The sequence below is a fragment of the Psychrobacter sp. PL15 genome, assembly GCF_035984995.1.
GTDB lineage: Bacteria > Pseudomonadota > Gammaproteobacteria > Pseudomonadales > Moraxellaceae > Psychrobacter.
Genome location: NZ_JAXCIB010000005.1, coordinates 173,014 through 230,684, shown reverse-complemented (window position 1 = coordinate 230,684; position 57,671 = coordinate 173,014). Strand labels below are relative to the sequence as shown.

Genomic DNA, 57,671 nt, shown 5'->3' with positions numbered 1-57,671 from the left:
AGTAACCATTTTTGAATGACAGCTTTTAATGATGACTTTTGAGTAAGCAGCCTTTAATAACTGCTTTATTAATAGCTATATCTTTAGTAATCATGTTTTCAGTATCAGTCTTTATTGTCCTGCAATTTAAATTTGAGTGATGGGTTTAAAAACTGCTAAACTCAATGACACTAATCAATCCGTTTCATAAACGTTAAAACCATAAGACGGCGACCCTAATGCCAAACTCAATAGCAAACACAGCACCAAACACAGCATTTACAGTTAACGATCACTTTATTAATGACAGCCTTATTAGTAAATCGCTGAGTGCTGCTGATTATAACCCCACTCATGAGGCCATGCTACAGCGTACTTTAGAGCGTATTGCCTTAAAAAAAGAACAAGGATTACGTACTCCTGATGAGTTATGGATCGTCGACCATAATGATGTCTATACCCTTGGGCAGGCCGGCAAAGAAGAACATATCTTGCAACGCACCGATACTCCTATTATCAAAACCGATCGCGGTGGCCAAGTGACGTGGCACGGACATGGACAACTGGTGGTTTATTGGTTGTTTGACCTGCACAGTTTGGGTTGGAGTGTGCGCAACCTAGTCACGCATGCAGAACAAGCAATCGAAGATGTGGTCAATGACTGCCTAAAACCACAATCATCAGTATCAATAAACACCGCTACGAACACACCTAGTAATGCAAACCCTAGTGTTCCTATTGTTAACACTGCTACCAACATTAGCGCCCATGCCCGCCGTGATGCCCCAGGCGTATACTTATACAATAACTCGTGTGCGGCTGTGTCTGACGTTACTGACCAGGTTGATGGTCAAGACAGTAGCGCTGGCTTCCCTGTGCCAAATGATAACGATATTATGTTAGGTAAAATTGCCTCGCTAGGCTTTAAAATTAAGCATGGTTTTAGTTATCATGGTATTGCGCTGAATTTAGACTGTGATTTGTCTGCATTTAACGCCATCAACCCTTGTGGCTACGCTGGTATGCAGATGCTACGGTTGTCTGACTTTATAGACATGCATGGGGGACAAGGTAGCGATACTGAGCCACTAAACTATGCGCAAGTCACTCAAAAATTGATCGATAACATTGCTCAACGTCATGCAGGACAAATCGAGTTGCGCCCAATAGCCTCAAAATAGCAGTTTTGGCACTTGCTCACTTTGCTACTCCCTTGCTTCTAACTTTGCTTTCAACTTAGCTTTTTTAAAGCGGATTGCTTTATTTTGACGGTTATACAGTATTATCAGCCAAACATTGAGTCCTATTTTGCATAATATCGTGCGCGCTTAGACTTAAGCATAACGAGAAAATTTAAATCAAACTTGTTATAATTGCAGACAGCATAATTAAGGTACGGTTATAGCCTTACCGTGCTTGTATAGTTTTTACTTGAACCTTCATTAAGATGACGAGTAAAATTAATAACGTTACCCATCCCTTATCGTTGAACCATCCCTAACAAAAGCAAATAGGAATACTTTATGGCAGATTTTAATAAAATTTTAGATGCAGGCGACGTCGACGGCGGTATCATTAATGTAGTCGTTGAAATCCCAACTGGCAGCAGTCATAAAATTGAATGGAATCGCGAGCTGGCCGTATTTGAGCTAGACCGTATTGACCCACAGATTTTTGCCAAACCATGTAACTATGGTTTTATTCCTCAAACCCTTGACGAAGATGGCGATGAGCTTGATGCCTTGATCATCACTGAGCATCCTTTGACTACCGGTATTTTCTTAAAAGCCAAGGTTATTGGGGTGATGAAATTCGTTGATGATGGCGAAGTTGATGACAAAATTGTAGTTGTACCTGCTGATGACCGCAACAATGGTAACGCTTATAATAGTTTAGCCGACCTGCCTGAGCAGTTAATCAAGCAATTGCATTTCCACTTTAGCCATTATAAAGACCTTAAGAAAAAAGGCAGCACCGTGGTTGAATCATGGGGCGATGTCGTAGAAGCTAAAGAAGTGATTAAAGAGTCTATCCAGCGCTGGAAAGATCTATAAGCTATCAATGCCATTAGACTTTATAATAAATAAGAACTAATTTTATGACATTTACCGCCATCATTAATGTGATTGCGGTATTTTTTTGCGTGCGTTGTAGGTGCACGTTTATAACCAAAGCTAACCCGATATAAGCAGTCTTATAAAATCATTTTTATTGCTGCAAGTTAGTGCAGAATAATGAGTGGCTTTAACAGGCTACAACCAACAAAATACAGTATTTTGTCGTAGAATACGGTACTAACAGATTCCTTACTAAAAAACACTTTGCTAGAGAGTTATAATGCCCTGCAACGATTATTATCTTAGCTTAACTATTCCATCGTAAAGCATACTGATAGAATTGCTATAATAGAGCCGTTATTAATACGTCTAGCAGATCATAAGGATAAACATGTTTGACTCTGACCCCAGCTCAAAACCTATCAGCGCTAAATTGCCCAAAGCGGTGATCATGATGATAGAAAAAAGCAATTTAGTGATGGCCATAAAAACCTTAGCTGCCGACGAAAATATCAGCATGGAGGCGGCCAAAATACGCATTGATGCTTATGAGACCGGGCTAAAGGTCAAGCAGCAGCAAAAGTTAAGTACTATTGCTAATAAACAAGGCATTCCTAGCCAGGCGATTAGCTTTGATAGAGAGCCAGTTGCAGACAGCTCTGAGCACTTAATAAAAGATCGAGTTAAGACTACCCCATCAGAACAAAATTTCAAAGGCCTACAAGATGGTGTCGATAGCCAATTCAATGATTTAGGGTATAAAAAATCACTCCTGCCTTATTGGGCCAAGCGGTTATTAGTCATTATGATTATAATGGCTGGCATGTTTTGGATATTATGGCGGATATTTAGTTGATGAGTCGTAACGAATATAAATAATATATCCGATTTGTCTAATCAAATCTGCTAGGTCACGAGCAGTCGAGTCTAGTTAATTATGAGGAGGCATTTTTGATAGAAATCTTAGCTCAATACATTGAATTGATAGCCAAAATTATAGAATTTATCGGCGTTCTTATTATGGTTTTAGGCTTTATCGTCCTGATTCAAACATTCTTAAGCTTGTCATTACAAGTGGCGTTAGAAGGCCGTTTTCCACAGCAAAAAAAGCCGCCACACCAGAGAAAAGTGTCCAGAGACTCCCAACAATCCTTCTTAACGCAATAAATTTTAGCACAGTCAGTTTTGTCACAACCACTGTTACCACCGTCGACGTGGCAGGGCTTCAATAGTAACGGTTCACTTTATTTACTTCTTATTGGCTATGAGTGTGGGCAGTCAAAAATGTCTCAACCGCTTTAAATTGTCCGGCGGTACTTTCCTCACTATACATCGCTTGCCGAAAAGCATTAGAATTAGGAATACCCGTGGTATACCAAGCGATATGCTTGCGAGCGATTCGGCAGCCAGAGTATTCACCATAAAATCCATATAATTCTTGCAGATGGGTCAATACAATCTCTTTAATCTCACTAACTGTTGGCGCGGCAAGGGTTTCACCTGTCCGTAAAAAATGCTCGATGTCCCGAAATATCCACGGTTGTCCTTGGGCAGCACGCCCTATCATCACTGCATCACAACCGGTCAGCTCATAAACCCGCTGGGCTTTTTGGGCACTATCAATATCACCATTGGCAATCACCGGAATACTGATGCTTTCTTTCACTTCACGAATTAGCTCATAACGCGCTTCACCGTTATACATATCTTCACGGGTGCGACCATGAATGGCAATCGCGGCAATGCCTGCCTGTTCGGCACGGCGGGCAACGCGTAGAATGTTTTCGCGGCCATTCTCATAACCCAATCGCGTTTTTAAAGTCACGGGCGCATCAACGGCATTCACTGCAGCATCAAGTAGCCGTGCCACCAGGTCTTCATCTTGCAATAGTGCAGAACCGGCCAGCTTACGACAAACCTTCTTAGCGGGACAGCCCATATTGATATCAATAATCTGCGCCCCATTGTCAATCTGATAACGGGCAGCTTCGGCAAGTTTGTCTGGATCAGCGCCTGCGATTTGCGCTGAAATAGGCGCTATTTCACCATCAAAGTTAGCTCGATATAAGGACTTTTTACGGGCATACAGCGCCGTATCAGCAATTATCATTTCACTGACTGCGTGACCGGCGCCAAATGATTTGCATAACTTACGGAAGGGGTTGTCCGTCACCCCTGCCATTGGTGCCACCATTAAACGGTTTTCAATCGTCAGCCCGCCGATAATTAATGGCTGTAATAAAGGATGATGGTCGTGGTTTTTTGCTGGTGAAACAGCAGTAGCTGAAGTATTTATAGACATAAAAAAACGGCTTGATTTACAGTGAAAACAAGCCGTTATTCTAAGCATTCTTAATATTATTGCAAGCAATTAGCGTTAATCACTTATCAAAATAAATATTTATAACAACAGCTACTTATCAAACACACTGCCCTGCTCTAAGGTAATGTCATCGTCGTGCTGCTGCATACGCCACGGCAAGCTATCAGGTGAGACGTCTAGGAAGTGCAAGTACTTCTCAAACTGATCGATAATGTCATTGATCACTGATTCAGACTCATAGCCATATAGGTCATAGGTTTGACCACCACGGCGCAGATAAACTTCAGCGCGATGATGATGCTCTTGTGGCAATCCACTGGCCATGTCTTCAGTATAGTAGTCCGGTACATCATGCTCAGACAAGCGCACTTCATACCAAAACTCAACATCATCACCACGTTGTAATTCCAGTACCGCACGATCATTGACCGCATCATAATTAACATGAGTCGTCCAGCCGGTTTCTACAAATTTTTCTGACACTTCTACCATTGAGGGCATAACCACCCCTTTGATATAGGCCAAAACTTTGTCACGAGTCGGCTTATCAGTCATATAGTCAATACGCTCGCGCCATGCTGAGGGTTTGAGTAGATGCGGTGGTATTCTATTGTCATTACCGAGACTTTGATTACGATGTCCTTCAATACGTAGCGCACGCCACATACCAAACATCGAGATCAATATAATAATTGCAAAGGGTAAAGCGCTGACAATAGCGGCTGTTTGTAGCGCTGTTAAGCCACCGGCCAGTAGTAACACGGATGCTACCGCCCCCTCAGTTATGACCCAAAACGATCGCTGCCACCATGGCGTGTCGCTGCGGCCACCGGCTGCTAACGAATCAATAACCAATGAGCCTGAATCCGATGAGGTCACAAAAAAGGTGATAATTAATAAAATAGTTAATGAAGAAACAAACTCAGTAAAAGGTAAGTTTTCTAATAACTTGAATAAGGCAATCGCTTGGTTATCTTGTACATCACCAATTAGTGAGGTGTACCCATCTACCATGATCATATGTAGCGCGGTATCACCGAAAACTGCAAACCAAAAGAAGGTAAAGAAGGTCGGTACTAGCATTACGCCAAACACAAACTCACGGATGGTGCGGCCACGGCTAATTTTGGCAATAAACAGACCAACAAATGGTGCCCAGGCAATCGTCCATGCAAAGATAAACAAGGTCCAACTGCCCATCCAGTTGCTGCTTTCATAAGCTTGCAGGCTAAAAGTACGCTCAACTATATTGCCCAAATAGCTACCCGTATTTTCCATAAAGGCATTGAGAATAAATATGGTCGGACCGACGATGAATACAAAAACCATCAACGCGGTAGCCAGTACCATGTTCAAAATAGATAAGCGCTTCACGCCCTTATCCATCCCTGCTAGCACCGATACCAGTGCCGCTGCCGTAATTAAGGTAATAGCGATGACCTGAACCGTGGTATTAACTGGAATTAGATCCGGTAATAGATAATTCAAGCCCGCGTTGATTTGTGATACTGATAGACCCAAGCTGGTAGCAATACCAAACATGGTACCCACAATCGCAAACACATCAACGGTATGACCAATAGGGCCATAGATTTTATCACCGATTAATGGATACAGCGTCGAGCGTATCGACAACGGCAAACCATGACGAAAAGCAAAATAGGCTAGTGATAATCCGACTACCCCGTAAATGGCCCAAATATGAAAGCCCCAATGAAAATAAGCAATTTGCATTGCTTCTTTGGCAGCCTCAATAGTCTGTGGGTCAGAGAGCGGCGGACTAGCAAAGTGCATTACTGGCTCTGCTACCCCAAAGAACAGCAAGGCAATCCCGTAACCTGCCGAAAACAACATAGCAAACCACTCGAGGAACTTGTACTCAGCCTCAGCGTGATCTGGACCTAGCTTAATACTGCCATAAGGCGAAAATGCCAAGGCAATAATAAACATCAGAAATAATGCTACGGCCAGCATATAAAACCAACCAAAAGTATTGGTGGTAAAATTCAGTACAGTACTGAATAGCTCACCAGCAGCTTCAGGGTTAACAGCAGTGCCGATCACTAATAACAACATAATGACCGCTGCCGGTACAAAAACCGGCAGTAGAATAGTAGATCGAGGTAATTTATTGTTCATAAAAAGGGTCTCTTAAGAATCTTACAAAAGCGGTTGTCCTTAAAGCGATCCCTAGCAAGGGGCCACTCCAAATAAAATGAAAATATCTTTTGACAGCACAAAACCTAATGCTTACAACCAGAATCTAATAACACTTACAATCAGAATCTAATAATAGTAGTGATTAAAGGTTAGGGCCGCCAGTTAGTAGCAAATAGTAAAATGCCTGTAAGGTTTACCACACACATGGTATAAACCCCAGGACTACCACTGTTTTGTAACATTTTTTTAACACGTGTTACATCACTATTACCAAGCAATAAAAAAGGCAACTTGTTAGTTGCCTTTTTATATTGTTAAGAGAGACTGAACTTTAAATGGGTGAATCTATTGAATACCACTCATATAATGAGTCACTTAAATAGAAATTACAGCAGCGAGTTGCTTGGCCGTCTCAGCAAGCTGTTCTTGATCGGCCATTTTTGCCGCATGCATACCAAGCTCATGAACGCTAGCAGGAATAAGATGCACGTGATAATGAAAAACGGTTTGTCCAGCCTGCGCCCCATTAAACTGCATCTGAATAATGCCTTCACGCTCAAATACTTGGCGCTGCGCTTGCATGATTTTTTTGGCCGTCATTAATACCGCCGCGGCGTACTCAGGCTCAAGCTCACCTAAATCAACCGCTTTTTGCTTAGGTATTACCAATACATGGCCTGCTGCTTGTGGCATGATATCCATAAAGGCGAGGGTTTTATCGTCTTCATATACCTTATGATAAGGAATCTCACCCTTTAACATTTTGGCAAAAATGTTGTTATCATCATAAGTAGTTTGTTGATTGGCTTGACTCATTATTTCTTCCTTGGTTTTTTGACAACTTGGTTTTTTGATAACTTAGTTTTTTGATAGCTTAGTTTTTTGATAGCTTAGTTTTTTGATAACTTGGCTATTAGGTAATAGCATTTGACAGTTATCGCTGTTAATGACGGTGTCTACAATATAGTGGACGAAATATCCTTACAGTACAAGTTGCGGTTAAGTTGATACAGTCGATTCCGTATAAGGTAAAGTCACTTGTGGCACTATGCCATTTTTGAATTGGATTAACTATGTGAAAAGCTATCATAAAAGTAGTACAAATAATAAATACCGTATCAATAATAATGCTTGTAACTTAAGCATGCTAATTTATTGGCGAGTAACGTGGTTTAAATGTTATATTAATCACACGTTTTATTAACTTTAAGTTTATGGAATCGACTGCCTTGCCCACTCAATTATCAAATCATACTGACACTTATGTAGAACCACCTAATATTATAGAGGCGGCGGCTACCTCTAGTAGTGAATCGCGAGAGCCTGCGGCCGACGAAAATATTAGCAAAACTATCGATCCCAACGCTATTATTTTGGCACAATCGTTAACAGATACTGCGGTCAGCTGGCGTATTCATAATTGTAAAATTAGTAAAAAGACCGTGACCCAAGAGTTACCGATGTTGTTTTTATATCATTATGATAGTTTGGATGACAGTGTCAAACAGGCGCACCCATTGACACCTGCTTTACTTATGCAATTTAACACCTCTATGACTGCTGATGCTGCTGCCAAATTGATTGGTATTACAGGCGACTTGTTAGCAAGCCCTTGGCATGTAAAAGTTGTCGGCTCGTTAGTGGTGTTTAGCGAAGCATTGCAATTGGCCGTGCGGCTACGTTGGACCAATACCGGCAAAAGTACTCAGCAGCTATATACCCAAAGTGCAGATGAAGCCCTTACCACAGCCTTTAAAGACTGGCAATTTTTTGGTCGGGTGGATGTGCTGTATAAAAACGACAAACAGCCACTAATTAGTATTGATGAGCACAATGAAGACCAAGAACAGCTACACACTATTGATGCCAGCGCTGATTATCAGTATCTGCCAGCGACTCACGCCCTAATCGTTATCGCCAAGCTAGAGGCAGATAAAGCAGAGCTACCCTGGTTTGAGTCGGCTATCTTAGAACGCCTCGAGTAACGTTTGAGTCCCAGTTTCTTTACGATTGTCCACGGATTGGTTTTAGTTACTGATATCTAATGGTATGGTATCGTGACTTCTTCATAACATCTGGTTATTTATTAAAAATAGTTTTTTAATACCGACTTTCTAATAGTGCCCCCTATCTATAAAAAATACATTATCAACGTCCTAGTTGGGGACTCATACCTGAATACACCCCGACTACTTGTAAGGAATATCATATGGACTATCTCTCAAAAACTTCTACTGGCGGTCGTAACATGGCAGGTGCACGAGCACTGTGGCGCGCCACCGGCATGACTGATGGCGACTTTGGCAAACCTATTATTGCCATTGCTAACTCATTCACTCAGTTTGTGCCCGGTCATGTCCATCTTAAAGACTTAGGACAACTGGTCGCGCGCGAGATTGAAAGCGCAGGCGGCGTCGCCAAAGAGTTTAATACCATTGCGGTCGATGACGGTATTGCCATGGGACATAGCGGTATGCTGTACTCTTTGCCCAGCCGTGACTTGATTGCTGACTCTGTGGAATATATGGTCAATGCCCATTGCGCGGATGCCCTAGTTTGTATCTCTAACTGCGATAAAATCACCCCCGGTATGTTAATGGCCGCCATGCGTCTTAATATTCCCACCATCTTTATCTCAGGCGGCCCAATGGAAGCGGGCAAAATTCTAGCCAGTACGGTCGGAAAAAGTCATAATAGTGAAGATGGTGGCAGTACCATTCGTAAGCTTGACCTTGTTGATGCGATGATGGATGCGGCAGATGAAAGTATCAGTGATGAAGATGTCGCCGCTATCGAAGTCTCAGCCTGTCCCACTTGCGGTTCGTGCTCTGGTATGTTTACTGCCAACTCTATGAACTGCTTGACCGAGGCATTAGGACTGGCATTACCGGGTAATGGCTCGCTGCTTGCGACTCACTCACTACGTCGCGAGCTGTTCTTAGAAGCGGGACGTACTATTGTGTCCCTGGCCAAACGTCGCTATGAGCAAGATGATGATTCAGTCCTACCGCGCTCAATCGCTACTAAAGCGGCCTTTGAAAATGCCATGACCTTAGATATCACCATGGGCGGCTCGACCAATACTATTTTGCACCTACTGGCCGCTGCTAATGAAGCAGAAGTCGACTTTAAAATGCCTGATATTGACCGTTTAAGTCGCAATGTACCTTGTCTGGCTAAGGTTGCCCCAGCCTCGCAAAAATATCATATGGAAGATGTGCATCGCGCTGGCGGTGTCTTTGCGCTGCTAGCCGAGCTTGACCGGATCGGCTTGCTCAATACTGGTTTGCCAACTGTCCATAGTCCAACGTTAAAAGCCGCCATTGATAAGTGGGATATTATGAATCCTGACAATCTTGAGGCGCGCGCAAGATATATCGCAGCACCAGGCGGCGTACGTACCACCGAGGCCTTCTCCCAATCAAAAGAATGGTCGAACCTCGATGTTAACCGTGAGTCAGGTTGTATTCGTAGTGCCGAGCATGCTTATTCCGAAGATGGTGGCCTAGCAGTCCTCTATGGTAATATTGCCGAGCGTGGCTGCGTGGTCAAAACTGCTGGGGTCGATGACAGTATCTTAGTCTTTACTGGACGCGCGCGTATATTTGAGTCCCAAGATGACGCGGTAACCGCCGTGCTAGCCAATAGTATCGTGGCCGGTGACGTGGTTCTTATCCGCTATGAAGGCCCCAAAGGCGGTCCCGGTATGCAAGAAATGCTCTACCCGACTACTTACCTGAAGGCTAAAGGCCTCGGTAAAGCCTGCGCGCTATTCACTGATGGTCGTTTCTCTGGTGGTACCTCAGGCCTATCCATTGGTCATTCTAGCCCTGAAGCGGCTGAAGGTGGCGCTATCGGTCTGGTTCACGAAGGCGATATCATTCACATTGATATTCCCAACCGTACCATTAACATGCAAGTTAGTGATGCTGACATAGCCGCGCGCCGCGAAGAAATGGAGAGTCGTGGCCGTGACGCCTGGAAGCCTACCCATCGCCAGCGTCATGTATCTCCTGCGCTACGTGCCTATGCCGCTATGACTACCAGTGCTGATACTGGCGCGGTACGTGATGTGAGCCAAGTCGAGCGCTAGGATTTAAATGCTGAGCTCATATTAGACTAGCGATCACTTAAAGACAGACAATGACACGGTATTTTTTTGATGCCTATATTCTAAATTTATCCTAAGTCAGCCTAGCGCTGGCTTTTTTTTCACCAAAAAACAACGTAGTAGCCATTCTGATAACGATTTTTTGCGGAACTCGCCAGCTTTTACCGTCATGATAAATATTTTTTATAACTTATATTCTTTATTATCTATATTTAACGGTATTTAACTGGCTTGGCCTTGCGTTCTGGTAGCTGTTATTAATTGCCCATTTTAGGCGTTTTTTCGCTATTCAAATTAACATACCCGTGTGCGTAAACCTTATGATCGAGAGCTATAACTTATTCTTATTGGTGTGCGGGGTCGCCTTCTTATTTGGGGCATTATTCCCTATTATGTTTAAGCGCGCGCCTATCTCCTTGCCTATGTTACAGGTTAGTTTTGGGATGATGACGGGTTACTGGTGGACGACATTGTCATTTTTAGATCCCATAGATAATGGCTTAATTATTGAAAAGCTCACTGAAATTGTGGTGCTAGTCTCCTTAGTTGGTGCCGGTATCAAGATTGACACGCCCCTCACTTGGCAGTTATGGCGTCCTACCGTACGTTTATTGCTTATTACTATGCCGATTGGTATCTTCGCGATGGCATTTTTGGGCTACTACGCGTTTGGGCTCAGCATGGGCGCAGCGATTTTACTCGGGGCGGTACTGGCACCCACAGATCCCGTACTAGCCTCTAGTATTCAAGTTGGACCACCTAATACTGGCGGTGAGGATACGCCGCGCTTTACTTTAACTTCAGAGGCAGGACTGAATGATGGTTTAGCCTTTCCCTTTGTTTATCTCGCCATAAAGATAGCCGAAGCCTATGATCAAGGGCAACGCTTTACTGGTGAGATGTTATGGTCGTGGTTTACCCATGATGTACTATGGAAAATTGGCGCGGGCTTGGTCGTTGGCGTGTTGGTCGGTAAAGTACTGGCAAAAGTCGTATTCTCAAAACATCTGAAAGAGACCACTATTTCTCAAGGTTATGTGGTGATTGCACTGACCTTGCTGGCCTATGGACTGGCCGAATATGTACACAGTTATGGCTTTATTGCAGTTTTTATCGCCGCTTTTGTGTTTCGTCGTTTAGAGCGTGAACACACTTATCACCATAAGTTGCACGACTTCGCCGAACAGTCAGAGGGATTACTGATGTCATTAGTGTTGGTGACTTTTGGTATGTTCATTGGTCAAGGTTTACAATCGGGGGTCGAGCTAACATGGCGGGTATATATTGTTAGTTTTACATTCTTACTATTAATACGTCCGATTGGTGGGATGATCGCGTTGTCAGGGCTAAAAATGCCCCCTACAGAAAAATATGCTATATCTGCTCTGGGTATCCGTGGCATTGGTACCCTATACTACTTATCATACGCACTCAATCAGGGATTTTTCGCCGAAGAGGATGCCATTAAATTATGGGTGGTGTGCTCAATTGTAATTTTAGCTTCTATCTTTATTCATGGCTTGAGTGCGCCAAGGCTATTACAAATGACCATAAACAAGCCGCGCAAGTAATGCGATTGCTAATAGTCAATCCACCATAAGATGGATAAGCAGCAGTACCTCTATTAACGACCTAAGCGATATATTGTTATCACTTAGGTTGACCCTGTAGCAATTTTAAAGTGAGAAAATTAAACATCAATCAAAGCTAGCAGTGCTTCGGTCAAAGCAAACTGACGGATATCATTGAGCATGGTCACATCAAAATTATGCACAAAGGCAAATGACAGTTGCTGTGCAGGATCGCACCATGCTACTGAGCCGTTGTAGCCCATATGACCAAAACCTCGGTCACTGACTTTGGTCGCTTCGTCTTGTGTACGTTCTGCACAAAGTTGTAGTAGACGATGGTAGCCCAGACGCCACTCCATATTCGTCGGCATAACCGCATCCATACCGGACCCCTGTACGGTAGAAAGTTGGGCAAATGTTGCTGTATCAATAAGGGTCTGTCCTTGCCACTCGCCGCCGTTTGCCAACATGGCATAAATAGTGGCGAGTGCCTGTGCTGAAGCAACACCATTAACGGCTGGAATGACCGCCTGTAATGCCTCGGCACTGTAATAATCAATAGGTTGTTTGCTAGTAGGTATTAGCGCCGCTTTATAATTATTTAGATTGAGCTTGCTGTGATCAAAATATAAGCGATTGATTTGGGTAGCGGACAGCCGAGTATTTTCTGGGGTTAACTTTTGGTCGGTGGCCAGTTGTTGCCAGCAATGGTAACTGGGCAGCTTGGCATAAGTATCTAGTGTTTGTGCAGAGTCCGCTTTTAGCACAGGTTTATGACGTTTGCCATGCAGCTGTGGGCGGTCTTGCTCCGACGTCTCAATTTTCTTAACTGAAAAGTTTTTAACTGGCTTGGCAAGCTGTTGTACTTTATTAATAGGCACACCAAAATAGCAGCTATCGGCAATGCCTAACGGCTCAGTTAAATAATGACGTAACGCTGAGGCCAACGACATATCCGTGACTTGCTCTATTAAACCGCCTAATACCCAACCATAGACCAAGGCGCTATAAGCACTGACATACGAGCCACTATTATGTGCTTGAGCGGTCGGCATGGCAGCAACCTTAGCAACCATCTTATCCCAATAAACTAGCGTCTCGTTATCAGCATCAATAGTGGTGATCGCAAACAAACCAGCTTGATGCGACATCACTCCACGTAGCGTGATATCGGCTTTGCCGTTAGCAGCAAATGCTGGCCAATAGCTCGCTATTGGCAGATCATAGTCTAATAATTGCTGAGTGACCAAAACATGTACTAACGTTGCCAGCACTCCTTTGCCAGTAGAGAAGTTCAGTGACAAGGTATCAGGCTGCCATGGCAACTCTGCCTGTGCCATGCCAATAGATGCCCGTGCGATACACTTTCCAGCTTGATAAACCACCAGTGAACCACCGGCGGGGGCATCGTCAAGCTGCAAGTCGGCTAACAGCTGCTGCAGGCATTGCTGAAGTTTGGGATTGATACTATTACTATCTTTATGATCATCTTTATAATCATCTTTATAATCATCTTTATGACCATCTTGGTCAGAACTACTGCTATTGTGATTGGTCATGACTGTCTCTTTTTTATTATTGTTTTAAGGATAATCTTAAACACCAATGTTGAGTAAAGTACTAAAAATTTTAAAATAAGCGCTTAAGATTGGCCTCTACTAACATTAAAAAAGGCCACCTACTGGTCGCCTGATATTGTTAAATTACTGGGTTGTTATTGTTCAACATAACCGCTATATACCTGCCCACTTAACGTGGTACTAATAAGCGATTATGCACCTCTTGCTCAAGACTGGTCAGACCGTGACTGTATCCACGTTCCATTGCTGTTTCTACTTTACGACCACGTAACCAGCCTGCACGTAAGGTCATTGCTGCTCCTACTCGGTTACCTGACTGACAATGCATCGCTATTTTTTTGCCGTGATACTGGCGTAGAATTCTATCAAACGCTAGGATATTTAGCTGTTTTAAATCTTCTACACCGCATATTGGCAGGTGTTGGTAATACATGCCCGCTTGCTCAACAGCTGCTGCCTCGTCGAAGCATAATTCATCATCAGGTTGCAAGTTGAGCACCACTTCAACCCCAGCATTCGCTAACGCAATGACTCTATCACTATTAAGCGCACCGCAGACGATAGTTTGTTCATCAGGACGAAAATAAGGCTGAAGAACGGTGGCAAGATTGATACCGTTATCAATATTATTAGCATCACTACTAGTATTAGCAACGATGTCGTTAGCGGCTACTTGTTCAGTAGTGGACGCTTGAGCTGATGAGCTATTAGAGCCAGATGTGCTGGTGGAAATTTGAAGGCTTATAGCATTTTCATGTGAAGTCATAGTCATAAATTTATTAGTTAAATATAGCGGTTAAGTAAAGGTAGACAGCTATTGCTCATCTATCAAGGTTACTGGCAAGGTTACTGGTCTTCAGCAAGCAATTTAATATGTCCGGCAAGATGAGGCTTATCATTTTTCGCGCTATATAAGCCGAAATGACAAGTATTCTCTACGCTGTCAAGTGTCGCTACTGGTTCAGCGATTAACTCTACTTCTGATGGTAAAAGGATGGGTAGCTTGAATGATACTTCGACTGTACAAGCGTCAGGTAACTCGCCCATCATCGCCAAACATTTGGCCTTTGACCACATACCATGAGCAATGGCTTTAGGAAACCCAAAGGCACGCGCTGATAAAGGATGTAAATGAATGAGATTAAAATCACCAGAAATAAAAGCATAACGGCGACCTATATCTTCTGGCACTTCAAAGATGTTATGCACCCCCGCTTCGTCTACTATCGGCTTCACGGTAACTGGACGTGGGGCACTTTTACCACTTGCACTGCTATCAGGCTTTTTGCTACGTGACAAATAAGTTGATGTGCCTTGCCAAATGATCTCGTCACCAGACTTAATAATCGTGACAAAATCAAATTGCTGACCTTGATTGTGATCACGTAAATTATCGAATGCCACAGACATGGTGACCGTCTCACGCTCACCAATACGACGATACTGAGTCACACTATTGTCAACGTGCACCATACCTAACATTGCAAAAGGAAACGGCTCTTTGACCATCATGTTCATCTGTAGCGCTTGTGACAGCACTGAGAAATAAGTGATAGGGACTTTACTATTATCGGCAAAACCACAGATCTTACGGTAGTCTTTGAGATTAGCCTGATCAATGTGCAGATCGTCCACATAGTAGGTTGCTTGCGGCAACGCATCTTTACCGACTTTAGCGTTATCGCCAATAGGCAATAAGCTTTTGATAATATTGGCGTAGGTGGTATGCGCTTTTGGTAACGCATCATAATGTTTGTCTGACATAAATCAATCCTAAGTGGGCTTTAACAAATTTTGTTAGCGCATCCGTGAGGCCACTGAATGGCTTATTTTACAGTCTTGTCTTTACACAATAGATGAAACCATAAGTTCAACTAACTGTCTAAACGAGTAAGAAAACAGCTGAATATAAATGTGTGAACCGCAAATTTAGCGTGTTAAGTCTGTGTTTTTATCATAAAAAAGCCACCCTCGGGCAGCTTTATTACCATTTCTCAGCAATTATTTCGTAAGCATATGTGAATTAAATTAGAAACAATCAATGAAATCAGTTATTTGCTGAGGGCCTATCTTATAAACTGAGGTTATGCGCCAAGCAAGCTTTGACCACAAACCCGAATGGTATTGCCATTCAGACCACCAGAAGCAGGCGAAGCAAACCATGCAATCGTTTCAGCCACATCTACCGGCAATCCACCTTGACTCATTGAGTTCATACGACGACCGGCTTCACGAATACCAAACGGAATGGCTTCAGTCATTTGAGTTTCAATAAAGCCTGGCGCAACGGCGTTGATGGTCATGCCTTTGGCATTGTCTTCCAACAATTTCGCAGTGGCATCAACCAGTCCAATGACTCCGGCTTTAGAGGTCGCATAGTTGGTCTGACCCAAGTTACCAGCGATGCCTGAAATTGACGAGACACAAATAATACGCGCGTCGTCTTTTAGGACATCGTTATCGAGTAAATAGTGGTTGAGCTTAGCTATACTACCAAGGTTAATATCAATAACCATATCCCACTTTTTCTCATCCATATTAGCAAGCGTCTTGTCGCGCGTCACACCAGCATTATGGATAACGGCATCTAGACCACCGCGTTTTTCAGCAGCATCCGCAATTTCTACACCCGCATCCTCACTAGTGATATCGACCATCAAGGCTGAACCACTAATTTCACTGGCCACTTTCTGTAAGTCAGCTTGTTGCTGCGGCACATCTAGACAGATCACATGCGCGCCTTCGCGAGCCAGTACTCGGGCAATCGCTTCACCAATACCGCGACTGGCGCCAGTAACCAACATGGTTTTGCCACCCAGCGACTGGCTCCAATCTACCTCAACGGCAGTGCCTTTAGCGACACGTACCACTTGTCCTGAGACGTAAGAGGAACGCGCTGAGGTGAAAAAGCGTAATGTCGAATCAAGGTTTTGCTCAGCGTCTTCAGCGACATAAATGAGTTGCGCAGTGATACCACGTTTAAACTCTTTACCTACCGATTTTATAAAACCTTCGAGGGCACGTTGGGCCAATGCGGCCTCGATATCTGTAGTCGCTTCAGGAGGACGACCAATAATGATCACTCGACCTGAGGTCTCTACCCGGCGTGCTACTGAATGAAAAAACTCATAAACCTGTTTAAGCTCATTCGCGTTACTGATGTTACTGGCATCAAACAGCAATACTTTAAATTTATCGTCACTACCGGTATTGGCTTTTGCTTCAATCCCCGCGTCTGCAATAGCATCCTTGATACCATCACTGCTATTCACAAACACTTCAGCGTGTAACTCTGACAAAATACGAGCGACTGACTCACTAACGCGCGTATCATCGCCACCAGCTGAGCCGACGAGCACACTGCCGCGCACCAAACGCTCACCACTTTCAAAGCGATCAAGATTTACTGGCAATGGTAAGCCTAAATTTTTTGCGACTTTTTTACCAATAGAAGACTGAACAAAATCACCATAACGGTCTGACATAATATATTCCTGTAGTTAACATTTGAAATAATGATAAGCAAAAAATGCAATACCACTATTATAAAGACTTATGAATATCATAATTATTAAAAATTAATAGTCTTTAGTAAGCGGGTTTAAAACTGTCTCAACTATACACGCCCATCGTAAACATGTCCAAAATCTAGTAATGTCTATGAGAGTTTGTAGACAAACCAGTCTACAATAGGGCTGGTTTACCTAGATTTAAAGACAACTGAGCTATGATAAAATCAAGCCTATAAGTTATGGGAAGCGGTTCTATTGATAATAATATATTATCAAACAAGATGCTATGCTGTGTCAACAACACATATAGACTATCATATAGGTAATACTTATCGCCTTTTTGAAATTTACTTAGCGTTTAGTGACCGTTACTTGGTTTGCCAAAGACCTACAATAATGCAGTAAAAACGCATTATCATAAGCAGCGACGTTATACGAAATAAGATATTATTTAGATACTATTCATTCAAGACATATTTTACAGTTAATTGGTTTTTTTATCTGACATTACTTTTTGATGTTTACTTTTCATCTTTTTTTAACCCAACTTTTAAGGATAATATTATGAGCGATAAAAACAGTAGCCCTATTATTAACAGCACCGTCGTCAAAGGCACTGATAAAGCAACGGATAATAATCACAGCACTACCAGTGCCAAAAGTAATGACAATAATGACGCTCATTATGATTCAATCGCTGAGCTTAAAGAAGCGACTGATGTCATTGATGCTAAAGGCCACCCTGTAGATAACAGCTCCAATCAGGAGCAAGCTGAGAAAAAAGCGAAAATTAAAGAAGATATAGCCAATGAAGCTAATGAGGTTGATGCTTTTGATACGACTGCCAACTCAAAAGCGGCGACTGCCAATAAAGACGCCACAGCTAAAGAACAAGACAATGCTTACGATGTGAACAATTCTAATGGCACTGCTGAAACCAATACTACCAAAAAATCGGCTAAAAAGGATGATGATGAAAGTAATAAATCAGCAGAAAAGGTATCTGACCCTAAAGCAGCTGATGCCAAAAAAGAAAAAGCCGTTGAGAAAGATAAAAGCCCTGCGAAAGACAGCAGTGATAAAAAAAGTACTGGTAAAAAATCTGACGATGCTGATAAAAAAACGCAGACTGCTACTAAAAAAGCCAGTAATACAAAATTAAGCGCCGGTCAGCATCGCGTGGCTGTCTTAGGTGGCAACCGTATCCCATTTGCCCGCTCAAACGGCCCGTATGCTGATGCCAGCAATATTGATATGTTGACTGCTGCTCTTAACGGTCTGATTGAACGTTATAATTTGCAAGATGAAAAAATGGGCGAAGTGGTTGCTGGTGCAGTGATGAAGCTAAGCCGTGATATTAACCTAACCCGTGAAACCGTACTGAATACCGCACTAGACCCGCATACCCCTTCTTATGACATCTCACAAGCTTGCGGTACCGGTCTACAGGCGACGTTTGCTTCTGCCAATAAAATCGCCCTAGGTATTATTGATTCGGCTATCACCGGCGGCGTTGACACCACTTCAGATGCGCCCATCGCGATCGGTGACGGCCTACGTAAAGTGATGATTAAATTGGGTGCTGCTAAAAATAACAAGCAACGCCTACAGGCATTAATGGGTCTGAATCCAAAAGATTTGATTGACGCACCGCAAAACGGCGAACCACGTACCGGTTTATCAATGGGCGACCATCAAGCAATCACGACCCTTGAGTGGAATATCAGTCGTGAAGCACAAGATGAGCTGGCCTTTAATAGCCATAAAAATTTAGCGCGTGCCTATGATGAAGGCTTCTTTGATGATTTGATCACGCCATACAAAGGGTTGACTCGCGATAATAACTTACGTCCAGATTCTACCCTTGAAAAACTGGGTAAACTCAAGCCCGCCTTTGGCAAAAAGAATGCCAACCCTACTATGACTGCTGCCAACTCTACTCCATTGACCGATGGTGCCTCTTGTGTACTATTGGCTAATGACGAATGGGCTGCAGCGCATGGCCTTAAAGCGCTTGCTTATATCGTCCATCAGGAAACGGCTGCCGTTGATTTCATTGGTAAAGCGGGTGACAGAGAAGGTTTGCTTATGGCGCCAGCTTACGCCGTACCACGCATGCTTGATCGTGCCGGCCTTAGCTTACAAGACTTCGATTTTTATGAGATTCATGAAGCTTTTGCCTCACAAGTACTATCAACCCTTAGCGCTTGGGAAGATGACAGCTTCTGCCAAGAGCGCTTGGGATTAGATACCCCATTAGGATCTATTGACCGTAGCAAGCTGAACGTGAATGGTTCGTCACTGGCTGCTGGACATCCTTTTGCCGCAACCGGCGCTCGTATTTTAGCCACTGCTGCTAAATTACTGGATCAAAAAGGCTCAGGCCGTGCGCTTATCTCTATTTGCGCTGCTGGTGGTCAAGGTGTGACTTGTATCTTAGAGAAGTAATATTAGAGACAGCAAGTTATTTTAATCTTACTGATCTGACTTATACTTGCTGACTGTAAACACCGTTTAATCACCTGGTTAGACGGTGTTTTTTTGGCTATTAATTGGGGTTATTCATTAAGGTGGCTATCATTGAAAAATAAAATAAATACCGATCAATAAAGCGTCGCCTATTTTTAGGCACAATACTAAGTGTGCTAAAGTAAGTCACAAGCATACATAATAAACAATGCTGATCTGATTTAAGAGGAGTTGATTATGACCAAGATACCTTCAGAGATTGACCCTAAATCTCTACCACAGCAGCAACCTAATGAGCTAAGCGTATCCGAGAAAAGCAAGATCGTTGAACGGATAGACAAAGAGGTTTTTAATGATAAGATGCGCCATAAAATGCATCAGGATTTAATAGATTCATACGATGAAGAGCTTGAGAACGAAATCGATGACTATGTCCGCGATTTTCGTTTTGATGGCCGTGAAATGACCAAGCAAGAAAGGCTTGATCGTCGTACGTATTTCCAAGAGCTGGTACGCTTACAACGTGAGCTGATTAAATTACAAGATTGGGTGGTTGACCGCGGTGAACGTATCGTAGTGATATTTGAAGGGCGCGATTCTGCCGGTAAAGGCGGCGCCATCAAACGCATTACTCAACGACTGAACCCGCGGGTCTGTAGAGTGGCGGCTCTACCTGCACCAACAGAGCGCGAGCAGTCGCAGTGGTATTTTCAACGCTATGTGGCGCACTTGCCAGCAGCTGGCGAGATTGTGTTGTTTGATCGCAGCTGGTACAACCGCGTTGGCGTTGAGCGAGTAATGGGGTTTTGTACCGATGCCCAGTACGAGGAGTTTTTTCAATCGGTTCCTGAGTTTGAGCGCATGCTAGTGCGTTCAGGTATTCGCTTGGTAAAATATTGGTTTTCGATCACCGATGATGAGCAGCATTCGCGCTTTATGAGTAGGATTCATGATCCGCTAAAACAGTGGAAACTCTCGGCGATGGACTTGCAATCACGACGACGCTGGGAAGATTATACTAAGGCCAAAGAGACCATGTTTGAGCGCACTCATATCCCAGAAGCGCCATGGTGGGTAGTGGAAGGCAACAACAAAAAACGGGCTCGGCTAAATTGTATCGCTCATCTACTAGAACAAATACCTTATAACGAAGTGCCACGCGAAGAAGTAGAATTGCCTGATCGCAAACGCGATGATGAATACTATCGCGAACCTATTCCGGACGATATGTATGTGCCACCGCGTTATTAATCATATTTGCTATAGCAATGACACTGTTTACCGATGAGGCTGTATTACGTAACTTATAGCAAAGCCAGTTAATAACAAAGCCAGTTAATGACTAAGCTATTTAATAACTAAGCTACATGGTATAAGTGGCCTGCACGCCATCAATCTTACCAACCAATAAACGCTCAACTTCATTTTTTATTCTTTGGCCCGCCACATCAGTGCCCATCTGTACGGCAAAACCTGCTGGGCGATTGGCTTGAGCCTTATGGTTGATCCAGACCACCTTGCCATTCATCGGTAAGCGTTCACTGGAATTCGGCAGAGTAACGGCAATGAACACTTCATCGCCCAATTGCTGAATGCGGTTGGAATGAACAAACAAGGCCCCATTATTTACAAAAGATAAATAACTGGCATATAACGTTGCGATGTCTTCAATATGACAGGTAAGAATCCCGCCACGTCCTGGCATTGCCATAATCAGCTCCCTAGATAGATTAAAGGCGTTTCTAAATACGTGGTAAACGAAATTTGGGCTAATACTATAAAACGATCATTTGACTTTTACCTTGCTAGCTTATAAGGCACAAGCCATAAAAGCGACGCTATAAAAGTGCCAAATCCTGCATCAGCTTATCATAACCAAATTTTTCTTGTACATTTTGCTGTAGGGCCATTTTCGTTTGTTGTAAGCTGTTTGCTAAGGTTTCTAATGCACTATCAGAGGGTTGATAATGCATTAGTGCTTCTGACAAATTAAGGTCTTTTTGCACCGCGTTGAGTCCAAGACCAACACGCCGAATGTCAAGTAGCATTAGCTCAGATAGCTTGGTAAATTCAACTATATTGAGCTGGCCTTGCCAATAATCGCTCGCTGCCATACTACTACGTTTGCCGCTACGCAGCGCCTGCCAGGTGGTTAGCCATAACGCACGTTTGCTATACCAGTTGGCCCGAGCTAACTCTATTGCCGCTAAAGGCGCACCATTTGCTAATTGTAATAGCTGCTCAATCGCTGCCGGGCCAACCGCTTCACGATTGACGGTACTGCCCAATGCGTGGGTGACATAATCCAACGTGATAGCGGGATCAATGCTCTGTAATGCCAGCTGCTGGACACGGCTTTTGATGGTTGGCAGTAGCTGTGCTGGGGTATCACTAATAAGAAACAGATGGACTTGCGCTTGTGGCTCTTCTAAGGTCTTGAGCAATGCGTTAGCAGCAGCAATAGTCATTTGCTCCGCATGATCTAATACACAAATTCGCATCCCCCGCCCGCCTTGATAGATAAAAGGGTGTAAGGCACGGATGTCGTCAATTTTTATCGTCAGTGCCGTATTGCTTGCTGTTTTGGTCGATTTTTTGTTTGATTTGCTACTTTTAGCGGGACTGCTTGAAGCTTCCCGACTGTTGGCGCTTTCAACACTAACCGGCATAGTGATAATGGGCAATACTTGCAAGCTGGGATGAGTACCGGATCTAAGCCATTGACAGCTTTCACAAGCGCCGCAAGCACCCAGTGGATGACTGTGACGCTCGCGGCATAATAACCATGCTACCAAGCGCCAAACAAACGCACGCTTGCCCATGCCTTGCATACCAGCAGCCAGTAGCGCATGCGGAAGGGACTGCTGCGGCACTAACACTCGGCTAGTAAGTTGGGTCCACAAGGTTTGCTGCCACGGTAATAGAGGCGCGAAATATATACTGTCTGTCATGCTGGTTGTGTCTGTCATATCATTCACACCTACTGACCCATAATGTAATACGCCACTTAATAAGTTTAATTTTTTAGATTCTCATTTAAGATTTCATTCAGATTTTAAATTATTCTACTTAGGCTATTTTATCGTATATCACTTTGAAACTCAGTTAAGCTCATGGCATTTAAGCGGTCCAAATCTTCTTGGGTATCGACCCCTGCCGGTAACCGATGGGCAGCGGCAGCGATCGCGATACTACCCCCATTCTCTAAAATTCGTAGTTGCTCTAAACTTTCGAGAATCTCAAGTGGCGTTTGCGACCAATGGATAAATTGTTGTAACAAACTAACCCGATAAGCATATAGCCCTAAATGGCGATAAGCATGCTTGGGTGGTGGCAATTGTGATAGATCTGCTATGGCTGGTTTTTGTTCATTGCTGTCCACAGCCAGTGCGACATCGCGATCGCAAGGAATAGGCGCACGGCTAAAATACAGCGCGCGCTGTTGATTACCATGAGTTTGGCTGACTACTTTCACTACCGATGGACGCATAAAAGTATAATAATCGTCAATAGGCTCATATAAAGTCGCCATAACGCTATCGCTATCTTGTAGCAGCAATGTTTTGACCTGCTCTAATAGCAGTGGTGGCACTAATGGCTCATCGCCTTGCATATTAATAACAACATCCTGAGCGGCCCAGCCTTTGATCGCAGCGACTTCAGCCAAACGATCTGTACCTGATACGTGATTAGCGCTAGTCATTACTACCTCGTAACCTGCCGCTATACAGATTTCGGCGATACGCTGATCATCAGTAGCAATACACATATCGTCAGCAAAATGCGCCGCTTGCGCTTTTTCAGCTACCCAAAGTATCATGGGCTTACCGTGAATGTGCAATAGCGGCTTGCCAGGTAGACGTGTGCTTTTAAAACGCGCAGGAATGACAATATGAGTTTTGGCGGGCGTTACTGATGTTACGGCTGACGACATGATTAATTCCTATAATAAGTCATACAAATAGCTCATATTAAGAACTTATACAAAATTCTAGGTCGTGCTTATTGTGCTCTCTTTATCACTCTCAATGTGAATACCCAAAGTCGTTAATTGCTGATGTAGTTCATGATAGCAACCATCAGATAACACCGCTGTCACTGGCAATACCCATAGCCTGCTTATTAGTTCTTTGTAATCATCGTTGAGCGCTTGCTTAGTTTTGGCTTCCAACGATAATTCATTTATTAGTAGGGTCTTTATTTTTACCGCATCTTTGCTAGTGACAATGATTGGCTGCTGGGTATATTGCAACAGCTCAGCAAGGCTAAAATCATAATGATCAGGATAAGGGTGCGGGATAACGTCAAAGCCAAGCGTGTTGAGCGTATCAAAAAACCGCTGCGGATAGCCAATACCGCTAACCGCATGGACTTGACTGCCTTTAGTTGGTGCTACGATATCATTCGGTGCTGATTTATCAATTGACACTATCCTATCAGTTAATACCTTGCTATCACTTAGTTCGTTATTCACCTGAACATTAGATAATAAAGGTTGCCATAAAAGTTGTAAGCTATCTGGCTGTAACTGCATGGTTAAACGCGTACTTAAAGATTGATGATGGTATTGATGGCCATATTTTTGATTGGCAGGCGTTACTGTGCTATTGGTTTTTTCATGATAGATCACATTAGCATTTTTTAGCCGCGACATTGGTTCCCGTAAAAATCCTGTCGGTAGCAGCTGCTGATTACCAAAACCGCGTGCCGTATCTACCACAATCCATTCAATATCTCGTTGCAACGCATAATGCTGTAAGCCATCATCCGCTATTATCAGCTGTAAATCAGGGTACGCAGCTAATAGCATAGTAATCGCTTGCTTACGATCGGGGCATACCGCCATCGCCGCGCCGGTCATATTAACAATCAAGCAGGGTTCATCACCAACTTCACTAGGTACACTATCTGCAGTGACTAATGCTGGCATTTTGCTACTATCACCACCATAGCCGCGACTGATGACCCCGACCTTTACCCCGTGCTGCTGTAAATAACTGACCAAAGCTATAATTAGTGGCGTTTTACCACTGCCACCGACCGTAATATTTCCGATTACCATCACAGCAGTGGGCGCACGATAGCTGGAAAATAACCCCGTTTTGTAGGCTTGACGCCGCAACATCATTATCAAACCATATAGCCAGCTAAAAGGCAGCAATAGCCATAACCAAGCAGCTTGACGTTGCCATGCACGGGTCATTGTCGTTTCAATGCTCATGGGCTACCACTTCACCTATCATTGCTTAATCATGGATTATCGTACTGTCATTTATTAGAAATTTTACCACGCATCTTTACTTAGCAGCTTTTGAATTATCTGACGTTTAAAAGACTATTTATTACTTAACGGTCCTTTAATAACTCGCTATTCAATCGTTTTATCAAAAGCAAAAAGCTACTCAAAATCTCTTTCATACATTTGCGCGTAATGACCTTGCTTTTGTATCAGTTCGCTATGCGTACCAATCTCAACAATCTGGCCGCCATTCATCACTGCAATGCGGTCGGCGGATTCAATAGTGGTTAAGCGATGAGCAATGACTAAGGTCGTGCGATTTTTCATGACATTATCGAGGGCTTGCTGGATGAAATATTCAGACTCATTATCAAGCGCGCTGGTGGCCTCATCTAAGATTAAAATGGGCGCGTCTTTTAGAAGAGCACGAGCGATAGATAAACGCTGACGCTGTCCACCAGATAACTGAAGACCTTCCGCGCCAATCTCACTCTGATAGCCGTGCGGCATTTTCATAATGAAGTCATGAGCAAAGGCATCTTTAGCTGCAAGCTCAACTTCAGCCTGTGTTTTTTGCGCTAAGCTACCATAAGCAATATTATTAAATACGGTGGTATTAAACAGTACCACTTGCTGATTGACCATCGCAATCTGCGAACGCAAACTCTCTAAAGTAATGTCCTCAATCGGCATACCGTCCATCGTAATTTGCCCTGAAGAAGTCGTCAGGGTGCGCGTTAGTAAGTTCACTAAAGACGACTTACCGGCACCGCTACGACCAACCAATGCGACGGTTTCGCCTGCCCGTATATCTAAGTTAAAGTCTTGTAAGGCCACAGTCGAGTCTGGGTAGACCAAGCTGACATTCTCCAAATGAATCGCGCCTGATAGGGCAGGATTAAGCTTCCCTGTATCCTCTTCTTCAGGCTCATCGATGAGCGCAAATATAGACTCACCAGCAGCAATACCTTTTTGCAATTTTTGATTGACATCGGTCAACGAGCGCACCGGCTTACTGAGCAAACCCGCCGCCGCGATATAAGAGATAAACTCACCCGCTGAGATGTTATCAATGACCGCAGGACGTAGCGCAAGCCACACGACTACGGCCATTGCTATCGCCATCAATAGCTGTACCGCTGGCGTATTAATGCTGTTAGTAACGACTACCTTCATGCCTTGGCGTAGGTTCTTTTTTGAAGTCGCGTCAAAACGCTTCGCTTCATAAGCTTGCCCGCCATAATTTTTGACCACCTGATAGCCGCCAATCACTTCGTTAGTAATGTGACTGACATCACCCATAGTTTCTTGGATGCCCTTTGATAGTTTGAGATAGCGCCTGGAGGCAATACGAATCAGCCATAATATTGGCGGTAACACTAAAAACAGAATTAAGGTCAAACGCCAATTGCTATAAAGTAAAAAGCCCATCAAAGCTAAAACCGTTAGACCATCACGCAACAGGGTCTTCAAAGAGTCAGTACTAGCAGCAGTCACCTGCTCCACATCAAAAATAAGCTTAGAAGATATCGTGCCTGCTGGATTGGCTAGATAGAATGAACTCGGTAAGCGCAGCAACTTGTTAAACACTTGCACCCGCAGCTCATAAACCAGATTCCGCGATACCAAGGCAGTATAGTAGTTACCCAAAAAGCTGCCCACACCGCGCACGAAAAATAGCGCAATAATAATAAATGGAAATAAATCTTGTTTACTTTGGTCGTTTTGGTTAATGGCATCAGTAATATATTGCAGTAACTTAGCAATCCAAATCTCTGTTGCAGCGTTAATACTAAAACCGACCACCGTCAGTAATAACGCCCACCAATAGGGTTTAAGGTAGCTTAATAGGCGCAGTAATGTCTTGTGCTTGGGCGTAGTTGATGGCAACGCTGATATTTTTTTAGCCGTATTTTTTTTAGAGTCAGACTGAAAAGCTTGGCTCATAAAAGCCTCAATTTGGGTGTAAATCTATGAATTTTTCACACTGACAGCGTGACGATATAAACCTTTGAAACAGTATCAATTTTGTGCTTCTAAATATTTAATCAAGCTGGCAAACTCATCTTGACTGTGGAAAAATATTTCGACACTACCTTGACCGTCTTTTTTATGTTTGAGCTTGACCTCAGCCCCTAACGCATCCGTCAGACGCTGAGTTAAGCGCTCAGCATCATGACTCTGCACCTGTTCTGTACGGTTTATTTTGGGCGCAGGGTTTAAGATTGATTTAACCAACTTTTCGGCTTCTCGTACCGTCATACCACCATCGATTATCTTTTGGGCAATGATGGGTTGTTGCTCGGAGGATAGTGCCAGTAACGTACGTGCATGACCCATATCGAGCGCACTATTTGCTAGGTGGTCTTTGACCGTGTCATGTAACTGGTTCAATCTTAATAAATTCGATACCGTCGTACGCGCTTTGCCCACCACTTCAGCAATCATGGCATGACTCATACCAAATTCAGTATGAAACCGCTGTAATGCGGCAGCCTGCTCAATCACAGATAAGTCTTCACGTTGAATATTCTCGATTAATGCCAGCGCAATGGCCAGCTCATCGGATAACGCACGTTCAATCGCTGGGATAACTGTTTTACCAGCCATTTTTGCGGCACGCCAGCGGCGCTCACCAGCGATAATCTCATGAGTAACCACCGCAGCACTTTTGTCTTCATTTGCCAGTAACGGACGAATAACGATAGGTTGCATGACGCCGTGCTGTTCAATAGAAGAGGCCAACTCTGCAAGCGCGGTCTCGCTCATATCACGACGTGGCTGGTATTTACCGGCTTGCAACCGATTAACATCTATTTGTACTAAACTAATTTGGTCGTCAGCCGCACTGTTATCGGTAACGCTGTTACGCATCCTACTACTATTTCGTGCTGGGCGTGGCGTACGATTGCTCTTGTTGTTAGCCTCTTCTATAGCAATAGCTGATTTTTCACGAGCTTTTGCACGGCTAGTTTTAGCTAGTTTACTTGCTTCTGATGTTGCTTCTGAAGCTAAGTTTGAGACTGTATTCAGCACCGTATCATCACTTATAACTGTATCATCACTTATAACCGTATCGTCACTTATAGCCGTATCGTCACTTACAACGATACTATTACTTACAACCGTGTCATCTTGTAAGGCAGAGGCGGTAATTTGCTTTTCTTTTTTGATTGACCCCAATAGGGCATCTAAGCCTCGATTGGCAGCCAACCCTCTTTTCTTCGCCATGATTACCTATCCTCTAACGCTAAAATAAAAGCCCAATGATTATTAATAAGTGCTTATTGATAACTATAATGATTAATGAATATAAAAAATAACACTTAAACAGTTTAGTAAATTTTCAGACCGCTATTATTAGTGCACTAATAGCTACAACTACTCTACTAGCGGCTTTGCTTAATAACTTCAGCAGCGAGCTTTTGATAGGCTTGCGCACCTTTTGAGCTTTTTTCAAACGCCAGTACTGGCATACCATGGGCCGGTGCTTCAGCCAAACGTATATTTCTTGGGATATGAATCTTGTACATTATGTCGCCAAAGTGTGCATCAAGCTCAGCAGATACATCATTGGCCAAGGTATTGCGCGCGTCAAATAAGGTTCTAACCACTCCGCGAATATAAAGCTTAGGATTCAGCTCCGTTAACCGCTCAATCGTTTGTGACAAGTCAGCAAGACCTTCTAGCGCATAATACTCACACTGCATCGGAATAATAACCCCGTCAGTAGCGACTAAAGCATTGATAGTCAATAAGTTTAAACTGGGTGCACAGTCCATAATAATATAATCGTAAGGCTTTTTTTGATCATTAATTTGATCCGCTACTAATTCAGCCATCGCAGTCTTTAATAGCTCGTGGCTATTGGTTTGACCCATCAAGGTAATATCCATACCTGCCAGCTCACGATTGGCACCAATCACATCAAAGCCTGCCGGGCTTTTGATAATAGCCTCTTGCAAAGACGTGCCATCAAGTAACACGTCAGTAATCGTTAACTCAAGGTCGTTCTTATCAAGGCCAGTACCACTAGTGGCATTACCCTGTGGGTCTAAGTCAATCAGCAGTACCCGCTTGCGCTTGGCGGCCAAACTGGCAGTCAAGTTGACCGCCGTCGTGGTTTTGCCAACGCCGCCTTTTTGATTCGCAATTGCTATGATTTCCATACACTCACTCAATTTAATTAATGTGACGCTCGCCGCTTATTGTTATAGGCCATTAACCAGTGGTACTGGTTTTATAGCCACTAATATGGTCATAGATAACACTAGTGTGCTCATAAACTAGGGCGCTCATAGACAGATAGCTTAGACATTTTTTAGCGATAATTCAATCAGATGCCGACTGTCATGCAACCGTGGCACATCCAATTTAATAGTATTAATCTGCCACTCTTTATCTAACATGTTAAGCTCTTCAGTAGTAGGCGCTTTACCTTTCATGGCACATAGACGGCCATTATTGGCTAGGCGCGGATTTGCTGCTGCTACAAAATCTATCAAGCTGGCAAAAGCTCTGGATGTGACCACGTCATATTGAGCGTCATGCGCTTCAATCCGAGCCGCAATCGGTTGCACATTGGTCAAGCCAAGCTCACTACTAATCTGTTTAATAAAGCGAATCTTTTTTTGATTACTATCTAAAGCGGTGCACTGACGTTCAGGCTGACAAATGGCAATAATCACCGCTGGTAGTCCGGCACCCGTACCGATATCTAACAAAGTTCCTGGCGGTAAATGCGCTATAATGGCCAAGCAATCGATAATGTGCTTAGTAAGCGCTTCTACTGGGTCGGTAATAGCGGTCAGATTATACGCTTTATTCCATAATAAAAGCTTATCCAAGTATAATAATAGCGTGCGTTGCTGACTATTATCGAGCGACAATGCCAATGCAGTTGTTGCCTGCGCTAATATGTCAGCGAGCATCGGTAACTGTGCGCCAAGTTTAACAAAGCCAGTGGGGTCAATGTTAGAAAAAGGCGTGCTACTTGTAGAGTTGACAGAAGGCTTAGCGGATGCTGACATAAAACAAGTTATCCCGTTTTGGCATGTGAACCGTTTATTTTATCATGAGGGCTGCGTGTTGAATAGTTGCAGATTGCGCCAATGTCCGCCATCTTATACTATCTTCGAAGCCATTAATGACTTATTCGTCTTTTGTCGCACTAAATTTATAACTATAAACAACAATTGATAATGTATTTGATGTGACGACATAACCTTTTTAAGTACGATGTTTATTGTTTATTACTACGAGCCATAGCTAACCATAAATGGCTTGTCTTGACTTTTTCACTTTACTATCAATAATTTAATACCATTTATTCATTCTATTTGTTATGCATGAAATCCTTGATGATCAATCATCTGCCTATGAACGCAAAGCTGACCGAACAGCCAAACACTATTATGACTCAAAGCCTAGAAGATATGACTCACAACCCAGATAATTCTAAAGACCCAGTGGCGTCCACTGCTGACGTAACTGAGTCTCAAGCAACACTGCCTGTTGCCCCTGACCCTATATTTACAGCAGTGAATCAGCGCTGTCTGATAAGGGCTGAGCAGCTCAAACGCTATAGCAATATTCGGGACCTGCCTACAGATACGCGCAATGCTCCCTTACTAGATATTGGCTTTGGTCAACAGCGCGCGCTCAAAGCCTTGCAAACCGCATTAGATATCGACGCTAGCGGTTATCATGTGTTTGCCGCTGGTGAAGACGGGCTGGGCAAACGTACGGTCATTAGCCGCCTACTACAGCATATTGCTGCAAACGCACCGACGCCTAATGATTGGGTCTACGTACATAATTTCACTGACCCACGGACTCCAGTGGCCCTGCATTTGCCTGCTGGACAAGCGACACTGCTGCAACAGCACGTCAATAACTTATGGCAACAGGCCAAAAAGCGCTTAACCCAACGCTTTCGCAGTGACCATTACCAAAGCAAAATAGAAATAATTAAAAATGATACTGATCAAAAGGAAAGTTGCGCTTACGATGCGCTAAACGCTGAGGGTAAGCAGTATGACTTAGCGCTTACCTTTCGTCCCTATGATAATAAAGCTATATTTGTACATCCCAGCCAACTGTTAACAGAGGATGGCGACAAAACAGTTAAGGATAAGAAAGAGGTTGAAGATATTGCTGACTCTGACTTAGCTCTTGGATCGGATGTTCGGTCAAACAAGATTCAGTCAAACAAGAACAGTAACCAAAGCTTGGCCTCAGATATAACTTCAGACTCAAAGACCGACCGTGACACCGATGCAGATGCCCATACTGATCACAAGAATGATTTAAATAACTTTGCAAAAAAGAACCACATGCAAAAGCGTCTTAATCAGCTGACCATCGAATTAGAGCAATTAGAAGATGATGCCAATGATGCTATAGAAGCGCTGCATCGTAATATTGCCCGCCGTGCACTACAGCCTTTGTTCCTGCCTATTCGTGAGCAATTTGTTACGTTACCCTCAGTCATCAATTATTTGGAAGTACTGTTTACTGATATGGTCACTCATGTCGAACGTATCGTAAATGGCGATGATGAGGAATTTGTGGCTGCGGTATTGGCAACGACTCCTAGCCGTTATGCGGTCAACGTTATAGTCAGTCATACGCCTGGCAGTGGTGCGCCAGTCATTTTTGAAGACTTGCCAACCCATCTAAATCTATTGGGTCATGTCGAGCAAATCACCCAACTTGGTACGGTTACCACCGATGTCAGCATGATTCGTGCCGGCGCATTACATCGTGCTAATGGCGGTTATCTTTTATTAGAAGCCAGTCATCTGCTCGAACATCCTTATGCCTGGCAAGGACTAAAACGCGCCCTACAATCACGCAAAATAAAACTATCCAGCCTTGAGCAAATGCTCACCTTGACCGGCAGCTTGTCGTTAGCGCCTACGCCTATCGACCTTAATATTAAAGTGGTTTTATTAGGGGAAGCCGATTTATACTATGAGTTATTAGAGCTAGAGCCAGAGTTTGATGCCGTCTTTAAGGTACGCGCTGATTTTCATGACGACGTTCCCCGCACGCGTGAACATGAGTTAGCACTGGTGGCTAAAATGGCCGACATTATCAGTTATGCCAAGCTCTATCCTTTCGATAGTAGCGCCCAAGCTGCTTTACTCGAACATCTAAGTTTGCAAGCTGAAGACCAAGAACGCTTGAGTCTACATAGTGATCGCTTAATTGCCCTGTTACACGAATCCAATCGCCACGCCCGCCTTGATAATCAAGATATCGTCGATGCCAGTCATGTTACCCAGGCCATTGCTGATATGGATGAGCGCTCAGGATACTTGCGCGATCTTTATTGGGATGAGCTCAAAAATGGTCAACAGCTCATTAACACCCAGGGTCAAGCCGTTGGACAAGTTAACGCCTTGACCGTGGTCAGCTATGCCGATAGTGAATTTGGTATGCCTGCCCGTTTAACAGCGGTTATTCAACCTAACATCGGTGCTGGTGACATCCTAGATATTGAACGTGATGTCGATTTAGGGGGCAGTTTGCATGCTAAAGGCATGCTGATTATGACCAGCTATTTGCGGGCTCTGTTTAGCCAGCATCACGCATTAAACTTTAGCGCCTCCTTAGCATTTGAGCAGAGTTATGCCCATATTGATGGTGATAGTGCCACTGTTAGTGAAGCTTGTGCGTTATTATCAGCTCTAGCAAATGTACCAATCAATCAAGCGTTGGCGATTACTGGTTCTATGAATCAGCTGGGCGAAGTACAGGCGGTCGGCGGTATTAATGCCAAAATTGCGGGCTTCTTTGATGCCTGCCGAGAGCAAAAATTGACCGGACAGCAGGGTGTGGTCATTCCAATGGCCAATGTTAAGCAGTTAATGCTGCGTGATGATATTATTAACGCCGTTGAAAACGAACAATTCCATATTTATGGCGTGCACACCCTTAGTGAAGCTTTGACTCTGATGACTGGACTGCCTATCGATAGCATGAATAAAAAGAAGCGCTATCGCAAAGAAACTTTATTTGGCAAGGTCTTAAGCCGCCTAATGCTATGGGATGACAATCAGGATACCTCTGATGATGCAGAAGACAAAAAATCTAAGACAAAAGCTAAGAACAAGCGCAAAGCTAAAAAGCAGAAAAAAGAGGCTAAGAGGAAGAAAGAACAAGATAGAAAAGACACAGATAATAACCAGGATGAGCTAGCAGACGACAACGTCTAAAAGCAGTTTAACGTTATGTCCTATGGCGATGAGGTCATGACTGAGGTAGATTCGGCAACAATGAATGAACCCGCCTGCAAAGGTTCATAGACAAGACATTCAAAAATTTGAGTAAAAAGCCTTGTTCCAAATACTGGTAACATCTACATGTTATTTTCGTTTTGAACGAACGTTGATTTTAGACTAACGACCATATCAACCCAGTCGTTAGTCTGAAGTAATAGTCAAAGCGCGTGTAATCTTCCTAGACGCTACCCCTATTTTCTGCGATGATAAACAAAAGACTACTATAGTCAATGAAAAGTAATATCGATACATAATATACTGCTGGCATACGTTTTTCTTGCTTGCTGTGCCTACGCAGACAGAGGCTGCAAAAAACTTATACCAGCAGTACCGTCGCGTTTTTAAGGTATTTTAACTATAGTTAGAAAGATATAAAGGCAAAAATCTTAACAGAAAGATCCTATTCGATACTAATACCATGTTCAGAAATCGAGGATAACGCAAAAATCGAATGCAGGCTCTACAACGAGTAGGCTTAACAAATTTGACAGCGTTAGCTTATTTTTTGGGTATTGGTATAAGATTAACTTTATAAAGGTTATCTCTTAATGACTGTACAGAATACTGACGCCGATAGCCTCAAGGTTCGACAGCCTGCTAGTGAGCCGCAAACTGATACCCTGCCAGTTTCGGCTAATAACGTCTCTGAAGATATAGCTGATAGTCGACACGGGGCTGCAACCACTGCGCGTCAGTGGCAAGTACTGTCGCAGCTACAGCGTAATCGTTGGGTGGGCACTACCCATGTATATGAGCAGCTGAGCTTAGCAGGCTTTGACATCAGCTTACGCACTGTGCAAAGAGACTTAAACGCTTTAGCCAAACGCTTTCCTATCGAAAAGAATAATGCCAATCCGCAGGGCTGGCGCTGGGAAGAAGACGCACCTTTGCAGAGTTTACCGCATATGAACCTATCACAAGCGGTTGCCTTTAACATGGTCGAAGCCAATCTGACCCAACTGCTGCCCCCTGCTATTTTAGGGGAACTGTTTCCGTGGTTCGATTTGGCGCGGCGACAACTCAAAAATAGCAAGGTGACTCATTCATGGATTGACAGAGTACGTATTGAACCGGCTACCCAACCTTTAATTGCGCCACATATCGATTTGGACAGTAAAGATAATATTTACCATGCCCTATTTTATCAGTTACAAATCAAAGCCTGCTATACCCGCAGTAACAAATCGCAAGCCGGTGAGTATGTATTAAACCCCATTGCCATCATTCAACGCGGGGTCATTATTTATCTGCTGGCGACCCGCACCGATGACCCAGATGCTATCATTCGTACCTTTGCCTTACATCGATTTGCCAGTGTTGAGATACTTGATAGTACCGCACAGACCCCTGATAACTTTCATTTAGACAGCTACTTGGATGCCGGTGGTATGGGCTTTACCCACCCCTTACTCAGTCAGCTACCCGATCACGGCAAAAATACGGCGATCGAGCTGACATTTACCAAAAAAGCCGGTAAGAGCCTTACTGAAAGTAAGCTCAGCGACGACCAAACAGTGATCATGAATGACGATGACACCCTCACGATAAATACGACAGTTAACTTGAACTCTCAGTTAGTGTGGTGGCTACGCGGTTTCGGTAAAGGACTATTAGATGCCAAACCATCGCTACTTTATCAAGTCGTATTAGACTTAGATGTTGAATAGCCGTTATAGCCCCTTATTTATAGGCAGCGTCAAGAAACAATGTATATAAGCCAGTGACAACAGCCCCTTAAAAATAAAAATTAAGCATCCAAAAGGAATATTATGTCGACCGCTACCCCATCATCGCCTACGTCACCACCGCTCATTTCAGGCAGTTTGGCTGCGCTTGGCTTGACAGCCGATACTTTATTTTTTAGTTTAAATTATAAATTTACCAAGACTGACCCGAAAGGTATGATGAAGCGTTTCAAACAAAATCAAGGAACGATTGATCTTGATTTGGCTTGCGTGCTATATGATGACAAGTGCACCATAAACGATATAGTATGGTTCAAGCAGTTGCGCGATAAAAGTGAAACAGTAAGGCATCAAGGGGATAGCCTAGACGGCAAAGATCGCGGCGAACAAGCACTGTATCATGCGCCGCTAGATCAAGAGCAAATTCGCTTGTATCTAAATAAAATTCCAGCACACATTAACCACATTGGCTTGATAGCCAGCTCGTACTACGGTCAACCATTCAGAGCAGTTGATAGTGGTGAAATGCATCTTAGTGATGATGAAGGCAACCGCGCTTTTGAAGTGTCTCTGAAGCAGCTGCCACACGGCTGTAGCGCCATTTGGATAGCCAGTTTACGCCGCGAAGTGGATGACTGGCATTTAACGCTACAAAACTTGCCATTAACCGATACTGATATACAAAAAGCGGCGCAACAAGTCGCACATGAACTTGCCCGCGCCCTGCCAATGCCACAAACAGCTCGTGAATAATTTGACTATTATTACTATCGCCGATATGGATTGCCTTAACTGTTCGTAACCCTTAATCAAACCTTAAAGACATCAACTTACTCTAGCGCTTCCCCGCAATGCGGGCAAAAATTCTTTTTCTGCACGTCTTTTTCTCGGCGTTCAAGCGATTGCTCCCGTAGTACCTGGAGCACAATATCTTGTGCCTGCTCTTTATCCAAGCCCAGCTCACGACGAATTTTATCGATCATACTTTGATTTTGTACCAAATCAAAATCACCATCGACTAAGAGTTCGCGAAACTGTTGTTCCAACTCATCACGGCGTTGGCTTAACTCATTGGCCAAACCCGTCGCCAAAATACCGGCTGGCAGTGCTGCCAGACCCACACCTAATATCGTGATAATCGCACCTAATATCTTACCTGCAGTGGTAATCGGTATGACGTCGCCATAACCAACCGTGGTCAGGGTGACCACCGCCCACCACATAGCCTTAGGTATCGACTCAAACTCCTCCGGCTGGGCATGGTTTTCGACTAAATAAATACCACTAGAGGCCGTCACAATCATAATAATTAAGATAAAAATAACCGCTTGAAATGAGCCTTTCTCTTTGCTGATAACCACCAATAAAATACGCATGGAGGCAAAATAGCGGGTCAGCTTAAGAATGCGGAACAAACGTAGAATACGTAAGAAACGTAAATCAATACTGACGAAGAAGTTTAAGAAAGCGGGGGCAATGGCTATCAAATCAATGAGAGCCGAAGGGCTTCTCAACCAATCCCAACGTTGCCGCCAGGTGGTATTGTCAGGCTTGGCTTCAGCCACGCTCCATAAGCGCAGTGAATACTCAATAGAAAACACCACGATAGAAAAATTCTCAAACCAAGTAAAGTAGCTTTGATTGGGGTAGTACCACTGATCAACAGACTCCGCAATCACTGCGGCTACATTGGTCATGATTAAAAGAATTAGAAAATAGTCAACGTAACGACTGAACAAGGTGTCGTGGTCATCATTTTGCAAAATATTATAAACAAAATGACGCAAGCGCCGTATAGATTGGAATATCATGCCGTCCCTATGCGGTGCAATACCGGTCTTATAGTAATAAAGAATGAGGCAGAAACAATAAGAACTGTTTTATTTCAGCCGCCAAGTGACTTAAGTTACCACGATATCGTTATAAGATAGTGATATAAGGATCAAGTATAGCTATAAAAACAGTATTTGCCCTATCTAAATCTAGCAGATTAACACTGCTACTTAAGAAATTAATTTTAAAAACTATCGTTAAAAAATTTTCTTAAACCGATTGCCACTCGCCTTGAAATACTTGCAGATTATAGTGGTTATGCAAGACCAGTGTAATAAATGTAGACCAGAGCCAGCACAATTAGCACCATTACTAACAAAGCCAACTGTAAAACCCGTTGATCAACATGTGAACCATCACGCTGCTGCTGAGCAGGTAATAAATACAGTCTGCACTCAGAACAACATTGGTCAACTTGATTTAGCATTATCATTGAGCGCGCATTGGCACAACGAAGTGGTGAGTTACTGCAGTAGCCGAGCATAATATATGACTGATTCCTTGCTGTAGGTTATGTAAAAATGGGCTCTAGAGCACCTACAATAATAGGTTATTAAGTGAATGTTACTAAATTATATCTAAATCCTTACAGTTAATAAGGGTTTTGTATTATAATGAAGTGGTGATGTTACCAGTTAATTTATAACAATAACATCATGTATCGGTAACTAATGTCATCCCTCATTAGGTATTTATCGGCAATCATTTATTACCTTAAGGAACCAATTAATGAAACTACAATCCCTAGTTTTAGCGACTGCTGCTGCTCTCACAATGACCACCACCTTTGCGATACCTGCTGGTACTTGGACAGTCGCTGCTGGCGCACACTATGTTGACCCTAAAAGTGATAATGGTACTTTAGATAATATTTTAAGCGTTAAAATTGATGATGATATTCGTCCAACCATCAGTGGTGAGTACTTTATCGCTAATAACGTTGGTATTGAATTACTAGCGGCAATTCCATTTCATCATGACTTTACCTTAAATGATGCTGATGGTAATAAGATACTCACAGGTAAAACTCAACATCTACCCCCTACTCTTTCTGTACAGTATCATTTTGACGGCTATAATATGCCTTTAAATATTAAGCCGTTTGTTGGTGTTGGTGTCAACTATACAACTTTCTTTAAAGAAAGAATTTCTACTGGTGGTGATTTAGATCTTGACGATAGCGTTGGCGTAGCCGGTCATATCGGTCTTGATATTCCATTTGCGCCAACTGAAGCTTTCCGTATTGATGCCCGCTATATGGACATCAAAACTGATGCTAGCTTAGATGGTGCAGATATTGGTGAAATCGATATCAGTCCTTGGGTTTACGGCGTTGCTTTTGTTAAAACTTTCTAATATAACATAAAGTAATATGAATGAAAAAAGCCGGCTATATGCTGGCTTTTTTGTGTCTATTATTTTATACAATGAGTATTTCATCCAAGCTTTTATTAAATATTAGACGTAAAAAAGACCGTCCATGGACAGTCCTTTTTATTATCAGTATGGTTATTAAGCGATCAAACAGCCTATAGCAAGATACGGCGTGGATCGGCAAGTAGACCGGCGACATAACGAGTAAATACCGCAGCATCAGCACCGTTAATGACTCGATGATCATAAGATAGTGACAAGGGCAACATCAGGCGTGGTTCAAAGGTTTGCTTGGCAGCATTCCAATGCGGCTGCATAGTTGCTTCTGAAGCGCCTAAAATAGCCACTTGTGGCCAGTTGACCAGTGGTGTAAATGCCGTACCACCTAAGATACCTTGGCTTGAAATCGTGAAGCTGGCACCTTGCAAATCTTTAGTGCTTAACTTTTTATCACGTGCTTTTACTGCCAGCTCACCAATTTCAATGGCAATCTGCTTGATACCTTTATCTTGCGCATTTTTGATGACCGGGACAATCAGACCATCATCAGTGGCCACCGCAATACCCATATTCACGCTTTTACGCAGAATCACTTGGGTATTGTCATCACTTAAATGACTGTTAAAGCGTGGATGTTGAGTCAGCGCATAAGCCGTCGCTTTGACGATAAAGGCTAGAATAGTCAGGCCAATACCTTGGGCTTTCATACCCCCTTTTAGTTCACCACGTAGCTTCTCAGTTTCAGTGATATCAGAGACGTCGAACTGGGTCACTTGCGGTAAATAGGTGTTGTAATTGAGCTGCGGTATAGAGACTTTTTGCAAACGCGTGAGGTCTGTGGTTTCGGTCTCGCCCCAAATCTCAACATTGCTCATGTCAGGCAGTTTTGGCAAACTTGTGCTGGCAACACTAACGCTAGCAGGGGCTGCTTGCGGAGTAGTCAAACTATTTTTGACGTGTGCAAACAGATCTTCTTTTAGGATACGATTATTCAACGCTGAACCATTGACTTGGGTGATGTCCACACCCAATTGACGAGCTAGCTTACGTACTGCAGGACCAGCATATACTTCGGCTGCCTTATCATTAACCTGAGCTTCTGTTAACTTACTATCCGCAGTGTTCGTAGGCGCGTTATTGACCACAGGTGTAGATTTAACGGCAGCTGGTTTTGGTTCGTCTGTGGTTTGCGGTGCAGCCGTAGCAGCTTGTTTAGGCGTTGCAGCTTCTTCAACCTTAGGTGTGTCAGCTTGCTCATTGCTAGTGGCAGCTGCACTACTAACGATAATAATAAAGTCTTGGCCATTAGCCACCATGTCACCGGCTTTTACTAATATTTTTTCAATTCTGCCGGCTTCGGGCGCAGGCACTTCGACTGACGCTTTATCAGACTCAATCAACAAGATTGATTGATCGGCACTGACCATATCGCCTTCGCTGACCATAATCTCCGACACTTCTGCTTCATCAACACCTAGATCTGGTAGCGCATGCGTAGTCGCTGTCCCTGCTGTAGTAGCAGAAGATGATGAACGGTCTTCAGTAGCAACAGCAGCTTGGTCGTCGCTACTATTGTCGTTATTATCATTATCACTTTTGTCGCTATTAGCAGTCTCACTGTCTTTCTTAGAGTCAGTCACATCAGCGCTTGCGTCATTAGCATCTGAGCTATCGCTATCCGCATCGCTATCGAGCTCAATGAGTACCATGCCTTCACTGACTTGATCGCCAACAGCAACATTAATCTTGGTAATTTTACCACCAGCGGAACTCGGTACTTCTACCGAGGCTTTATCAGATTCTAGTAGGATAATATTATCGTCTTTTGCGATAACATCACCAACACTAACCATAATCTCACTGACTTCGGCGCTATCGACACCCAAATCGGGGGCTTTAATATCCATCCTTATTCTCCTTATCTTAAGATTGCCTTGTCTTATAGGTTTTATTCTGTGACGTCATCATCATTGAGTAAAGTGGCATCGGCTTGGTCTTCAGCACGGCCTTCATTACTAATTTCGTCATCGTCTTCACTGACAAACTCAGGGACAGGATTCGGATTCACATTACCAGGTGCTGGTGCATCTGGAGAATGGTCATAATAAGGCTGCTGCTGCCATGCAGGTGGTAGATCGACATCAATACCCAAGCTTGAAATAGCATCTTTTACCAAGCGCATTTCTACTTCGCCTTCGTCAGCTAAGCGTTTAAGCGTGGCAACAACAATATGCGCAGCATCAACGTTGAAGAAGCTGCGTAATTGCTCACGGCTATCAGAGCGACCATAACCATCCGTACCCAAGGTGGTATAAGGACGATTATCAGGTAACCAGGCTCGGATTTGCTCTGAGTAGTTGCGCATATAATCCGTTGCTGCCACTACGATACCTTCGTGCGGCGCAAGCTGTTCTGTAACCCATGGCACGCGCTCTTCATCCATTGGATGTAGACGGTTATAGTCATCACAGACCATACCATCGCGAGTCAGCTCATTAAAGCTGGTCACACTCCAAACGTTAGCAGTAATATTAAACTCGTCTTGTAGTATTTTCGCCGCTTTTTGTACTTCGCGTAGGATAACACCAGAACCCAGTAGCTGTACTTGGGTTGAACCATTGTCTTCTAACAGATACATGCCGCGTTTGATGCCTTCTTCAGCACCCTCTGGCATTGCAGGTTGCTCATAGTTTTCATTCATCAAGGTCAAGTAATAATAGACCCGCTCGCCTTCACCATACATACGGCGCAGGCCATCATGCATCACCACTGCTAGCTCATAGCCAAAGCAAGGATCATAAGACACACAGTTAGGTACCACGTTGAATAAGATTTGTGAATGGCCATCTTGATGCTGCAAGCCTTCACCGTTTAGAGTGGTACGACCAGCCGTTGCGCCTAGTAAGAAGCCTTGCGCTTGACAGTCACCTGCGGCCCATGCCAAATCACCAATACGCTGGAAACCAAACATAGAGTAGTAAATGTACATCGGAATCATCGGTAACGCATTGACAGAATAGCTGGTTGCTAATGCAATCCAAGTACTCATGGCGCCTGCTTCGTTAATACCTTCTTCTAGCATGTGGCCGTCGATGGCTTCTTTGTAGCCCATTAACGCTTCGCTGTCTTCTGGAGTATATTTCTGGCCAACAGCAGAATAGATACCCAATTGACGGAACATGCCTTCTAGACCAAAGGTACGTGCTTCATCAGGAACGATTGGCACGACACGATCTTGAATGTCTTTATTTTTCAGCATCGCTGATAGTAGACGCACAAATACCATCGTGGTCGATTGCTCTTTTCCTTTACTACCCTGAAGCACACGATCAAAAATAGACAGCTCAGGAATGTCTAAAGGAATATGACCACTACGGCGATTGGGTAAATGACCCCCTAACGCTTCACGGCGACCTTTAAGATATTTCATCTCCGCTGAGCCCTCTTCAGGACGATAAAACGGTAGAGTCTCTAACTGCTCGTCAGTAAAGGGTAAATCAAAGCGATCACGGAAATACATCAAGGCTTCTTGATCCAACTTTTTGATTTGATGCGATTTGTTGACCGCTTGGGTTTGGGTAGACAAGCCATAACCCTTGACTGTTTTTGCTAGAATAACTGTTGGCTGACCTTTGGTTTTCATCGCTTCGCTAAAGGCGGCGTAGACTTTCATTGGATCATGACCGCCACGGTTTAGGCTTGAAATATCCTCATTAGATAACTCATTAGCCATTTCCTCAAGTTCTGGATATTTACCAAAGAACTCTTTGCGTACAAAATCAGGGTCACGCGCTTCGTATAATTGATACTCACCGTCAACCGATTCTTCCATGCGATGTTTGAGGACACCGGTAGAATCATTGGCCAATAGACTATCCCATTTACCGCCCCAAACGACTTTTATTACTCGCCAGCCTGCGCCGCGGAATACGGATTCTAGTTCTTGAATGATCTTACCATTACCGCGTACTGGGCCATCAAGACGTTGTAAGTTACAGTTGACCACCCAAATCAGGTTGTCCAGCTTTTCACGGCCAGCAAGAGAAATTGCGCCTAAGCTTTCTGGCTCATCGGTCTCACCATCACCCAAGAAAGTCCAAATCTTGCGGCCTTCTTTTTCAAGCAAGCCACGGTTTTCCATATAGCGATGCACATGGGCATGATAGATCGACATAATGGGACCAATACCCATTGAGACAGTCGGGAACTGCCAGTAATCCGGCATCAAGTACGGATGCGGATAACTTGATAAACCTTTACCGCCCACTTCACGACGGAAGTTATCGAGCTGCTCTTCAGTCAAGCGGCCTTCTAAATAAGAGCGCGCGTAGATACCTGGTGCTGAGTGACCTTGATAATAGATCATGTCACCGCCGAAATGATCGCTCGCGGCACGGAAAAAATGGTTAAAACCGGTTTCATAAAGAGTAGCACTAGACGCAAACGTCGCTAAGTGACCCCCTAGATCATCATCATTTTTATTCGCGCGCATGACCATCGCTAAAGCGTTATAACGAATTAAAGCGCGAATTTTGCGTTCGATAGCCAAGTCACCGGGATACATGGGCTCGTCTTCAACCGCGATAGTATTGATGTAAGCGGTATCAAGACGATTAAACGGCAGTCCTTCTTGCACCGCCATATTGTATAAAGCTTTTAGCAAAAACTGGGCACGATCTTTATCAGCATGTTTGATAACGGACTCAAAAGCTTCCAACCATTCCTGCGTTTCGGTGCTGTCAGCATCCTTATAATAATTCATCTTTGTTAATCCTTTTATATCAGTCATACCTACCTAATGGCAGGGTCTTATTAAATAGTGTGTAATGAGATACCGGATTACTTACGACTTCCTTGCTACGCTCAAGCATTCCATTGTCTTATGCGGTCTATATATAGCTAGGTCATACAAAATAGTGGCAGTGTGCATTAGCATACGTGTTAAATGAGCATAATGATAAAATAGACCGTACAGTTAATGCCGTATATTCGGTCGTTAAATTATTATCAGGGTCTATTATAGGCGTTTATGGCCCAATTGTTTATAGCTGTAGAGAAATGAAGATATAACAAGTATTTTTGAAATAAATAGTGATTAGTGTTTTTAGAAATGTTTATTAGAAATAACATTAAGGAATTGGTATTATCGTAAATGATAAAGAAATCTGAACACCACACTATCTGCTTGAATACTGTTTCACTTTCACGTTGGCACATAGCGCCTATAATAAAAATTAAATGGGGTTTTCATAAAAGTATTTGACAACGTTATATACTGATGACTCAATTAAGGCCATTGAGTATAATACTTATATCTAGAGTATTGGTCGTTCATACCCTCTAAATAAACGTTCATCTTGTTTTTGTATCTCAACTCCCTGTTGAATATTATAATTGCATACGACCATTTTAATATTGTGCGACCGTTACTGGAGTTATGATGAATTTGTCTGCTAAGATATTGGAATTAAGATTCAAGGTCACTCGTTGGATAGCACTATCTTTCATACTAATACTCTTGCCCAGTTATTCGGTACTAGCAGCAGTCACGTGTGATGCTGGTTTTATACCTGATAATTTTGCAAACTCAGATTATACCAATCTAGCACCTAATACTTCCCCACCTACTCCCAAGAGCAATCAAAATATCATTGGTGTTGAAGATGAGAGCTACCTCGTTGCTTCTAACATTTTGGTTACTGATGGCTCCTTAAATGCTGGATCGACAAACACTTATCAATCAGTAACAGCTAGAGGAGATCAAGTATTTGAGTTCTTTCAAGACTTCGCTGACGAAACAAGCACCCGCACTGTATCATATACCTTTAAGAACAAGTTTACCGGTCAACCTCAAGCACTTGATAAGGTAAGCTTAAGTATATTTGATTTAGATTCAAACATTACAAGGTTTTTTTTCGTTGAATACTTTAATTATTTTGACCAGGTTACCATAACTGGTGTTACCTCCCCAGGGACAGTAATTAGTCCAGCTGTAACGTATAAAGGCCAAACAATAACCAACTCCGCGCCTTATCGTCAAACAAGCACCACGAGTGATTTTTCATGTAGTAGTTTAGATGACAGGTGCAAAGTCTCAGTAACTTTCGATCAGCCTGTGATTAAGGTGGATGTAACCTATGGCAATCGCCCTAACGTAGATTATTCTCGTAGAAGTAGGAATGGTGATCCTGGTAATCAACTTATATATATCGAATTCGATGGTTACTGCTACCAGCCGCAGCCGCGATTGACTTATACCAAAAAACTTTCTGCTCCTCGTAAGACAGATACTGATGAGTTTGTGGTTCAAATAAAAGATACCGTTAACAATACGGTAATAACCAGTGATATTACTACGACCACCACAGCAGGTGAAGGTAATACCGTCACTAACGGAACAGGTACGACAGGAACATTCAAAGTTGATCCCACCAAAACTTATATCTTAACAGAAGCTATAGCAGGAACCACGAACTTAAGGGATTATACTGCCTCATACATGTGTAAAAAGTCAGACGGTACAACCGTGACGACTTTAGACCCAAAGAACTTAAAGCTCACTTATGGAGACAATTGGTCGTGCACAATTACCAATGGTAGACCTAATTATACCTTCTCAGGTATAGTTTTTAATGATAATGGTGGTATTACAGACAGTAGTGCCAATAGACAAAATATTTCTCCTACTTTTACGGGTAATAGTAGCTATTTTAACGGAGCTTATGATGGTGCAACTGAGTCAGGTATATATAACAGCAACTTACGAGTACGTTTGACGGACTGTAGTGGTAATAACATCACGACAACTTCGGCCAACCCTCAAACGGTTTCAAGTGCTCAGGCTACTATAGGTAGATATAACTTCATGGTATCGCCTAGTGTGCTAGCAAATAGAACAAAGGTCTGCCTAGTGGAAAGTGAGCCCAGCTCGTGGGACTATACAATAGATACGACCTCTAATACCGAAGAGGTTACGCTCGTAGCAAATGTTTATGATTATAGAACCGAAATAAATACTACTGGAACGTTCATTCGCAATTTAGATTTTGGTGAAGTAAAAGGCAATAATACCGCCTTGGTACTGATAAAGTCACAGTATGTCCATGAATGTAACGACACCCTAAATTACCAGAGTGTTAGTGATAATCCTAACCCAACAGTAGGTTTCAGCGTCAATCCTATCAATGATGTCAGCCCAGGAAACTGTATTGCTTACCGAATTCAGTCTTACAACCGTGGCCATGTCAGTCTTCAGCAGGTACAAATTAATGATAAGCTACAAAGCATCCCTGTTAGATCCTCATTTCAGCGACCTACTCCCTTATTTCTTCCAGCATCAGTAGGTAACCCTACGGTCGCTTACGGTACCAATGGCGAAATTCAATCTAATCAATTCAGCTTAGCTGCAACTCCTTCAGGTAGTACGCAGCCGCAGCCAAACTCGGCAACACTATATTTTAATACTAAATATGGCACCACCCAATCGGATTAATCTGCAGGTGGTGTTTGATTATGGTCTCTCATCACTTTTAATCTTATATTGCAGCCACACCAACACATAAACCAGATTCAACTTATCAAACAGACACTTTTATAATTACAAGTGTCTGTTTTTTTATTCAACTAAAATATGCATCTCGTCATAATGTATATATCCTTAATAAACATTATTAATACTTATTCACTACGGTACATCAACAAGTGACGCTACCAGGTAGAACGTTCCCAATATTCTTACAGGTAACAACGAGTGCCTTGATGGCTTATTTGATCGCGATAAAAAACTAGGATTAGCAAATAGCAATCTGACTGTAACGACAATAATATTGCCACTAGCTCCTCCTATTCGTAGACCGTATCAAGTGCAAAGCTACCTTATTTCAATACAGTTTTACTGTTCAGTCAGACTTCTTATCAAATGAGACTTGGATCTGTTTGATTGGGTCAAAATCAAGCTCTTGGCTATATAGCTTTGCTACAACTGCTAGCACTCATAAATTTGCATTAGCAGAAAATACTTACAATTATGACTGAAGAAAGCTATCGGGTAATATCGCTCGTGATTTCGACTTCTGTGGGGTTGAAGAAGAATAGAGCGATAATATCCGATAAGTTTAACTTGATAAAACATCTATTTTTCTAAACAAATGTCAAAAGTAATATTTTATATTTTAATAGTAAATATGACTCTATATAGTCTAAGTAGTTGTGAAACTTTACTGAATTATCATTTTGTAGTGGAATCAATTATATTGCTTTAATTATATTCTGATGCCTAAATAACATGGTTTTAAGTGAATATATATTTATAGCTTCTCGTATTATCCTCTCCAAAAGTATTAAATGAATAATAAACAAAACCATGATCACCGTTAAGCGGCTCTTTACTTCCACTTGTCAGGTTTAAGACCTATAACACGACGTTTGTTATTATTTTGACAGCATATAATTATATAATAAGCACAACACACTCTAAAAATACATCATTTATACAGATAGTACTAACTCGCTTTAACTGCCACTTGTATCACTTTCTTATTTGGTGCCGTACAGCTTGCTGTTTATGCCTCTTAACAATCATTAATTCTAGGAATTTAAAATGATTATGACCTATCCATTAAAAAAAATCATGACGGCTGGTATTACTAGCTTAGTCTTATTGAGTGCTGCTCATGCTGATGACGCCCTAAAAATGGAGCTGACAGCTAACAAAGTTATTAAAAATACCGAGGGTAAAGTTAGTTATTTACCAGTCCGTACTGCTCCAACGGGTACTGTTATTCAGTACAAAGCAACCTATACCAATACCGTAAATGAAAGCATCAACGACTTAGCCGTGACTTTACCTATTCCCGCTAATATGACTTTTACTGGTGACGTATATCCTAGCAGCGCCCAAGCAAGTATCGACGGCAAGAACTATGCCGATATGCCGTTGATGCGCAAAGTCGATGGCAAAATGGTTAAAATCCCATTATCCGAATACCGTACCTTACGTTGGGACATCAAGCTCTTACCAGCGAATAAATCTGCAGCTGTGGCGCTTAATACCATCGTTGATTAATACGATCATTGATTAAAGCAGCCCAGTTACCATCCTTGAATCCCAACCTCTAAACCTTTTCCTATTTCGGAGTCTTATATGAGATCAAACATTTTTAATTACAGCTTATTAGCTGTCGGAATCGCTGCAGTGCTAGGCATTAGTTCTACTGCTAATGCAGCCCCAGGGGACCCAGCCGGCACTACCGGAACTAATACAAGCGTAGACATCACTAACCAAGCAAGCGCCAGCTATAACGTCAGCGACCAAGAGCAGCCTGTGGTTCTATCTAATATAGTAAAAATCACTGTATCAGAACAGGTAGCCTTCACATTGAGTGCTGATAATGACGATACATCAGAGGGTGGTATACAATTTGATGATAAAAACCAGAACGAAGAAGTGGCGCCTAATGGGTACGCTGTCTTTGAGCATACGTTGACCAACACTGGTAACCGTACCGACACCTATACTATATCACTGGCCGCAAATGACCCAAAATATGATACGCCTAACTCTACTGTCTCATTTAAGGTATATAAAGCGGATGGAACAACGGTAGTTCGTTCTGCCGACGATGTCTCCTTCGCAAATATTAATGGCAGAGAATCCGAACTAGAAAAGGGGCAGTATGTTAAGTTTATTATCAATGCCAAAACCATTAATAATAAAGGTGGGGACAAGCCACCACTAACCATATCTGCCAAGAGTAAAGCCTTAACTGATAACGGGGCACCAGTTAACACACTTACTAATAATAACAGCTCATTCACTAAGCTCCCTACCTTTGGTATCGTTAAGACCATTACTAATGGCCTAGATCTCAATGATCTTACTGATACCGCCGAGTATCAGATTGTAGTGACCAACGAAAGCACTACCTTTAGTGCTGATGCTACTGAAGTTAATATCGCAGATTTTCTGCCACCTGGTCTAATTATGGCAGAAAACCTAACAGCTAATAATATCACGGTCAGTAGTAGTGATACTACTAAAGGCACTATCACTGCCGGTAATGCAGAAACTGATGGCTTCAAAGTTACTGGTATCAATATCCCAGTAGGTCAAAAAACAACCTTCCTCTTTAAAGTAAAGCAAGGTGGCTCAGGTGTGCTTGTTCCTGCAGAGGCCGTTAACCACGTAACAGTCACCGATGACTTGGATAATGCTGCGACTGATGGTAATACGCTTATCGATAGTACAGACAAAACCAAAGAACAAAACGTTACTGAGTTCTACCCTACTGCCGAGATTAATAACGTTAATGGTCAGGCTCCGGCTAATACAGGTGATGACTCAACTGTACCCTTACTGACCATCAAACGTGCTCTAACTCTACTTGGTATCACTACTAGGGAAATTGCACCGACCTCAGGTACTGCTGGTCAAGTCACTCATACAACAGTCATCACCAACACGGGTAAAGACGTCGAGGGCAGTAAGGCCGGCGAGTTAACGTTCACTATCACTGATAATGACGGCACCGTGCGAGATGCAGTTAATATAGAACCTGGTAGCGTCACTGTCACTTATGATGCTGATGGTGCTGGCGCTGATGCTGCAGGACAGCCAATTGATATTCGCGTTACAGTTGTAAATGGTGTAAATGTATATGACATTAAAGATGCTTTAACTGATGGTATAGCACCTAACGCCACAGCAACTATTGATTATAAAGTGTCATCACTTAAAGCACAGATCTTCACTCCATTGAACTCTACTACTCCTACATTTGAAAACACCATTGTTACCTTGATTCCAAAGCTAGAAGGCGCACCTACAATACCTCCAGTAACAGATGTAACAACGGTACGCGGCTTAGTGCTGCTCAAAACCCAAGCGATAGATAAAACTTGTAGCGGTAGTGCAACAACATTCGTTTCTACACCTCTTACTGATGATGATGGTGCTAAGCCTGGTGAGTGTATTATTTATAAAGTCCAAGCTCAAAACACCTCTTCTGCTGATGCGAGCTCTTCAACAGGGGTAGGGTTTGATATTACCAATATAGTTATCTTAGACGCATTCTCCAACTTTGAGAATGAAGCTGACTATGAAGTAGACTCTGTAACTACTACTAAGGGTACAGCGGCTCAGAATTCAGATAATGTTACGACTACTATTGATACCTTAGCGCCTCAAGAAACGGCAACCATGCAGTTTTCAGTCAAAATCAAAACCGCTCGTGTGATTACAACACCATAAACTTAACTTGAGATTACAACTTTCAACTTAAATTAAACTTTTAATTTCAGCGTATATTTTTAAAGTCTATAAGTATCTACAGGTACTTATAGATATTCCCTAGCCTGGATTTACTTAGGCTAGAGGAATCTAGCACTCCCTCATTTTGTTTTATTGGATAAGCGACATATGACAGCTCATTTAATGACATCGTCTAAACACATGCCATTGCGCACCGCTAAGGTCTCTGCGTTGACGCTAGCTATGTTTCTTATGCAATCAAATACCGCCCTAGCCGCACCTAACCCTCTGCTACAGTTCATCGAAAATACGGCTAACGCCAGCTATGTTGTTAACAACGGTACTAACTTTAATCTAAGTAGCACTTCTAACCAAGTGAGTGTCCAGTCGTCTGAGTTTGGCGAATATGATATTGAGTTAAAAAAAGCCACGTTACAAACCGTAGCGCCAGGTGATAAAGTTTACTGGAAAAACGAGTTAGTAAATAAAAGTTCTAATGGGGTTTTGAATGTCGAGATTTCACTTGAGAAAGAATCTGCATTATCTGGCTTACAATTCTACGTTGATATCAATAAAAATGGTAAGCTTGATGGTGACGAAAAATGGTTACCTAGTGGCAGCCAAATTCAAATCAAACATGGTGCTTCGGAAAGCCTTGATCTAATCATCCGAGCTCTAACTAATGATAGTACAACCGATAAAGATAAGATTACGGTTGGTGCAATTGTCGTTGACGATCCGTCAGTAAATCCCGCATCAGCCAAAGCGACCAATAGCTTAATTATCGTTAAGCCGCGCCTTGACTTTATGCTCTTTTCGTTCAATGGCTATAGAAACACGCCGCAACAAGTCGGCGAAGATGTCTTTCTTGAGGCCAGTTATGCACAGTGTAACTTTAATCCTGATAAACCTGACCAAGTTTGGATCACTATTAAGTCAACCAATCCACCAACTGGGAGCGGAGATACTTATTCACTAAAAGCGACTGAGACTGGCAATAACTCTGGTAAGTATCAAATATCGGCTCCAACAGAAAACAACGCCAATGCCATTGATGACAAAATCATCCAGACGCTACAAGGGGATAATCTACTCGCGACACTGACTGACTGTATCAAAGAAGACGGTACAAGAGAAAAAATCACAGAAAATATTAGTAGTAATATCGTTATCACTAACGAGGAGCCAAGTTTACAGGTTACCAAGGAAGGCAACGTAAGAACCGCTGAGCTTGGCGACTATGTGAACTACACCATTAATGTCAAAAATGACGGTAAAGAAACCGCCTATGACGTTAAGCTAAAAGACGCATTGCCGCGCGGCTTTGACTATGTCCAAGACACTATGCGTTACATAAAAACTGAAAATGGTGTAAAAATTGATAAAACTCAGACTTCTGAATTTAAGACTGAAGGTAAATATCAAGTCTTAAGCTTAGGTGATATGGGAAAAGATGACACGGCAGACATTACTTATCGCGTGTTGATTGGCTCATCAGCATTAGGCGGTGACGGTATCAACCGTGCCGTTGCTCATGGCCGTGATGAGAATGATAAAACCCTCTCATCAATGGAGGCGCAATGGCCAATTGACGTCAGCCGTGGAGTGATGAATACTGATGGCATCATCGTCGGTAAAATCTACCATGACATCAATCGCGACGGTATCCAACAAAAAGAAGATGGCGAGCTTGGCGTTGCTGGCGTGCGTATTTATATGGAAAACGGTAGCTTTGTGGTCACTGATCCTGAAGGGAAATATAATTTTTATGGGATTAGTGCCAAAACTCACGTCTTAAAAGTCGATAGCACCACCCTACCTAGAGAAACAGAACTAATTATCCAAAGCAACCGTAACGCTGGTGATGCCGGTAGCCGCTTTGTCGATCTCAAATACGGCGAGCTACATCGTGCTGACTTTGCTATTGTCGGCGGCATGGCAGACAGTACTGAGCGCTTAAACCAAGAGCTGGTTGCCCGTAGCAAGAGCATTAGTGCTAAAAATGATAGCTTAGAGCAAGCGGTTAAAAGCGAGCTGACCCTAGATCCTGATTATAATCGCGATTATAAAGATAACGTTGATGCCACTGGCTGTAAGTCTAACGATATATTAGATCAAGGCATTCAATGTGACTCAGCGATAGTAGCTGACATGGTCAATCCTAGCGCTGCACGTGTCGATATGAGCATTACGACTGTTGCTCCCCCAGTAGAGAAAGAGCTCGAAGAATATTTAAAAGAAGTGGCTAACAACGACGTTGCCTTTATTAATTTATCAGCAGATCAACAGCTTAATACCTACAAGCAGATGGTACAAGTACAAGCACCACTGGGATCGAACTTCACCCTTTATGCCAATGATAAAGCAGTGTCTGAGGAACAAATCGGTAAAACTGCCAAGCAGCAAAAACAAAACGTTACCGCCTTTGATTATTATGCAGTAGATCTAAAACGTGGACGCAATACCCTACGCGGCGTCGCAACTGATATAAATGGTAAAGTCATCTCTGAGAAGACCATTGAGGTCTTAACGCCAGATAGTTTGCAAGCCATCGACTATCGTACCCAAGAGCAGTTGGTACAAGCAGATGGCGTCAGCGAATATCAAATAGTTATTAGTTTAAAAGATCGTGACAACCGTCCGTATATCGCTTCAACCCCGATCACTATTGATACCAATATCGGCCGTATCAACCTAACAGACAGCAGCAAAGACCAAGCGGGCACGCAAGTTACTGTAAATGGCGGCGAGCTGTTAGTTTCCGTAATTGCGCCTAGTGTACCGGGTAAAGGCGAGTTGGTAGTTGATACTGGCAGCAGTAAGCAAGTGATTCCGCTACAGTTCACCGCCAAATTGCGTCCTCTTATCGCCGTCGGTATTGTTGAAGGTGCGATATCGCTCAAGGACTTCGACGGTGGAAGTATTACTGATGCGCAAGGCGCGTTCGAACAAGAGCTGAAGGAGTTTGCCGGTAATGACGACTATTCCGCGACTGGCCGCGCCGCGATGTTTCTTAAAGGTAAAGTACGTGGCGACTATCTGCTCACTTTGTCTTATGACAGCGACAAAAAAGGCGAGCGCCTGTTCCGTGATATCGAGCCGGGCGAGTATTATCCTGTGTATGGCGACTCATCAGCCAAAGGCTTTGATGCGCAATCTACTAGCAAGCTTTATGTGCGCTTAGATAAGGGTCGCTCATTCGCGATGTATGGCGACCTAAAAACCCAAATTGATAACGATGATGGTATCAAGCTGGGTCAATATAATCGTACTTTAACCGGTGCAAAAGCCCAATATGAGGACAGCAATACTCGTATTACCACGTTTATCGCCGAGACCAGCTCTTCACAGCGGGTTAATGAGACTCGTGGCCTAGGTATTTCCGGCCCGTATCCGCTGGCCGAAAACTTCGATGCAGTGTTAGAGAACTCTGAGACCATAGAAATTATCACCCGTGATGCTAATAATTCGGGACTTATCATTCGCCGCGAGACCCTTACCCGCTTCGCTGATTATGAAATCGATCCGATCAGCCGTAGCTTATATCTGAAAGCGCCGATTGCTAGCCAAGACATTGACGGTAACCCTATTTATCTGCGCGTGACTGTGGAAGTGGACGAAGGTGGCGAAAAATATTGGGTCGGCGGTATAGCAGGCAAACAGCAACTGACTGGGAAAGTAGCTATTGGCGGCAGCTATATCAATAGTGATGACCCGCTGAATAAAGAACAGCTTGCCAGCATTAATAGTGTGGTTAAAATTAACAATACCTTAAAACTGGTGGCGGAATATGCGAAAAGTAAAGCTGAGGATCCCAATTACCAACCAAGTAATCAAATTAATACAAAGTCATTAAATGATAGTAATACTGAAGGCAATGCATTACGTATCGAACTGGACTACGATAATAAAAAGAATACCCGTGCCAAAGCTTACTATAACGACGCCGATATAGGCTTCGTTACTGGTGCCTCACCCTTAACCGCTGGCCGTACCGAATCCGGGGTGGAAGTCACTCATGCATTAGCCAATAAAAAAACCGCGCTAAAAATCGAAGGCGTACGCACCACAGACCATACTACTGAAGCCAGCCGCGAAGGGGTACAAGCCAGCGTTGAGCAAAGATTGAGCAAAAATATCGTTGGTGAAGTGGGTGTACGTTACTATAAGCAACAAGCCACCGCCGCCTCGCGTAATATCCAAGCAGCAACCGACGTAGTAGATGTCACTGATGATACTGTTTTTAACGACGACATCATCAATCAGTCGGCGCTTAATGGCGTTAGTAGTGCAGAGAAAGATATCGAAGGCACCACTGCCCGCGCCCGTGTTACTGCCCGTTTGCCCAAGCTAAATAAAGCGTTGGTATTTGCCGAATACGAGCAAGATATCAACCATAGCTCGCGTAATGCTACCTCTATCGGTGGTGAAACCCCACTAGGTAACCTTGGTCGCCTTTATGCACGCCATGATTTAATCAATAGCTTATCAGGCAGTTACGGTCTGGATGATACCGATGAACGTCAACGCACGGTGGTTGGTTTTGACGCCACTTATATGAAAGATGGCAAAGTTTATAGCGAATACCGCATGCGTGATGCTATTGATGCTCGCGAAGCCGAAGCCGCTATCGGCCTCAAGAACAAATGGTATGTCCAAAAAGGCTTAACGGTAAACACACTATTCGAGCGGGTTGAGTCGCTCGAAGGTGAAGAAGACAGTACTGCGACCGCCGCCGGTTTTGGGGTTGAGTACCTGGCGAAAGAAAACTACAAAGCGTCAGGTCGTTTTGAGAAACGCTGGGGCGATACCAGTGATACCTTGCTTGGTAGCGCAGGTATTGCTTATCGCTATACTGACGACATTACTCTACTGGCTAAAGATATCTATTCACGGGTTGATTATGACGATGGTAACCGTACCATTAACCGCTTTCAGCTTGGTGCAGCTTATCGCGACTATGATAGCAATCAGCTCGATATGCTCGCCAAACTTGAATATCGCCTAGATGATAATCAAACAGGTACTGATCCATACCAAAAAGACGCCATTGTTTGGTCATGGAGTGGTAATTATCATCCGACTCGCCCGTTAACGTTGTCAGGTCATTATGCCGGTAAGTATACAGAGTACGGCGCCGATAATATCACCAGCGATAACACCGCCCATGCCGCTTATGCGCGTGGTCTCTATGACATCAATGAGCGCTGGGATGTTGGCTTGCAAGCGGGTACCTATTGGAATAAGCAAGCGAATGACCTAGCTTATATGCTTGGCGCCGAGGTGGGCTACAGCCCTATGACTAACTTATGGCTATCACTGGGCTATAACTTTATGGGCTTTGAAGATGAGGACATTGCTTATGATGATAGCACTCAAGAAGGCGCTTACTTCAGAGTACGCTTTAAGTTTGATGAAGATCTATTTAAAGGTACTGATCCACGCAAAAATTAGCGCTTACACGATAAGTCTACACTAAAGCTAACATAACCTTATAGACGGTTATAATTTGCTCATAATTTATAGCTATTGTCATAAAATTACTTTATAGCTAATGAGCCGTTAACGGCTCATTATAATCCAAGGCTGGCATTATGCTTGACTCTAAGAATTCAGCGATTAACTCAGTAGCTAACAAACTGCCTCGTTTATTACAACTCTCACAAAAGTCCTCGTTATCAGTATTACTGCTACTAGCATTTATGCCATCTGTGCAAGCAGCAAATAATAATAACGCTAGCAATGTCTCCACGGCTGCTGCTGATACCTTGAAAGCTCAGACCACTGCGTGTCATAACAACATAGAAGCACAAACGTCACGTGCAAAGATTCAAAGTTTAAGGCGTCAGAATATAGACTGTATGCTCACACAACTAGGTGATTATCGGCTTGGGCAAGACTCCTATCAAGTTGAACAAGACAATCGACCACCAGATATTCTGTCACCACGTGAGCAATACCTTGCCTATAAAGCTCAAGCTTGGTTGAATTATGCCTCTCATGAAGACAGTATTAGTAGTCGCTCAGCTGCAGGCGAGTATGCTCTACAAAGTGGCACCTCTATCCTGACAGCGCTGCAAAACAATAACGATCAGAGCCTCCACATAACGACCGACATTCCACCGACCTCTGCTTTGATGCGACCAGATCTTTGGGCGACTTTAACGGCTTTAAAAGACAGTGGCGGTATAACGACTGCACCACGTGAGCTGGCGTTTAGTGAAGTGGCCTTAATATGGGCAGCCGCCAACCATTATAAATATGGTTGGCGGCAGTCAGGTAGCCACTTCCGCATGGCTGATCGCTGGCTAGAACAAGCTCGCGAAGCTTATATTAATACTCATGACTCGCACCTAAATGTAAAACTTGAAAGCTTAATAAACCAGTATTATAAGCAATTTTCACTCTTAGATCCGAGCGACGATATTTGTCGTGGACAGGCATTACCGATGCTGCTACCAACGTTACATACCGAAATTAACCGTACTTTGTCGGTCGCACAAACGGACGCTATTTCCATCTCAACTGCAAACGGTCGCGTTATTTATTAGACTTTGTTTGTTAGGCGTTGTTTGTGACGCCATTAGTTTATAGCTACTAAGAACTGACAAAAAAGAACCGGCATAGAGCCGGTTCTTTTAATTATATTAGGCGTATGGTACTACCAAATTAGCGATTTTTACGTGGCAGCTTTTCTGGTAAATAACAACGCAAATAAGCGATAGAGGCGGTATTGGCTTCTTGCAAATAGCTATCAGTGATACTTTCATGATGACGATAAGATAACGTGAATATGCCGTTGACAATGCTATAAGTGACTAACAAAACATCTTCAATATCTTCAAATACTGGCATCTCATAGCGTTCTGACAAACGCTTATAGACCAATTGAACTATTTGATAGTCAATATCTTCACCGAAACTATCACCTTCAAAATCTGGTGTATTGGTTCCATATACCAGCTTAGCTTTAGTCTCGTCATTGCGGAAAATCTGTACGCAACGTTCAATCAAAGCCGTCAAATAAGCTTGCCATCTGTCATAATTCACAGTCTCGACTGTGGTCAGTACTTCTAGGATGTCAATAGCATTTAAAAAGCGTAGCGCTAAGAATATCGCTTCGATGTTTGGGAAGAAATGATAGGCAGAAGCTCTTGGAATACCCGCTTCTTCGCAGACAGCAGCTAGAGTAATGTCATTAATAGATTGAGTTTCACTCAGCTTTTTGGCACCCATCAATAACTTTTGACGGCGTACGCGGCCTTGCTGGCTGGTAAATTTAAATTTATTAGGTACCAGCTTTTTTGCCAGCTCGGAATCTACTAATACATCTTCAATTTTGTCGTCTTTATTTTCGCTCATTATAAACCTCTCGATGTTACGCCTTATTTACAGGGTATATTTTATTAAATAGCACTTGCACTAAATCGGCATGCTGTTGGCAGCTTTTGGTCAATGTAACCACTACCATATTTAATGAATAGTGCATCATAAACACTTGTATATTATCAAGCAAGCGCGTCGATGGGTTACAAACGTAATATATCAATTAACAATATCAGATGTTTAGTCATGCAGCTTTATTTTAGCTCTTATAATACCATGATCAGTCATTCTATCTGCATAGTCCCATTTCAAATGATCATTAAAGTAATCCACTCGCTCCACTTGCCCAAGTGCAAACTTACTATCAGGTAAAAATTCTTCTGAGACAAACAGCTGATCAATCACCTCTGGTATCCCTTGATAAATATGGGTATAAGCCATATCCTTCATCCAGCCATAACGGGCTTGAACCCGTGCTGCATCGAAGAGAGCAATATCACGCATACTTTTGTCATAATTTACCTCACCAGTCTCAGCCATCAACTGGGTAGTCACGCTGCCAGTGACATCATTCATATCACCGAGCAATATGAGTGGCTCGCGCGTATGCAGTAAACGCTCAATAATAGACATTCGAATTGATGCTGCCTCTGCCGCGCGCATACATAGACTGCGAAGTTTGGCACGAACACGAATATTTGGATCATCCATATCTTCTAACAAATTACCGTCTGCGTCGCGTAGGAAAAAGGCGCGTTTACTTTTGAGATGAGCAGTAATAACGGTTATCGGCTGGCCAAATGCATTCACACGTAATAATAGAGGCGGACGGTTAAAATGACGATAAAGGCCAATATCAGGAATATCGATCACAGCTTTAGGGGCGATATTTTCTAATAGGCTGATCTCTAATTGT

General features: G+C 43.1%; 38 protein-coding genes (1 of these 38 running past the window's edge). 18 read left to right on the top strand and 20 right to left on the bottom strand.

The features are described 5' to 3' along the window. The first annotated feature begins 218 nt into the window (after positions 1-218). The 4 genes from RCH20_RS06520 (at position 219) to RCH20_RS06505 (ending at position 3,203) form a co-directional block, all read left to right on the top strand. The gene (locus tag RCH20_RS06520; protein WP_327193002.1) at positions 219-1,160 is read left to right on the top strand and encodes a lipoyl protein ligase domain-containing protein; all 942 of its coding nucleotides are present in this window, start codon (positions 219-221) and stop codon (positions 1,158-1,160) included. 342 nt (positions 1,161-1,502) lie between these two features. Beyond that, positions 1,503-2,033: an inorganic diphosphatase gene (locus RCH20_RS06515; protein ID WP_209957830.1), complete on the top strand. Its 531-nt coding sequence runs from the start codon at positions 1,503-1,505 to the stop codon at positions 2,031-2,033. A gap of 394 nt (positions 2,034-2,427) precedes the next feature. After that, a complete protein-coding gene (locus tag RCH20_RS06510; RefSeq protein WP_327193001.1) occupies positions 2,428-2,892 on the top strand; it encodes a hypothetical protein in 465 nt (154 codons plus the stop codon). A gap of 95 nt (positions 2,893-2,987) precedes the next feature. After that, positions 2,988-3,203: a hypothetical protein gene (locus RCH20_RS06505; RefSeq protein WP_327193000.1), complete on the top strand. Its 216-nt coding sequence runs from the start codon at positions 2,988-2,990 to the stop codon at positions 3,201-3,203. Between the two features lie 88 nt (positions 3,204-3,291). Here RCH20_RS06505 and dusB read toward each other — a convergent pair whose 3' ends face one another. The 3 genes from dusB to RCH20_RS06490 form a co-directional block, all read right to left on the bottom strand. Continuing rightward, positions 3,292-4,338 (bottom strand): tRNA dihydrouridine synthase DusB, encoded by a 1,047-nt coding sequence (dusB, locus tag RCH20_RS06500; protein WP_327192999.1) that lies wholly within the window; start codon positions 4,336-4,338, stop codon positions 3,292-3,294. A gap of 111 nt (positions 4,339-4,449) precedes the next feature. Beyond that, positions 4,450-6,498 carry a BCCT family transporter gene (locus RCH20_RS06495; RefSeq protein ID WP_209957838.1) on the bottom strand — a complete coding sequence of 683 codons (2,049 nt, stop codon included), beginning with the start codon at positions 6,496-6,498 and terminating at the stop codon, positions 4,450-4,452. A gap of 396 nt (positions 6,499-6,894) precedes the next feature. Further along, entirely contained in the window at positions 6,895-7,335 is a 441-nt protein-coding gene (locus tag RCH20_RS06490; protein WP_209957840.1) for an HIT family protein, read from the bottom strand. Between the two features lie 413 nt (positions 7,336-7,748). On the opposite strand from RCH20_RS06490, the gene RCH20_RS06485 reads away from it, so the two are divergent. The 3 genes from RCH20_RS06485 (at position 7,749) to RCH20_RS06475 (ending at position 12,201) form a co-directional block, all read left to right on the top strand. Then, on the top strand, positions 7,749-8,504 hold the full coding sequence (locus tag RCH20_RS06485; RefSeq protein ID WP_327192998.1) for a hypothetical protein: 756 nt from the start codon (positions 7,749-7,751) through the stop codon (positions 8,502-8,504). Between the two features lie 224 nt (positions 8,505-8,728). Continuing rightward, complete coding sequence (gene ilvD, locus RCH20_RS06480) at positions 8,729-10,612, top strand: dihydroxy-acid dehydratase (protein WP_327192997.1); 1,884 nt, start codon at positions 8,729-8,731, stop codon at positions 10,610-10,612. 338 nt (positions 10,613-10,950) lie between these two features. Beyond that, a complete protein-coding gene (locus tag RCH20_RS06475; protein WP_327192996.1) occupies positions 10,951-12,201 on the top strand; it encodes a cation:proton antiporter in 1,251 nt (416 codons plus the stop codon). Positions 12,202-12,320: 119 nt separating this feature from the next. Here the strand turns inward: RCH20_RS06475 and RCH20_RS06470 are convergent, their stop codons facing one another. The 4 genes from RCH20_RS06470 to RCH20_RS06455 all read right to left on the bottom strand — a co-directional run bounded on the left by RCH20_RS06470 (position 12,321) and on the right by RCH20_RS06455 (position 17,266). Further along, complete coding sequence (locus tag RCH20_RS06470; protein WP_327192995.1) at positions 12,321-13,760, bottom strand: serine hydrolase domain-containing protein; 1,440 nt, start codon at positions 13,758-13,760, stop codon at positions 12,321-12,323. 190 nt (positions 13,761-13,950) lie between these two features. Next, positions 13,951-14,553, bottom strand: coding sequence for a beta-lactamase hydrolase domain-containing protein (locus RCH20_RS06465; protein WP_327192994.1), 603 nt, complete (start codon positions 14,551-14,553; stop codon positions 13,951-13,953). Between the two features lie 74 nt (positions 14,554-14,627). After that, positions 14,628-15,545 carry a MaoC family dehydratase gene (locus RCH20_RS06460; RefSeq protein WP_327192993.1) on the bottom strand — a complete coding sequence of 306 codons (918 nt, stop codon included), beginning with the start codon at positions 15,543-15,545 and terminating at the stop codon, positions 14,628-14,630. A 320-nt stretch (positions 15,546-15,865) separates the two neighbouring features. Continuing rightward, positions 15,866-17,266, bottom strand: a complete 1,401-nt coding sequence (locus RCH20_RS06455) for a 3-oxoacyl-ACP reductase (RefSeq protein ID WP_327192992.1) — start codon at positions 17,264-17,266, stop codon at positions 15,866-15,868. Between the two features lie 936 nt (positions 17,267-18,202). On the opposite strand from RCH20_RS06455, the gene RCH20_RS06450 reads away from it, so the two are divergent. Continuing rightward, the gene (locus RCH20_RS06450) at positions 18,203-19,741 is read left to right on the top strand and encodes an acetyl-CoA C-acetyltransferase (RefSeq protein WP_442793110.1); all 1,539 of its coding nucleotides are present in this window, start codon (positions 18,203-18,205) and stop codon (positions 19,739-19,741) included. A 258-nt stretch (positions 19,742-19,999) separates the two neighbouring features. Continuing rightward, complete coding sequence (ppk2, locus tag RCH20_RS06445; RefSeq protein ID WP_327192990.1) at positions 20,000-21,013, top strand: polyphosphate kinase 2; 1,014 nt, start codon at positions 20,000-20,002, stop codon at positions 21,011-21,013. Positions 21,014-21,125: 112 nt separating this feature from the next. Here ppk2 and RCH20_RS06440 read toward each other — a convergent pair whose 3' ends face one another. The 8 genes from RCH20_RS06440 to rsmG all read right to left on the bottom strand — a co-directional run bounded on the left by RCH20_RS06440 (position 21,126) and on the right by rsmG (position 30,031). Beyond that, positions 21,126-21,473 (bottom strand): PilZ domain-containing protein, encoded by a 348-nt coding sequence (locus tag RCH20_RS06440; RefSeq protein WP_327192989.1) that lies wholly within the window; start codon positions 21,471-21,473, stop codon positions 21,126-21,128. A gap of 127 nt (positions 21,474-21,600) precedes the next feature. Beyond that, entirely contained in the window at positions 21,601-22,731 is a 1,131-nt protein-coding gene (locus tag RCH20_RS06435; protein ID WP_327192988.1) for a DNA polymerase III subunit delta', read from the bottom strand. 110 nt (positions 22,732-22,841) lie between these two features. Further along, on the bottom strand, positions 22,842-23,696 hold the full coding sequence (gene kdsB, locus RCH20_RS06430) for a 3-deoxy-manno-octulosonate cytidylyltransferase (protein WP_327192987.1): 855 nt from the start codon (positions 23,694-23,696) through the stop codon (positions 22,842-22,844). A gap of 57 nt (positions 23,697-23,753) precedes the next feature. Beyond that, positions 23,754-24,983, bottom strand: a complete 1,230-nt coding sequence (gene lpxK, locus RCH20_RS06425) for a tetraacyldisaccharide 4'-kinase (protein ID WP_327192986.1) — start codon at positions 24,981-24,983, stop codon at positions 23,754-23,756. Positions 24,984-25,160: 177 nt separating this feature from the next. Beyond that, positions 25,161-26,948 (bottom strand): lipid A export permease/ATP-binding protein MsbA, encoded by a 1,788-nt coding sequence (gene msbA, locus RCH20_RS06420; protein WP_327192985.1) that lies wholly within the window; start codon positions 26,946-26,948, stop codon positions 25,161-25,163. Between the two features lie 75 nt (positions 26,949-27,023). Further along, positions 27,024-28,232: a ParB/RepB/Spo0J family partition protein gene (locus tag RCH20_RS06415; RefSeq protein ID WP_327192984.1), complete on the bottom strand. Its 1,209-nt coding sequence runs from the start codon at positions 28,230-28,232 to the stop codon at positions 27,024-27,026. A gap of 158 nt (positions 28,233-28,390) precedes the next feature. Next, positions 28,391-29,170, bottom strand: a complete 780-nt coding sequence (locus RCH20_RS06410) for a ParA family protein (RefSeq protein ID WP_327192983.1) — start codon at positions 29,168-29,170, stop codon at positions 28,391-28,393. A gap of 141 nt (positions 29,171-29,311) precedes the next feature. Next, on the bottom strand, positions 29,312-30,031 hold the full coding sequence (gene rsmG / locus RCH20_RS06405) for a 16S rRNA (guanine(527)-N(7))-methyltransferase RsmG (RefSeq protein WP_327192982.1): 720 nt from the start codon (positions 30,029-30,031) through the stop codon (positions 29,312-29,314). 348 nt (positions 30,032-30,379) lie between these two features. Between rsmG and RCH20_RS06400 the strand changes: the two genes are divergently transcribed. The 3 genes from RCH20_RS06400 (at position 30,380) to RCH20_RS06390 (ending at position 35,727) form a co-directional block, all read left to right on the top strand. Further along, complete coding sequence (locus RCH20_RS06400; RefSeq protein ID WP_327192981.1) at positions 30,380-33,223, top strand: ATP-binding protein; 2,844 nt, start codon at positions 30,380-30,382, stop codon at positions 33,221-33,223. Positions 33,224-33,837: 614 nt separating this feature from the next. Then, positions 33,838-34,956: a helix-turn-helix transcriptional regulator gene (locus tag RCH20_RS06395; RefSeq protein ID WP_327192980.1), complete on the top strand. Its 1,119-nt coding sequence runs from the start codon at positions 33,838-33,840 to the stop codon at positions 34,954-34,956. A 102-nt stretch (positions 34,957-35,058) separates the two neighbouring features. After that, complete coding sequence (locus RCH20_RS06390; protein ID WP_209957875.1) at positions 35,059-35,727, top strand: TerD family protein; 669 nt, start codon at positions 35,059-35,061, stop codon at positions 35,725-35,727. Between the two features lie 77 nt (positions 35,728-35,804). On the opposite strand, the gene RCH20_RS06385 is transcribed toward RCH20_RS06390, so the two are convergent. Beyond that, positions 35,805-36,785, bottom strand: a complete 981-nt coding sequence (locus tag RCH20_RS06385) for an ion transporter (protein WP_327192979.1) — start codon at positions 36,783-36,785, stop codon at positions 35,805-35,807. Positions 36,786-37,536: 751 nt separating this feature from the next. On the opposite strand from RCH20_RS06385, the gene RCH20_RS06380 reads away from it, so the two are divergent. Further along, entirely contained in the window at positions 37,537-38,163 is a 627-nt protein-coding gene (locus RCH20_RS06380) for an OmpW/AlkL family protein (protein WP_327192978.1), read from the top strand. A 173-nt stretch (positions 38,164-38,336) separates the two neighbouring features. Here RCH20_RS06380 and RCH20_RS06375 read toward each other — a convergent pair whose 3' ends face one another. Continuing rightward, positions 38,337-40,088: a 2-oxo acid dehydrogenase subunit E2 gene (locus RCH20_RS06375; RefSeq protein ID WP_327192977.1), complete on the bottom strand. Its 1,752-nt coding sequence runs from the start codon at positions 40,086-40,088 to the stop codon at positions 38,337-38,339. A 41-nt stretch (positions 40,089-40,129) separates the two neighbouring features. Further along, on the bottom strand, positions 40,130-42,943 hold the full coding sequence (gene aceE / locus RCH20_RS06370) for a pyruvate dehydrogenase (acetyl-transferring), homodimeric type (protein ID WP_327192976.1): 2,814 nt from the start codon (positions 42,941-42,943) through the stop codon (positions 40,130-40,132). Positions 42,944-43,621: 678 nt separating this feature from the next. Here aceE and RCH20_RS06365 point away from each other — a divergent pair. From RCH20_RS06365 to RCH20_RS06345, 5 genes are all read left to right on the top strand, one after another. After that, on the top strand, positions 43,622-45,673 hold the full coding sequence (locus RCH20_RS06365; RefSeq protein WP_327192975.1) for a hypothetical protein: 2,052 nt from the start codon (positions 43,622-43,624) through the stop codon (positions 45,671-45,673). Between the two features lie 1,107 nt (positions 45,674-46,780). Continuing rightward, the gene (locus RCH20_RS06360; protein ID WP_327192974.1) at positions 46,781-47,245 is read left to right on the top strand and encodes a hypothetical protein; all 465 of its coding nucleotides are present in this window, start codon (positions 46,781-46,783) and stop codon (positions 47,243-47,245) included. A 78-nt stretch (positions 47,246-47,323) separates the two neighbouring features. Further along, positions 47,324-49,429 (top strand): hypothetical protein, encoded by a 2,106-nt coding sequence (locus RCH20_RS06355; protein ID WP_327192973.1) that lies wholly within the window; start codon positions 47,324-47,326, stop codon positions 49,427-49,429. Between the two features lie 168 nt (positions 49,430-49,597). Then, a complete protein-coding gene (locus RCH20_RS06350) occupies positions 49,598-54,883 on the top strand; it encodes a hypothetical protein (protein WP_327192972.1) in 5,286 nt (1,761 codons plus the stop codon). Between the two features lie 140 nt (positions 54,884-55,023). Further along, positions 55,024-55,980, top strand: a complete 957-nt coding sequence (locus RCH20_RS06345; RefSeq protein WP_327192971.1) for a hypothetical protein — start codon at positions 55,024-55,026, stop codon at positions 55,978-55,980. A 118-nt stretch (positions 55,981-56,098) separates the two neighbouring features. Here the strand turns inward: RCH20_RS06345 and RCH20_RS06340 are convergent, their stop codons facing one another. Together RCH20_RS06340 and RCH20_RS06335 are read right to left on the bottom strand one after the other, a co-directional pair. Further along, positions 56,099-56,791: a TetR/AcrR family transcriptional regulator gene (locus tag RCH20_RS06340; protein ID WP_209957896.1), complete on the bottom strand. Its 693-nt coding sequence runs from the start codon at positions 56,789-56,791 to the stop codon at positions 56,099-56,101. Positions 56,792-56,995: 204 nt separating this feature from the next. Beyond that, a protein-coding gene (locus tag RCH20_RS06335) for an endonuclease/exonuclease/phosphatase family protein (RefSeq protein ID WP_209957903.1) crosses the window boundary here: on the bottom strand, positions 56,996-57,671 show its 3' portion. Its footprint extends 350 nt past the window's final position; the window shows 676 of its 1,026 coding nt (coding positions 351-1,026); its start codon lies off the right edge, out of view — the gene reads right to left on this strand; it ends in the stop codon at positions 56,996-56,998.

Excerpts from the sequence above, each read along its gene's own strand:
- RCH20_RS06455 (WP_327192992.1), bottom strand. The coding sequence starts at position 17,266 with ATGTCAGACCGTTATGGTGATTTTGTTCAGTCTTCTATTGGTAAAAAA.
- RCH20_RS06460 (WP_327192993.1), bottom strand. The coding sequence starts at position 15,545 with ATGTCAGACAAACATTATGATGCGTTACCAAAAGCGCATACCACCTAC.
- kdsB (WP_327192987.1), bottom strand. The coding sequence starts at position 23,696 with ATGTCGTCAGCCGTAACATCAGTAACGCCCGCCAAAACTCATATTGTC.
- RCH20_RS06510 (WP_327193001.1), top strand. The coding sequence starts at position 2,428 with ATGTTTGACTCTGACCCCAGCTCAAAACCTATCAGCGCTAAATTGCCC.
- RCH20_RS06495 (WP_209957838.1), bottom strand. The coding sequence starts at position 6,498 with ATGAACAATAAATTACCTCGATCTACTATTCTACTGCCGGTTTTTGTA.
- RCH20_RS06440 (WP_327192989.1), bottom strand. The coding sequence starts at position 21,473 with ATGGCAATGCCAGGACGTGGCGGGATTCTTACCTGTCATATTGAAGAC.
- RCH20_RS06380 (WP_327192978.1), top strand. The coding sequence starts at position 37,537 with ATGAAACTACAATCCCTAGTTTTAGCGACTGCTGCTGCTCTCACAATG.
- RCH20_RS06395 (WP_327192980.1), top strand. The coding sequence starts at position 33,838 with ATGACTGTACAGAATACTGACGCCGATAGCCTCAAGGTTCGACAGCCT.
- ilvD (WP_327192997.1), top strand. The coding sequence starts at position 8,729 with ATGGACTATCTCTCAAAAACTTCTACTGGCGGTCGTAACATGGCAGGT.
- RCH20_RS06360 (WP_327192974.1), top strand. The coding sequence starts at position 46,781 with ATGATTATGACCTATCCATTAAAAAAAATCATGACGGCTGGTATTACT.
- RCH20_RS06390 (WP_209957875.1), top strand. The coding sequence starts at position 35,059 with ATGTCGACCGCTACCCCATCATCGCCTACGTCACCACCGCTCATTTCA.
- aceE (WP_327192976.1), bottom strand. The coding sequence starts at position 42,943 with ATGAATTATTATAAGGATGCTGACAGCACCGAAACGCAGGAATGGTTG.
- dusB (WP_327192999.1), bottom strand. The coding sequence starts at position 4,338 with ATGTCTATAAATACTTCAGCTACTGCTGTTTCACCAGCAAAAAACCAC.
- lpxK (WP_327192986.1), bottom strand. The coding sequence starts at position 24,983 with ATGAGCATTGAAACGACAATGACCCGTGCATGGCAACGTCAAGCTGCT.
- ppk2 (WP_327192990.1), top strand. The coding sequence starts at position 20,000 with ATGACCAAGATACCTTCAGAGATTGACCCTAAATCTCTACCACAGCAG.
- RCH20_RS06340 (WP_209957896.1), bottom strand. The coding sequence starts at position 56,791 with ATGAGCGAAAATAAAGACGACAAAATTGAAGATGTATTAGTAGATTCC.
- RCH20_RS06435 (WP_327192988.1), bottom strand. The coding sequence starts at position 22,731 with ATGACAGACACAACCAGCATGACAGACAGTATATATTTCGCGCCTCTA.
- RCH20_RS06470 (WP_327192995.1), bottom strand. The coding sequence starts at position 13,760 with ATGACCAATCACAATAGCAGTAGTTCTGACCAAGATGGTCATAAAGAT.
- RCH20_RS06465 (WP_327192994.1), bottom strand. The coding sequence starts at position 14,553 with ATGACTATGACTTCACATGAAAATGCTATAAGCCTTCAAATTTCCACC.
- RCH20_RS06515 (WP_209957830.1), top strand. The coding sequence starts at position 1,503 with ATGGCAGATTTTAATAAAATTTTAGATGCAGGCGACGTCGACGGCGGT.
- RCH20_RS06365 (WP_327192975.1), top strand. The coding sequence starts at position 43,622 with ATGAATTTGTCTGCTAAGATATTGGAATTAAGATTCAAGGTCACTCGT.
- RCH20_RS06410 (WP_327192983.1), bottom strand. The coding sequence starts at position 29,170 with ATGGAAATCATAGCAATTGCGAATCAAAAAGGCGGCGTTGGCAAAACC.
- RCH20_RS06520 (WP_327193002.1), top strand. The coding sequence starts at position 219 with ATGCCAAACTCAATAGCAAACACAGCACCAAACACAGCATTTACAGTT.
- RCH20_RS06400 (WP_327192981.1), top strand. The coding sequence starts at position 30,380 with ATGAACGCAAAGCTGACCGAACAGCCAAACACTATTATGACTCAAAGC.
- msbA (WP_327192985.1), bottom strand. The coding sequence starts at position 26,948 with ATGAGCCAAGCTTTTCAGTCTGACTCTAAAAAAAATACGGCTAAAAAA.
- RCH20_RS06350 (WP_327192972.1), top strand. The coding sequence starts at position 49,598 with ATGACAGCTCATTTAATGACATCGTCTAAACACATGCCATTGCGCACC.
- RCH20_RS06385 (WP_327192979.1), bottom strand. The coding sequence starts at position 36,785 with ATGATATTCCAATCTATACGGCGCTTGCGTCATTTTGTTTATAATATT.
- RCH20_RS06375 (WP_327192977.1), bottom strand. The coding sequence starts at position 40,088 with ATGGATATTAAAGCCCCCGATTTGGGTGTCGATAGCGCCGAAGTCAGT.
- RCH20_RS06490 (WP_209957840.1), bottom strand. The coding sequence starts at position 7,335 with ATGAGTCAAGCCAATCAACAAACTACTTATGATGATAACAACATTTTT.
- RCH20_RS06345 (WP_327192971.1), top strand. The coding sequence starts at position 55,024 with ATGCTTGACTCTAAGAATTCAGCGATTAACTCAGTAGCTAACAAACTG.
- RCH20_RS06415 (WP_327192984.1), bottom strand. The coding sequence starts at position 28,232 with ATGGCGAAGAAAAGAGGGTTGGCTGCCAATCGAGGCTTAGATGCCCTA.
- RCH20_RS06475 (WP_327192996.1), top strand. The coding sequence starts at position 10,951 with ATGATCGAGAGCTATAACTTATTCTTATTGGTGTGCGGGGTCGCCTTC.
- rsmG (WP_327192982.1), bottom strand. The coding sequence starts at position 30,031 with ATGTCAGCATCCGCTAAGCCTTCTGTCAACTCTACAAGTAGCACGCCT.
- RCH20_RS06355 (WP_327192973.1), top strand. The coding sequence starts at position 47,324 with ATGAGATCAAACATTTTTAATTACAGCTTATTAGCTGTCGGAATCGCT.